Below are 55997 nucleotides of genomic sequence, written 5' to 3' on the forward strand. Positions count from 1 at the left end.
GCTCCCAGCCGGTCGCGGCGGTCGCGGCCGTGACCGTCCAGTACGGCTCCACGATCGCCCTCGACGACGTATCCCTCGCATTCCCCTCCGGGGTCACCGGGCTGCTCGGTCCCAACGGGGCGGGAAAGAGCACCCTGTTGTCCCTCCTGAGCACGGCGCGCAGACCCAAGTCCGGGACGGTCACCCTCCTCGGGGACGAGGCGCCGGGCCGGGCGCGGGTGGGGCGGATCCGGCAGCGGATCGGGGTGCTTCCGCAGTCCTTCGGGTTCTATCCCCGGTTCACCGTCCTGGAGTTCACCGAGTACGCGGCCTGGCTGCGCAAGGTGCCCGCGGCCCAGCGGCGCGAGCGGGCCCGCGACGCGCTGCGCCTCGTACAGATGGAGAAGCACGCCGACCGCAGGATGGGCGCCCTGTCCGGCGGCATGCTGCGCCGGGTCGGCATCGCCCAGGCCATGGTCAACGAACCCTCCCTGGTGCTCCTCGACGAACCGACCGTCGGCCTCGACCCGGCCCAGCGCGTCGGATTCCGCAGCCTCATCCAGGAGTTGGGCGAGCGCGCGGCCGTGGTGATGAGCACCCACCTCGCCGAGGACGTCGCCCATGTGTGCGACCGGGTCGCGGTCCTGCTCGACGGGTCGGTCCGCTTCACGGGGACGGTCGGTGAGTTGTGCGCGCTGCCGGGCGGGGACGGCGCACAAGGCGCGGAGGTCGACGGGGGAGCCGTGGAAGCCGGGTATCTGCAGCTGGCGGGGACGGAAGCGGTGGCGACCTGATGCGCGTGCTGCTGACCGAGATGCGGCGCGGCGAGGCCAAGTGGGCCGCCGCGCTCATGGGCGCGATCGGCGTCTACTACTTCACCGCCGAGAGCCCGGACGAGAGCGACTGGATCGGCTGGTGGACCCAGACCAGCCTCCAGGTCCAGCTCTACTCGGTGATCGTGATGGGCTCGGTGATGAGCGCCGCGGCCGCCTGGGGCGCGGGCCGCGCCTTCCGGCACCGGACCAGGGTCTGGTCGGACACCGCGGCCCGCGGCGGCTGGGCGCAGTCGCTGCTGCTCTGGCTCGCGGTGTGGCTGTGGGCCATGGTCGCGTACGCCGTCCTGGTGGCCGTCGCGTTCTCGCGGACCGCGGGGGTCAGCGACGTCAGCGAACCCGCCTGGACACCGCTGCTGCTCGGCGCCGGGATGATGGGCCTGGAGATCGCCGTGGGGGTCGCGATCGGTTCGGCGCTGCCGTCCCGCGTGGTCGCCCCCTTCGCGGGGATCTTCTGGTACGCGCTCTTCGTCTTCGTCGCGTTCGTCCCCGACACTCCGCTGGACAAGCTGTTCCCGGCGATAGACGAGTTCTGGAGCTCGGAGTTCGAGCCCAACACGGCGCGCATGCTGATCGCTTTCGCCTGGTGCGTGGCCTTCGCACTGCTCCTGACCGCCCTGCCCGCGCTGCGGCGCCGCGCGGCGCTCGCCCCGCGGCCACTCGTCCTGGGGGCGCTCGTGGTGGCCGCCGTCGTCGCGGGCGGTGCGCTGGTCGCCTTCCGTACGCCGACGCCCGACTCGTACTGGGCGGTGCGCAAGGCCCAGCCGGCGGAGCAACTCTGCGCCACCAGCGGCCGTACGAAGGTGTGCCTGTGGCCGGAGGACCGCCATCTGCTGCCCAAGGCCCGCGCCGCCGTGAAGACCGTCGACGAGCGGCTCGGCAACCTGAAGGGGCTCAACCGCGCCTTCTACGCGAGCGGCCTCGACCGGCCCGCGGGCCGTAGCGCCGAACTGTCCCTGATGACGCCCGCGGAGACCGAGGCCGACCTGACCGACGCCCTGTTCGCCGCTGCCCTGCCGCAGCCCAAGTCCCCCTCCTGCGAGCCCCACTTGCTGAAGGAGACCGGCGGCTACCCCGACACGTTCCTCTTCGAAGCCGTCATCCGCGCCCGTGCCGGAGCGCCCAGCGAGTACTACGGCGAGAAGTTCGGCCGCGTACTCGCCGGGATCACCAAGGCCCCGGCCGCGCGGCAGGACGCGTGGATCGAGGCGGCGGCCGGGGAGATCCGCGCCTGCCGGCCCGTCCCTGAGCCGCCGCGGTGAGCCTGGTGCGGGGCCTCGCTGCGGCGCGCAGCCCTCGGGCACACGCCGTCGTCGCCTTCGTACGGTGTCGTGGCCTGCCCCGGGCCACCGGCGTCGCGCTGCTCGTCGCCCTGGCGGCGACCGTGTTCGCGGGGCAGCGGGTCGCGGTGCCCGAGTTCCGGTATCTCGTCGACTTCAGCGTGCCGGTGGCCGAGGTCGTGCCGCTCGCCCACGCCGTGGTCCTCGCCACCACGCTGTTCTCGCCGATGGCGGACCTGGAGCAGACCGCGGCCCAGCCGATGAGCCGCCTGCGGGGCGGCTATCTGGTGGTGCTGCTCGCCCTGGCCATGGGCCTGACCGCGCTGCCGCTGCTCGGCGGCGCGACCGCGGAGGTGTTCGGCTCCGCGGCCCGCAATGTCGTCGGCTATCTCGGCCTCGGCATGATCAGCGCCCGCCTCTTCGGCAGCGGGCTCGCCTGGCTGCTGCCGCTCGGCATGTTCGGCCCCACGCTGCTGCTCGGCGTGGACAGCGACAACACCCCGGAGCCGTGGGCGTGGTCGCTGCACGCGTCGTCCAGTACGTCGGCCGCCGTCGTGGCCGTGCTGCTGTGGCTGGCCGGTGCGGTCGCGGCAGCCACCGGGCGGCCCCGGCAGACGGAGCGGGCCGAGCAGTAGAAGCGCAGGAGAAGCGCAGGAGAAGAGGTAGGAGAAGGCAGTAGGCGGCGGCGGGGGAGGCTGCGCGAGACTGTCCTCATGGAGTGGCGTAGCGCGGGGCTGAGCTGGGCGGACAGTGAGCGGCCCGTGCTCGTGTGGGAGCGGGGGGACGTCAGTCCGCTGGTCGTGGGGCGGCGCGTGGGCTTCCGGGCGCGGGGGCGGCGGGAGTGCGTGGGCGCGCGCGGGAATCCCTGCCCGGTCGCCGCCGTCGTACCGGAGCGCGGCACGCAGGCCCGGTGCGCCGACTGCGCGCGGCTCGACCGGGCGCACTCCGTGGCCGCCGACACCATCGCCGACGATCCGCGTACCTACCGCGTCTATCTCGCCTGGTTCGGCACCGGCATGGTGAAGGTCGGCATCACCCGCGAGGAGCGCGGCCCGGCCCGGCTGCTCGAACAGGGAGCCGTGGCCTTCGCCTGGCTGGGGCGCGGGCCCCTGATGGCCGCGCGCCGGGCCGAGGAGCTGCTGAGGGTCGCCCTCGGGGTGCCGGACCGGATCTCGTACGCGAAGAAGCGGGCCGCCAGGGCCACCTTGCCGGGCGTGGAGGAGCGGCGGCGCGAACTGGAGCGGATGCACGGCTTCGCCCTCGGGCTCGAAGGGTGGCCCGAGTCGCTGGAGCGGGTGGCGCTGGGGGTGCACGGGAAGCACGGGAAGCACGGGAAGCACGGGGAGCACGGGGTGGTGGACCACGGTGAGGTGTTCGGGGTGGAGCGGCTCGCGGGCGTAGGGGGGTTCGCCGTCACCGAGCTGGTCGACGGCGGGGTGGTGCTGGGGGATCTCGTCGCGGTGGCCGGGCCCGACGTCTGTCTCGACGACGGCGGGCGCCTTGTCGTGCTGGACAGCAGGCTGCTGCGGGGGTGGCGGCTCGAAGGGGCGGGGGACGCGGCGCGCACGACCGTTCCCGTGCGGGAGATGCCCCTCGTCCAGGGTGGGCTCTTCTGAGCCACTCGCGCTCGCCCGGACGCTCGGCCGGGCTCTCGGCCTTGCCCGCCGCCGAAGCTGACCGGATGGTCAAGTCTGGCTGCCCGTACGGCAATGAAGGCGGGGAGAGGCTGGACAGGCGGGTGGGGCGCGGCCGAGTCTGGGGGACATGAGTGATCAGCCTGTCGGTCCTGTCCCGCCCTTCGAACCTCCCTACTACACCGTCGTGTTCACCTCGCTGAGAACCGAAGCCGAAGACATCGGGCACGCCGACGACGGTTACGACGAGACCGGCGCCCGCATGGACGACCTCGTAGCCTCCGTGCCCGGCTTCCTGGGCATGGACTCCGCGCGGACGCCCGGCGGCCTCGGCATCACCGTCGGCTACTTCCGCGACGAGGAGGCGATCCTGCGGTGGCGCGGCCACGCCGAGCACCGCACGGCGCAGAAGCGCGGGCGTGCCCAGTGGTACGAGAAGTACGTCGTCCACGTCGCCAAGGTGGAGCGGAGCCACGGCTTCGAGCGGGGTGATGACCTTGTGCGGGGATGACGTCGAGGCCGCCCTGGACGGCGGTGAGGGCAGGGCCGTCCGTGACTTCTGGGAGCGGCTCGCGCTGCCCGGACTCATCGACGTACACACGCACTTCATGCCCGAGCGCGGCCAAGGTGTGGGAGTACTTCGATTCCGCCGGGCCGCTGACCGGCGTGCAGTGGCCCATCGCCTACCGGTACGCGGAGGAGCAACGCCTCGCGCTGCTGCGGGAGTTCGGGGTCACCGCCTTCACGTCGATGATCTATCCGCACAAGGCGGGCATGGCGCAGTGGCTCAACGGGTGGGCCGTCGACTTCGCCCGGCGGGTGGACGGATGTCTGCAGACGGCGACCTTCTTTCCCGAGCCGGGGGCGGACGCGTATGTGCGGGACGCCGTCGAAGCGGGGGCCAGGATCTTCAAGTCCCATGTGCAGGTGGGGGGTTACGACCCGAACGACCCCGCGCTCGTGCCCGTCTGGGGACTGCTCGCCGATGCCGGGATCCCGGTCGTGGTGCACTGCGGGTCGGGGCCCGCGCCGGGCAAGCACACCGGTCCCGAGCCGATCGGGCGGCTGCTCGCGCAACATCCCCGGCTGCGGCTCGTCGTGGCGCACATGGGCATGCCGGAGTACGCCGACTTCCTGGACCTCGCCGAGCGGTACGGCGAGGTGAGGCTGGACACGACCCTGACGTTCACCGACTTCTGCGAGGGGCTCTCGCCGTTCCCGCGCGCGGAGCTGCCGCGGCTCGCCGACATGGGTGACCGCATCCTGCTGGGCTCGGACTTTCCCAACACCCCGCACCCGTACGTCCATCAGCTGCACGCCCTGGAGCGGCTCGGCCTGGGTGACGACTGGCTGCGGGCGGTCTGCCACGGGAACGCGGCCCGGCTCTTCGGGCTGCCGGGCGCCACCGCCTAGCGCACGGTCGTTTCTCAGGGAATTCACAGCTTCTGGCAAGAGCACTCTCAGGGCCCCGGCGCAGGCTGTCTGCCATGACTACGACCTCGCCCCAGGGGCGTACCGAACTGCTCAGGGCGGACGGCAGCCCCGTCCGCGTGCTCGTCGTCGACGACGAGGTGTCGCTGACCGAGCTGCTCTCCATGGCCCTGCGCTACGAGGGCTGGCAGATCCGCAGCGCGGGGGACGGCGCCGGTGCCGTGCGCGTCGCCCGTGCCTTCAGGCCCGACGCCGTGGTGCTCGACATGATGCTGCCGGACATGGACGGCCTCGCCGTGCTCGGACGGCTGCGGCGCGAGCTGCCCGACGTGCCGGTGCTCTTCCTGACGGCCAAGGACGCCGTCGAGGACCGGATCGCCGGGCTCACCGCCGGGGGCGACGACTACGTCACCAAGCCGTTCAGCCTGGAGGAGGTCGTCGCGCGCCTTCGCGGGCTCATCCGCCGGGCCGGGGCCTCCGACCGGCGCAGCGAATCCGTGCTCGCGGTCGGCGACCTCACCCTCGACGAGGACAGCCACGAGGTGACGAGGGGCGGGGACTCCATCCACCTGACCGCCACCGAGTTCGAGCTCCTGCGCTATCTGATGCGCAATCCGCGGCGCGTGCTCAGCAAGGCGCAGATCCTCGACCGCGTGTGGAACTACGACTTCGGGGGCCAGGCCAACGTCGTCGAGCTCTACATCTCGTATCTCCGCAGGAAGCTCGACGCCGGCCGTGAGCCGATGATCCACACCCGGCGCGGTGCCGGATACCTGATCAAGGCCGCACCCTCGATCGAGGCGGCAGCCGCCTCATGAGAGGGCGGCGGCAGCCGCGGTCGCTGCGGACGCGGCTCGTCGTCTCGGCGGTGGCGCTGATCGCCGTCGTCTGCGCGGTGATCGGCACGGTGACGACCATCGCGCTGCGCTCGCATCTGTACGACCAGCTGGACAGCTCGCTCGGTACGGTCGCGATGCGCGCGAAAGGCATGGAGCCGAAGCCGGGCGGCGAGGGCCCCGGAAAGCCGTCCCTGGATCCGGGCGATCCGCTGCGGTTCGTGGCCAAGGGGCCCCAGGAGGTCGGCACCATCGGGGCCGTCGTCGAGGACGACGGATCGGTGGGCGAGGCCCTGGTCAGCGCCGATCCGGCCAGCGGCAGCTTCGAGCCGCGGACGGACCGGCTGGACGCGGCGCAGTCCGCCGCGCTCGGCTCCGTGCCGCGTGACGGGCACGAGCACAACGTCGACATCCCCGACCTCGGCGAGTACCGCGTGGAGTACGCGACGGGGCCCAACGGCGACTTCCTCGTCGGCATCCCCACCGCCAAGGTGCAGAACACCCTCGAAACGCTGATCATCGTCGAGGTCAGCGTCACCGCCGCGGGCCTGGTCGCCGCCTCGCTCGCGGGCGCCGCCATGGTCGGCGTCGCGCTGCGCCCCCTTCGCCGGGTCGCGGCGACCGCGACCCGGGTCTCCGAACTGCCCCTGCACAGCGGCGAGGTGACGCTGTACGAGCGCGTCCGGGACGCCGAGCCGAACACGGAGGTCGGGCAGGTGGGCGCCGCGCTCAACCGGATGCTCGACCACGTCCACTCGGCGCTGCACGCACGCCAGGAGAGCGAGACGCGGGTACGCCAGTTCGTGGCGGACGCCAGCCACGAGCTGCGTACGCCGCTGGCCTCGATCCGCGGCTATGCCGAACTGACGCGCCGGGGGCGGGAGTCCACCGGGCCCGACACGCGGCACGCGCTCGGCAGGATCGAGTCCGAGGCGCAGCGGATGACGGGGCTCGTGGAGGACCTGCTGCTGCTCGCGCGCCTCGACGAGGGGCGGGACGGCGGGCGTACGGGAGGTGGTGGGCCGGGGGCCCGACTGCCGCTCTCGTATCAGAGCACTGATCTCTCGCCGCTGGTCGTGGACACCGTGAGCGATGCGCGGGCCGCGGGCCCCGAGCACGTCTGGTCCCTGGAACTGCCGGACGAGCCCGCGCTCGTCCTGGCCGACGCGGCCCGCCTCCAGCAGGTCGTCGTCAACCTCCTCGCCAACGCGCGTACGCACACGCCACCGGGCACGAAGGTCACCGCACGCGTGCGGCGGGCCGCCACCGGCGTGTGCCTGGAGGTCCAGGACGACGGCCCCGGCATCGCCCCCGCCCTCCTCCCCCACGTCTTCGAACGCTTCGCCCGCGGCGACGCGTCGCGCTCCCGCAACGCCGGGTCGACGGGGCTCGGTCTCGCCCTCGTAGAGGCGATAGTGGCGGCGCACGGCGGCCGTGTGACGGTGGACAGCGTGCCGGGACGGACGGTGTTCACGGTGGCGCTGCCCGCCGCGTACGAAGCCGCGTACGAAGCCGCGCACGAAGCCGCGCACGAACAGGTGCCAGGCCCGGCATCGTCCCAGGTCAGCAGCTCCGGACGGGACTCACAGGCGGGCCACAGGCTCACCACACAGGCCTGACAGACCACTTGGCGAATGTCGGTGTCATGCAAACCGACTCTTCTCCGGGCGGCGCTTGCTCGGTCCCTCTGCCGGCGCGGGCCCACCTTCCCGCCGGACGGCGCGATGTGCCCGTCCTGGACATCGTCATCCCCGTCTACAACGAGGAGAAGGACCTTCAGCCGTGTGTGCGGCGCCTGCACGACCATCTCGTACGCACCTTCCCCTACCCCTTCCGCATCACCATCGCGGACAACGCCTCCACGGACCGCACCCCCGAGGTGGCGGCGCAGCTCGCGGCGGCGAGCGAAGAGGTCCGCTACACGCGACTCGAGCAGAAGGGGCGCGGGCGGGCGCTGCGCGCCGTGTGGTCCGCATCGGACGCCCCCGTCCTCGCCTATATGGACGTGGACCTGTCCACCGACCTCAACGCGCTGCTCCCGCTCGTCGCCCCGCTCATCTCCGGGCACTCGGACCTGGCGATCGGCTCCCGGCTCGCGCGCAGCTCGCGCGTGGTGCGCGGACCCAAGCGGGAGTTCATCTCGCGCGGCTACAACCTCATCCTGCGCGGCTCGCTGCACGCACGCTTCTCCGACGCCCAGTGCGGGTTCAAGGCGATCAGGGGTGACGTGGCGGCGGTGCTGCTGCCGCTGGTCGAGGACACGGGGTGGTTCTTCGACACCGAGATGCTGGTGCTGGCCGAGCGCGCGGGGCTGCGCATCCACGAGGTGCCGGTCGACTGGGTCGACGACCCGAACTCCACGGTCCACCTGGTCAGGACGGCCACGGACGACCTCAAGGGGGTGCTGCGGGTCGGGCGCGCCCTCGCGGTCGGCGCGCTCCCTCTCGACCGTCTCGCGCGCCCCTTCGGGGACGATCCGCGCGACCGGCAGCTGCCCGGAGTGCCGGGCGGTCTCGCCCGCCAGCTGGTCGGCTTCTGCGTGGTCGGCGCGCTCTCCACGCTCTTCTATCTGCTCCTGTACTCCGGCTTCCGTACGTTCTCGGGCTCGCAGGTGGCCAACGCGCTCGCCCTGCTCGTCTCGGCGGTGGCCAACACCGCGGCCAACCGCCGCCTCACCTTCGGGGTGCGGGGCCGCGACCGCGCGATGCGCCACCAGGCGCAGGGCCTGGTGGTGTTCGCCATCGGGCTCGCCCTCACCAGCGGTTCGCTGGCCGCCCTCGGCGCGGCCTCGGGGGACCCGTCCCACTCCACGGAACTGGCGGTGCTCATAGCCGCCAACCTCGCGGCGACGGTGCTGCGGTTCCTGCTCCTGCGGGCCTGGGTCTTCCCGGACCGCCGCTCCGACGCGGCACTGCCGGACGCCCCGGCCTCGCCCCCGTCCTCGTACGCGCTCACCTACGCGAACGACCACGCGCACGACCACGCGCACGACCACGCACACGACCCGAGGAACGCACGATGACGACGACTTCCCACGACGCGCCCGCGTTGCCTCCCGCGCCGCCGCACGCGGCGCCGGGTGCGGGCAGGGCCCACCGGGGCACCCGCACCCTGCCCGCGCGGCTCTGGCGCGGTCGCCACGACGACCCGCGCTGGGCGCGCCCCGCCTTCCTCGGCCTGCTGCTCGCGACCGCGGTCCTCTACTTCTGGAACCTCAGCGCGTCCGGCTACGCCAACTCCTTCTACTCCGCGGCCGTCCAGGCGGGCAGCCAGAGCTGGAAGGCGATGTTCTTCGGCTCGCTGGACGCGGGCAACGCGATCACCGTCGACAAGCCCCCGGCCGCGCTCTGGCCGATGGCCCTGTCCGTACGCCTCTTCGGGCTCAACTCCTGGGCGGTGCTCGCCCCGCAGGTGCTCATGGGGGTCGCCACGGTCGGTGTGCTCTACGCCGCCGTGCGCCGTCGCTTCAGCCCGGCGGCCGGGCTCATCGCGGGCGCGGTGCTCGCGCTCACGCCCGTCGCCGCGCTGATGTTCCGGTTCAACAACCCGGACGCGGTGCTCGCGCTCCTGATGACCGTCACCGTGTACTGCGTCCTGCGCGCCCTGGAGCACGGCCGCACCAAGTGGCTGGTGTGGGCGGGCGTCGCGGTCGGCGCGGCCTTCCTGGCCAAGACGCTCCAGGCGTTCCTGATCCTGCCGCCGCTAGCGGTCCTGTACGCGGTGTGCGCGCCCGTCCGCCTTCGCAAGCGCTTGGGCCAGCTCGCCCTCTCCGGGCTCGCGATGATCGCGGCCGGTGGCTGGTGGGTGGCGATCGTCGAACTGTGGCCCGCGTCCTCGCGTCCGTATATCGGCGGCTCGCAGAACAACTCCTTCCTTGAGCTGACCTTCGGCTACAACGGCCTCGGCCGCATCAACGGCGAAGAGGCCGGCAGCGTGGGCGGAGGCGGCGGCCGAGGAGGCGGCGGCGGTGGCGGCCAGTGGGGCGAGACCGGCCTCGGGCGGATGTTCAACTCCGAGGTCGGCAGCCAGATCTCCTGGCTGCTCCCCGCCGCGCTGCTCCTGCTCGTCGGCGGCATCATCCTGACCTGGAAGGCCCGCAGGACCGACACCACGCGCTCGGCGTTCGTGGCCTGGGGCGGCGCGCTCCTGATGACGGCTGCCGTCTTCAGCTTCATGGCGGGGATCTTCCACCAGTACTACACGATCGCCCTCGCGCCCTACATCGCGGCGCTGATCGGCATGGGCGCCACGGTCCTGTGGGAGGAGCGCGCCAAGTGGTGGGCGGGCGCGCTGCTCGGCGTGAGCGTCGCGGGCACGGCCTGGTGGGGGTACACGCTCCTGGGCCGGACCCCGGACTACGTGCCGTGGCTGCGCTGGGCGGTGCTCGTCGGCGGCATCGTGGGCGCGCTCGGGCTGCTGCTCGCGGCCCGGCTCGGGCGTCAACTGGCCCTCGCGGCGGTGGGGCTGGGTCTCGCCGCCTCCGTGGCGGGTCCTGTCGCGTACACCCTCTCCACCGTGAACAGCGCGCACACCGGGTCGATCGTGACCGCGGGTCCGGCTTCGGCGGGGCGGGGCGGCGGTCCCGGTGGCGGCGGTCCCGGCGGGGGCGGCAAGGGAGGCGGCGGCGGAATGCAGCCGCCCACGGGTGGCCAGAACGGCCAGGCCCCGGGCGGCACCCAGGGCACCCAGGGCCAGCAGGGCCAGCAGCAGGGCGCACGCACCGGCGAGCGCGGCGGCATGGGCGGAGGCGGCGGCATGGGCGGCCTCCTCGACGGCGCCCAGGTCAGCGCCGAGGCGAAGAAGCTCCTGGAGGCGAACGCCGAGGACTACACCTGGGCGGCGGCGGCCATCGGCTCGCAGAACGCGGCGAGCTACCAACTGGCCACCGGCGACCCGGTGATGGCCATCGGCGGTTTCAACGGCAGCGACCCGGCACCGACCCTGGCCCAGTTCAAGCAGTACGTCGAGGACGGAAAGGTCCACTACTTCATCTCGGGCGGTGGCATGGGAGGCGGCATGGGCGGTGACAGCGGCACCTCCTCCAAGATCACCTCATGGGTGGAGGACACCTTCAAGAAGATCACGGTCGGCAGCGCGACCTTCTACGACCTGACCCAGGCGAAGAGCTGACGATTCCCGCACACCAGGGCCGGCCGCCACCCGCGGCCGGCCCTGCCGCATCTCTGCCGAAAACTCTCTTGTACGCCGTACGGGAGATGCTTTACGGTGTACATCGCTGACCGCACGTACACCGTATAAGAAGAAGGAGAGGGAGGCATGACGGCAACGACGACCGCCGAGACCCCCATAACCCCGCAAGGACACCCCCAGCGCTGGCTGATCCTCGGCGTCATCTGCCTCGCCCAGCTCACCGTCCTCCTGGACAACACCGTCCTGAACGTCGCCATCCCCTCCCTCACCGAGGAACTGGACGCGTCCACGGCCGACATCCAGTGGATGATCAACGCCTACTCGCTCGTCCAGTCGGGGCTGCTGCTCACCGCGGGCAGCGCGTCCGACCGCTACGGCCGCAAGAAGATGCTCACCGCGGGCCTCGCGCTCTTCGGCATCGGTTCGCTGGTCGCGGGTCTCGCCCAGTCCTCCGCGCAGCTCATCGCGGCGCGGGCCGGAATGGGCATCGGCGGCGCGCTCCTGATCACCACCACGCTCGCCGTGGTCGTGCAGATCTTCGACGACAGCGAGCGGATGAAGGCGATCGGCCTCTGGTCGACCGTCAACTCGCTCGGCTTCGCGCTCGGCCCGCTGATGGGCGGCGTCATGCTCAACCACTTCTGGTGGGGCGCGATCTTCCTGATCAACATCCCCGTCGTGCTCCTGGCGCTCGCCGCCGTGATCAAGCTGGTCCCCGAGTCCAAGAACCCGCAGGGCGACCGCCCCGACCTGCTCGGCGCCCTGCTCTCCACGATCGGCATGGCCTCGGTCGTCTACGCGATCATCTCCGGCCCCGAGCACGGCTGGACGTCGACGCAGGTGCTCGTCGCCGCCGCGGTGGGCGTGGTCGTCCTGGGCGCCTTCGTCTTCTGGGAGCTGCGCATCCCGTACCCCATGCTGGACATGCACTTCTTCCGCAACCAGCGCTTCATCGGCGCCGTCGCGGGCGCCATCCTGGTCGCCTTCGGCATGGGCGGCTCGCTGTTCCTGCTCACCCAGCACCTCCAGTTCGTCCTCGGGTACGAGCCGTTGGAGGCGGGCCTGCGCACGGCGCCGATGGCGGTCACCGTCGTCGTGCTCAACCTCACCGGCCTCGGCGCACGCCTCCTGAAGCGGACGAGCACTCCCGCGACGATCGCCATCGGCATGACCCTGCTCTCCGCGGGCCTCGCCGGGATCGCCCTGCTCGGCGGCGACAACTACGCCGGGATGCTGACCGGTCTCATCGTGATGGGCGCGGGCATCGCGCTCGCCATGCCCGCCATGGCCAACGCGATCATGAGCGCGATCCCTCCGGAGAAAGCGGGTGTGGGCGCGGGCGTCAACGGCACGCTCGCGGAGTTCGGCAACGGTCTGGGCGTGGCCGTGCTCGGCGCCGTCCTGAACTCGCGCTTCGCCTCGCTCGTCACGGTCTCCGCCGTCTCGCTGCCCGCCGCGCTGGCGGCAGCGGGGTCGGACGCCGAACGTACGAAGATCGCCGACGCGTTCTCGTCGGGCCTGGAGACCAGCCAGCTGGTGGGCGCGGTGGCCGTGCTCCTCGGGGGCTTGCTGGCAGCGGCGTTGCTGAAGCGCGCGGAGAGGGCAGACTCTGCCAGGACGGACCCGGCGACGGCGTCCGCATAGCATCGAGGACGGGCGACGGACCGGCCGATTCCGGTCTGTCGCCCGCCCTGTGGGACCGGTATCGGTACAAGAGCTCAGGACCAGGAAGGTGCGCCATGGCGAAGGCAGCCGATCGCGCGAAGCGCCCCGCGCGGACCAGTGTCTGGCTGGAGGGCAAAGCCCCCCGGAACGGCGCGGGCCGCAGGAGTGACCAGCCGTCGGGCCTGGACCGGGAGCGCATCACCGAGGCCACGGTCCGCCTCCTGGACGAGGAGGGCCTCGCCAAGTTCTCCATGCGGCGCCTGGCGGCGGATCTGAACGTCACGGCGATGTCCGTGTACTGGTACGTCGACACCAAGGACGACCTTCTCGAACTGGCCCTGGACACGGCCGCCGGGGAGATGGCCCTGCCCGACCCGGATGCGGTCACGCCCGACCGGTGGCGCCAGACGCTGCGCGAACTGGCCCAGGAGTACCGGGAGTTGCTGGTCCGGCACGCCTGGGTCTCGCCGCTCGTCGGCAACTTCCTCAACATCGGCCCGAACTGGATCCGGTTCTCGCTGGCCGTGCAGGGAGTGGTCCGCGGGACCGGCCTGCCGACGGAGAAGCAGGCCGGGGCGATCGCCGCGGTCTTCCAGTTCGTGTACGGATTCGGCACGGTCCAGGGCCACTACATCGCGCGGTGCGCGGCGGCCGGGCTCACGCCCGAGGAGTACTTCAAGGAGGCCATGGGTGCGGTCAGCGCCCATCCGGCGCTCGAGGAGACCCTGCACAGCTCCGCCGACATGATGGAGGCGCGGGGCGGGTCCACGGTCGAGGAGATGTGGGAGCTGGACTTCGCGGTCGCGCTCGATCTGCTGGTGGCCGGGATCGAGGCCACGCTCGAACCCGGCCGCTAGGCCTTGGCTGCCGGGAAGCCGCCGGTGGCCACCGGGCCCCACCGCTGAGGGGTGATCCGGATGATGGACTTGCCCTGCTTCACCATCGCCTCGCGGTACTCGTCCCAGTCGGAGTGCTCGCCGGAGATGTTCCGGAAGTACTCGACGAGGGGCTCCACCGACTCCGGGGAGTCGATGACCTCGGCCGTGCCGTCGATCTGGACCCAGGGGCCGTTCCACTCGTCGCTGAGCACGATGACGCTGACCTGAGGATTCCGCTTGGCGTTGCGGGTCTTGGCCCGCTCCGGGTACGTGGACACCACGATTCGTCCGGAGTCGTCGACCCCGCAGGTCAGGGGCGAGCCCTGCGGGGTCCCGTCCGCCCGCGCGGTGAGCAGGATGGCCCGGTGCCTGGGGCGGACGAAGTCGAGCAACTCGTCGACCGAGACCGTGGTGTTGGTAGCGATGTTGGGTGCCATGGACGCACCCTAATCCCGCACGGACCGCTAGGCCTGGGGGAGGGACTCCCCCTGGACCGCCTGGATGTCCAGCTCCACCCGCAGGGTGGTCCCGATGGCCGAGATGCCCGCCTGCACCACCTGGTTGTAGTTCATGGCGAAGTCCTCCCGGCGCAGCTCCGCCGTGGCCCGGAACGCCGCGCGGGTGCCGCCCCAGGGGTCCGCCCCGGTGCCCAGGTAGCTCAGGTCGAGGTCGACCGGGCGTACGACACCGTGCATCTGGAGCTCGCCGTGCACCGTCCAGCGGTCCGAACCGGCGGGCGTGAGGCCCGTCGAACGGTAGACGAGCTCCGGGTACTGCTCGACGTCCAGGAAGTCGGGCGACTTCAGGTGGCCGTCGCGCATGCCGTTGCCCGTGTCGATGGACGCGGACCTGATGACCGCCTCGACACGCGACTTCTCCACGTCCTCGGCGATCTCCACGCGTCCGCCGAAGTCGGTGAACCGGCCGTGCACGCTGGTGATCCCCAGGTGCTGGGCGACCGCGCCCACCGTCGAGTGCGCCGGGTCGATGGTCCAGGGGCCGGGCGGCGGCAGTTCGGTGCCGCCCTGCCTGGCCAGGACGATGTTGCCCACCTCGGCACGGCCGCTCGCCGTGACGAGCGCGGTCGAGGCCACGGGCGCGTAGCCGACCGCGGTGACGATCACGGTGTAGGGGCCGGGCGGAAGATCCGTCGCGTCGCGTACCGCACCTTCCCCGTCCGCCGCCGCGCGCAGCACCTGCGCGCCTGTCATGTCCGTCAGGGTGACGACGGCGTGCGACACCGCCCACCCGTCACGCGTCCGGATCCGAGCGCTGAGTCCCATCCCGTTTTTCTCCTTGCCGAGCTGAAAAAGAGTGCGGCCCCCGGCGGCGGTGACACGGCCGTCCCCTGCCGTGTACGTCACCACCAACCCGGGGGCCCTTTCCACTACCGGCCCGTGCGCGCCCATCCGCTCGAAAGCGCGCGCACGGGCCGGGGTTGATTACTCGCCGGGGTGGGCGAGTTCGATGTCGTGGTCGCCGACACCTTCTCCGGCGACGGTCAGGCCCGTCGCCACCGGCGGGTAACCGGTCGCGATGACCGTGTACTCGCCGTTGTCCAGGTCGGTGAAGGCGTACGCGCCGTCCGACCCGGTGGTCGCCGTGGAGACGACGTTGCCCGCCGCGTCCACGAGGGTGACCCGCGCGTCGTTCAGCGGCCCGCCCTTGGAGCGGACGGTGCCAAGGACCTGCGAACCGGCCTTCAGCTCGACCTCGACCCGGGTGACGCCGACCGCGCCGACCTCGACGGGCAGCGCCATCGGGCGGTGACCCGCGGCGTTCACCGCGATGGTGACCTGTCCGGGCACCAGCTCGGCGAAGGTGAACTCGCCCTGCTCACCGGTGAGCCCGGTGGCCAGGACGTCGCCGCGGACGTCGGTCACGATGACCATGGCGCCGGTGACCGGCAGCTTGCCGTCGGAGGCCCGCACCACACCGCTGAGGCCGCTCGTGCCGCTCAGCAGGATGTCGTAGGTCAGCGCCTCGTCGGAGACGACGATCGTGGAGGCCTGCGGCTGGAAGCCGTCGGCCGACGCGATCAGTACGTACGACCCGGCGCCGGGAGCGTCGACCGCGTAGGACCCGTCGCCCTGCGCCACCGCACGGCCCAGCTGCCGTCCCCCGAGGGAGATCAGCGTGACCGCGGCCCGCGGGACCGGAGCGCTCTCCGCGCCACGGACGAAGCCGTGTACGGGAGTTCCGCCGCCGATGGCCTGCGGGGGCACGTCACCGGTGGCCGTGGAGGCCACCGCGGCGAGCCGCTGCGTGCCGTCGGGGCCCGCTTCGGTGTGCGCGCCCACGGAGGCGAGTACCGGCTGCTCGTCGGCGGCCGTGGTGGCCGCCGCCGGGGCGGTGACCGGAGCGTCGGCCGACTCGGCGGCCTGGGCCAGCGCACCTGACGTACGCAACGGGACCTCCTTGATGAAGATCGTGATCAGGAAGGCGACGAAGGCGAGCGGCGCGGCGATCAGGAAGACGTCGGCGATGCCGTGCCCGTAGGCGCTCTCCATGATCGTGCGGAACGGGGCCGGGAGCTTGTCCAGGTCCGGGATGCCGCCGCCGCCCGTGCCGCCGTGGCCCATGCCCGCGGCCTTGGGGCCGAGGTCGGCGACGCCGTCCTTCACGTAGTGGGTGATGCGGGTCGCCATCACGGCGCCGAGCGCCGAGACGCCCATGGCGCCACCGAGGGAACGGAAGAAGGTGACGACCGAGCTCGCGGAGCCGAGGTCCTCGGGAGCGACCTGGTTCTGCGTGGCGAGCACCAGGTTCTGCATCATCATGCCGATGCCGAGACCCATGAGGACCATGAAGATCGCGATGTGCCAGTACTCGGTGTCGTAGCGCATCGTGCCGAGCAGGCCGAGACCCGCGGTCAGGAGCGCGCCGCCGGAGACCAGCCACGCCTTCCACTTGCCGGTCTTGGTGATGATCTGGCCCGAGACCGTCGAGGAGACGAACAGACCCGCGATCATCGGGATCGTCATGACGCCGGACATCGTCGGCGACTTGTCGCGCGCCAGCTGGAAGTACTGGCTGAAGAACACCGTGCCCGTGAACATGCCGACGCCCACGAAGAGCGAGGCGATGGAGGCGAGGGTGATCGTGCGGTTGCGGAAGAGCCGCAGCGGGATGATCGGCTCGCGTGCCTTGGACTCGACGAGCAGGAAGAGCAGCCCCAGGACGATCGAACCGCCGACCATCGCGCCGGTCTGCCAGGACATCCAGTCGTACTTGTCGCCCGCGAAGGTCACCCAGACCAGGAGCAGGGAGACGGACGCCGAGATGAAGAAGGCGCCGCTCCAGTCGACCTTGACGTCCCGCTTCACGACGGGGAGCTTCAGGGTCTTCTGCAGCACGATCAGGGCGATGATCGCGAAGGGCACACCGACGTAGAAGCACCAGCGCCAGCCGAGCCACGAGGTGTCGGTGATGACACCGCCGAGCAGCGGGCCGCCGACGGTGGCGACGGCGAAGGTCGCACCCAGGTAGCCGGAGTAACGGCCGCGCTCACGCGGGGCGATCATCGCGGCCATGACGATCTGCGCGAGGGCGGAGAGACCGCCGACGCCGATGCCCTGGACGACACGGCAGGCGATCAGCATCCCGGCGTTCTGCGAGAGGCCGGCCACGACCGAGCCGAGCACGTAGATGATCAGGGCTATCTGGACCAGGGCCTTCTTGCTGAAGAGGTCCGACAGCTTGCCCCACAGGGGCGTGGTCGCCGTCATCGCCAGGAGCGATGCGGTGACGACCCAGGTGTAGGCGGACTGGCCGCCGCCCAGGTCGCCGATGATTTCAGGCAGGGCGTTGGAGACGATCGTCGACGACAGGATCGCGACGAACATGCCGAGCAGGAGGCCGGAGAGGGCCTCCATGATCTGCCGGTGTGTCATCGGAGCGCTCGCGTCGTGCGCGGCTCCGTGCTTGGCGTGGCTGCCCCGCACACCGGATGGTGTGGTTGTTGCCATGGGCTTCCTCTTCGTTACGCGGGTGTACGGGTGGTCTCTTCGAAGGGGAGCCGGGCCGAAGCCGCACGGCAGTCCCCGAAGCTGTCGCGCAGTCGCGCGAGCAGCGTGCTGAGCTGGACGACCTCGTCGTCTGACCAGTCATGCAAGTAGTGGGTGAGCGTCTTGATCGACAGTTCATTCAGCTCATCGAGCTTGATCCTGCCCTGGGGCGTGAGGCTCAGGATGCGGGAGCGCTTGTCGGCGGGGTCGGGATCACGGCGGATCCACTCCTTCTCCGCGACATGGGCGACGTGCCGGCTGGTCACCGACATGTCGACGGCGAGCAGCTCCGCGAGCCTGCTCATCCGCATCGCGCCGTGCCGGTCGAGCAGGACGAGTACGGCGGCCGATCCACCCGGGCAGTCGTGCGGCAGGCCCCTTCCGAGGCCTCGCTTCACGGCACCGATGGCGCTGAGCTGTCGGGCCAGCTCCTCGTACTGACGCTGCGCGGCCACGGCACCTCCTATGTTGTTGCTTAGGGCAACCATAGAGACAGTTGGTTGCCGCAGGCAAACTAAAACTGGACCAACGCCCTAAAGAGTCGGTAAAGGTCTGGGGCTGCGCACGTAAAGTCAGTGGTCAGCGGGGGTTGGGCCGACCCCCGTTGGTTCGCTAGGGTCCTGCGCTATGGCACACAACCCCCAGGGCCCCCAGAACACCCCCGACCCCGCCGGCAGCACGCAGATGTTCCGCGCCTTCGTCGACGAGTCCCCGCAGGGCCGAGCACAGCAGCCGGCGGCGGCGCCCGCGGGCCCGCGCATCGGCCTGATCATCGGCGTCGTACTCGCCATCGTGGTGGTGGCGGGGGTGGCTTGGCTGGCGCTGAAGTAGACCTCCCGGCCGGGGCGCCCATCAGGTAAAGGCGCGCTACTTCCACTTCACGGAGACGTCCCGCGTCTCCACATGCATCCCCAGCGGCACCCGCCACGCGTCCACACATACGGGCCAGGTCTTCTTCACGGTCTTCCCCGCACCGATGGGTGCGGGCAGCTTGTGGGTGGAGTCGAGCGTCGCCCAGTCCACGCCGAGGGCGCCGATCACGTGCGTACCGAGGGTGACCGTGCCCGAGTCCACCGGCGACCCGCCGGTGTTCTTGAAGGAGACGGTCACTTTCTCGCACCAGCGGTCAGCCGCGGGCTTGCGCTGCGGTTCGCCGACGCTGAGCTTCGCGGGGCCGGTGGGGCCGGTGGGGCCGCTGGGCCTGGTGGACCCGGTGCCGGAGCCACCGCCGGGCGCGGAGGGAGTGCCGCTCGTACCGCCGCCCTCTGGGCTTCCCGTCGAGCTGCCGCCCGAACTTCCCTGCGTGCGGCCGGGCTTGGCGCCATCGGCCGAGGGGCCGCTGCTGTCCGGGGCCGCGGGGGAGTCCGAACCAGCCTTGCCGTTACCTGACTTGCCCGTGGATTCGCTGGAGCCGGGCTCCGACGGCCCGGAGCCGCCGCCCGCGCCCTTGGCGCCGTCGCCGCCGCCAGGCGCCTCGCTGCCGTCCAGCGGCACCAACTCCACGTCCCCGGTAGGGGCGACACCCTTGCCCGCGGCCCGCTCAGGCCCCGCGGCAGCCGGCCCCGTGGCCACATAGCCGTCGCCGTCCCCGCCGCCACAGGCGGCGAGCAGCCCGCCCAGGCACAGGGCAGCCGTAGACGCACCCAGTACGTTCCGCATGCCACGTCGCATCGCGCCAGTGTGGCTGACGGGTCGTCAATTAGGAACCCCGTCAGCAACTCCGGTCCCCCTGCGGCGCGTTGAGCCACAGGGGGCGCGACATCAGTCGGCGATGAGCCCTTCACGCAGCTGCGAGAGCGTCCGCGTGAGCAGGCGCGAGACGTGCATCTGCGAGATGCCGACCTCTTCGCCGATCTGCGACTGCGTCATGTTCGCGAAGAAGCGCAGCATGATGATGCGGCGCTCGCGCGGCGGCAGCTTGGCGAGCAGCGGCTTGAGCGACTCGCGGTACTCGACGCCTTCCAGGGCGCTGTCCTCGTACCCCAGACGGTCCGCGAGGGAGCCCTCGCCGCCGTCGTCCTCAAGGGCCGGGGAGTCGAGCGACGAGGCCGTGTACGCGTTCCCGACGGCCAGGCCGTCGACCACGTCCTCCTCGGAGACCCCGAGCGCCTTGGCGAGTTCGGGCACGGTCGGCGAGCGGTCCAGCTTCTGCGCCAGCTCGTCGCTCGTCTTCGTCAGCGCGAGCCGCAGTTCCTGAAGGCGGCGCGGCACGCGCACCGACCAACTGGTGTCGCGGAAGAAGCGCTTGATCTCGCCGACGACCGTCGGCATCGCGAACGTCGGGAATTCCACGCCCCGTTCGCAGTCGAAGCGGTCGATCGCCTTGATCAGGCCGATCGTGCCGACCTGGACGATGTCCTCCATCGGTTCGTTGCGGCTGCGGAAGCGGGCCGCCGCGTACCGGACGAGGGGGAGGTTGAGCTCGATCAGCGTGTCCCTCACGTAGACACGCTCGGGACTGTCCTTGTCGAGTGCGGCGAGCCGCAGGAACAGGGAGCGGGACAGGGTGCGGGTGTCGATGGCGCCGGAAGTCCCGGAAACTACTGGACTCACCAGCACGTCGGGCGCTGATTCGCTCTTCGTGAGCGTGAGCACCTTCGAGCTGCCCTGGTCTGCGGACATGCCACCCCCTTGAGGTCGCGGACGGTCACGGCGGACGCTCCCGTCGGAGGAACGCAGCCTCCACCTGAATACCGGACGTGGGGCTGCGGCAAACGCGGTTCCAGCAGAATGTCACATGTCGGCAACACGCTGTAGTTACTTGTCGACAAATAAGGGTGACATCGATGCAGGAAAGAGGGGGTCTGAGGCATTTCTGCTCGTGAGAACGTCGGGAACCGCCGTGAGAGCAGTCCACTCGTTACGGTTACGCCTCGATACGATTTGCGGATCGAAGTCGTGCAAAGCTTCTGGCCAGCAGTCTTGACACATGCATCTGAGAAACGCCCAATTCGGCGCTGATCTGTGATTGCGTCAGATTGCTGTAGTAGCGCAGAAGCAGGATGCGCTGTTCGCGCTCCGGCAGTTGGACGAGGAGATGGCGTACGAGATCGCGGTGCTCGACTCCGTCGAGCGCGGGGTCCTCATAGCCGAGCCGGTCGAGCAGACCGGGCAGCCCGTCGCCCTCCTGGGCCGCCTCCAACGACGTTGCGTGGTAGGAACGTCCGGCCTCGATACAGGCCAGGACCTCCTCCTCGGTGATGCGCAGGCGCTCGGCGATCTCCGCGGTCGTGGGCGAGCGCCCGTACGCCGTGGTGAGGTCCTCGGTCGCCCCGGTCACCTGCACCCACAGCTCGTGAAGACGGCGCGGCACATGGACCGTTCGTACGTTGTCGCGGAAGTACCGCTTGATCTCGCCGACCACGGTGGGCATCGCGAAGGTCGGGAACTGCACGCCCCGCTCGGGGTCGAAGCGGTCGATGGCGTTGATCAGGCCGATCGTGCCGACCTGGACGACGTCCTCCATCGGCTCGTTGCGGCTGCGGAAGCGGGCGGCGGCGTACCGCACCAGCGGCAGGTTGGCCTCGATGAGCGCACCGCGGACGCGGCCGTGCTCGGGGCTGCCCGGCTCAAGATCCTTGAGCTGGCCGAAGAGCACCTGCGTCAGGGCCCGGGTGTCGGCTCCCCTGCTGCTGGGGGCCCGCTCGGCGGGCAGGGCGCCCTGGGGGCCCGGCGCGGGCGCCGTGCTCGGCGCCGCGGGGCCGCTGCTCGCCTGCGGGGTCACGGGTGGTGCTTCGGGCGCAGTACTGGCCGGCACGGTCAACGCCACCCCTTCTCGGTCAAGCCCAGTCAAGTCCTGTCGAGCTCAGTCAAGATCAGCCGACCCTGGTCAACTCATCCGTCAAAAGCGGTCATAGCATCACAAGACATGTGCACTGTGTGCAAGCACCCGATAACTACGTGTTGAGGGGCAAGTTGGGCCGTACGACGCAGAAAAGCCCCTCACCGTTCCGGTGAGGGGCCCGCTTCGCGCAGGGCTGCTGAGCCGGTCGGCTCAGAACTCGTAGTCCGCGATCACCCACGTGGCGAACTCCCGCCACAGTGCGACACCCGCCTGGTGGGCGGGGTGCTCCAGGTAGCGCTTCAGCGCATCGGTGTCCTCGACCGCCGAGTTGATGGCGAAGTCGTACGCGATGGGCCGGTCGGTGATGTTCCAGGCGCACTCCCAGAACGAGAGCTCCGGGATCTGCCCGCCGAGCGCGCGGAAGGCCTCGACCCCCTCGACGACGCGCGGCTCGTCGCGCTCCACACCGTCGTTGAGCTTGAAGAGGACCAGATGGCGGATCATGCGCACTCCTGGGAAGGGCGGAGAGGGGCGATAAGGAGGGGGCGGCGGGACGAGCCGCTCAGTCCTTGCCTCCGTTGGCGACCCACGTCATGAAGTCACCGATGCTCCGAGCGGCGTCCGAAACCGCCTCGAAGCCTATCTGGACGTAGTCGGCGGCCTTGGCCGGGTCAGTGATGATCACGTAGAGCATGAAGACGACGACCGCGAAGAGCCCGATCTTTTTCCACTGCACGGCCATGCTCCCGGCCTCCCCTTACCTGCTGCGCCCTGTGACCCCTGTGACGGGCGAGAGTCTAACCCGGCACGTCCTCACGAGGTCTTTAAGGACCAACGGCCCGGCAGCAGAGGCCCTTTGCCGGGCCGCTCCAGGTGGCGCGGGGCGCAGGATTGGTCATGTGCCCCAGCGGATCTGGCAGGAATCCGCGGGCAAGGGACTGGCCCCACTGCGGGGCCGCGCGCCGTCTGTTTCCCCCGAATGACGGCGCCGGTCAGAGGGTTCCAGTCCTCACCGGGGGAAGCGGCTTGTCCCCCCGATGCCGCTTCCCCCGTCCAATGCGGGACGGAGCCCCGGCGCTTTCACGGCGCCGGGGCTCCGCCGCGTGCGCGGGCCTTGTGGGTGCCGGGGAAACGACGAAGGCCCCGTCCTCGCGGACGGGGCCTTCGTATCAAGAGCGGTAGCGGTGGGATTTGAACCCACGGTGAGTTTCCCCACACTCGCTTTCGAGGCGAGCTCCTTCGGCCGCTCGGACACGCTACCGAGAGGAACTCTAGCCCAAAGTGCCCCGTGGTCAGAAATCCGTTTGGCCGAAGGCTGCCCGCGGGGGCCGGCAGCCGCGTCAGCGCCCCCGGAAGAAGCGGGTGAGGAGCCCCGCCGCCTCCTGCGCGAGGACGCCCTCGATCACCTCGGGACGGTGGTTGAGCCTTCTGTCGCGTACGACGTCCCAGACCGAGCCCGCGGCTCCGGCCTTCTCGTCACGCGCTCCGTAGACGACCCGGTCGACCCGGGACTGGACGAGCGCGCCCGCGCACATCGCGCAGGGCTCCAGGGTCACCACCAGCGTGCAGCCGGTCAGCCGCCACTCGCCGAGCGCGGCGGCGGCCCGGCGGAGGGCGAGCACCTCCGCGTGCGCGGTCGGGTCACCGGTCGCCTCGCGTTCGTTGTGGCCCGCCGCGAGCACCGTCGTGCCGTCCGGGGACAGCACGACGGCGCCGACGGGCACATCGCCGCCCTGGACGGCCAGTTCGGCCTCGGCCAGGGCGAGCCGCATGGCGGCCCGCCAGCGGTCGCGTACGGGATCGGCTTCCCGGTCGGGGCCGGGCGGGGGGCGGGAGGCGTTCCGGTCGGTCACACCCGGAACCTAGCGGACGGTCTCGAGCACCTCCGCCGCCCCGAGGATCTCGGCGATGTCGCTGAGCGCGTCACCGGGCTCCAGGCCGAGCAGCTCCTTCTCGGGCACGCCGAGGTCGCTCAGGAGCTCCGGGTCGCCGAGGGGGCCCGCGGGCACCGCGTCGCCCGCGGCGTCCCCCGTGTCGTCGTCGGCGGTGGAATCGGGGGCGGCGTCGTCGGAATCGGCGGGTTCGCCGTCCTCCGTGCCGTCCAGGTCGAGGGCGTCCAGATCGACGCCCGGGTCATCGGTGCCCGGCTCGCGGCCGAGCATCTCGTCGGTGAGCAGGATCTCGCCGTACGAACTCCGGGCGGCCGCGGCCGCGTCCGAGACGTAGATACGAGGGTCCTCCTCACCGTCGACGCGGACGACGCCGAACCAGGCGTCCTCCTGTTCGATGAAGACGAGGACGGTGTCGTCCTCAGCGCTGCCGGCCGTGGCCTCGCGGGCCAGGTCGGTCAGATCCGACAGGGTCTCCACATCGTCGAGCTCCGTGTCGCTCGCTTCCCACCCGTCTTCGGTGCGCGCGAGCAGTGCGGCGAAGTACACCGTGACTCTCCCACTGGTCATAGACAGTGCCGGTTGACGGTTCGGGTGTCCCCCCGGCGAGTTCGGGGAGCGGGGGAGTTGCTGTTCCAAGCCCCGCCCACTCGGAATCGTGGCAGAAACCACGGCCCAAGGAGAGGTCTTCCGCCCGCTGTGTCCGCGTCGCGTTTCCCGGACGGCTCTCTGTTGCCTGCGTGAGAGGTGGCAGCTACCAGCGGAACGTGCGCATACGCATCTGCTGACGCATCCGTGCCGCCCGGGCGCGGCGCGGCTTCACACGGTCGCGGAGCTCGATGGCCTCGGCCCGTTCGTTCAGGAACTGGGCGCGGCGCCGTCGGCGCTCGGCTTCGGTCTCGCGGTCCGGCTCTCGGCCGCCGGGCTCTCTGTCCGGCATGGGCAACACCACCCCAGGTCGTACGTCCACTTTCCCCCGTACGGCGGGTTTGATGCCAGCGCGGGGTGTTCCCGGGGCGCGGGGGGCGCGGTGCGGCCGTCCGTCGCGGGAGAGTCCGGGCGGTCCCGGGAGCGGTCGGGGGCCCGGGGCGCGGTTACTGTTGACGGCATGCGGATCCACGTCGTCGACCACCCGCTGGTGGCGCACAAACTCACCACGCTGCGCGACAAGCGCACCGACTCCCCTACCTTCCGGCGCCTCGCCGACGAGCTGGTCACCCTGCTCGCGTACGAGGCCACCCGGGACGTGCGCACCGAGCAGGTCGACATCGAGACCCCGGTCACCCCGACGACCGGCGTCAAGCTGTCCTACCCGCGCCCCCTGGTCGTACCGATCCTGCGCGCCGGGCTCGGCATGCTGGACGGCATGGTGCGCCTCCTGCCGACCGCCGAGGTGGGCTTCCTCGGGATGATCCGCGACGAGGAGACGCTCCAGGCGTCCACGTACGCGACGCGCATGCCGGAGGACCTCTCCGGGCGCCAGGTGTACGTCCTCGACCCGATGCTGGCCACCGGCGGCACGCTCGTCGCGGCCATCCAGGAGCTGATCAAGCGCGGCGCGGACGACGTCACCGCCGTGGTGCTGCTCGCCGCCCCCGAGGGCGTCGAGGTCATGGAGCGCGAGCTCGCGGGGACGCCGGTGACGGTCGTGACGGCTTCGGTCGACGAGCGCCTGAACGAGAACGGCTACATCGTGCCGGGTCTCGGCGACGCGGGTGACCGGATGTACGGCACCGCGGAGTAGCGCTCAGCGGTTGTCCAGCGTTGGTTCAGCGCTGGTTCAGCGCTGGTTCAGCAGTCCTTCTGGCCGTTTGACGGCGAGGGCGTCGGCTTGGGTGTGGCGAGTACCGCCAGAGCCTTGTCGGCGTCCTTTTTCTTTGCCAGATCCTTGAACTTCGCGCCCAGGATGAGGTCCACCTCGTCGCCCTTGCGGGCGTCCGTGCGGCTCTCGGCGCCCGCGAGCTGCGTGCCGAGCACCGGCAGCGCGCTGTCCGTGGCGGACTTGGCGCCGAGCAGTATCCCGGCGCCCTTGACCTTCTTGTCGTACTCCTTGGGCGCGTTGTCCACCTTGCCGACGGCGAAGCCGCGCTTCTTCAGCTCGGCCGCCACGTCCTTGGCGAGACCGCCGCGGGGCGTCGCGTTGAAGACGTTGACCTTGATCTGGCCGGGCTTCGGCAGCGCCTTGGGCGCGGTCGGTTCGGCCGAGGGGGCGGGCCGCTTGGCCGCGCAGCCGCTGCGCGAGCTCGCCGCCGTGGCCTTGCTGCCGCCCGTGAAGACGTCGATGAGCTGCAGTGTTCCCCAGCCGATCAGGCCGACCGCCACGACGGACGCGACCACCGCGAGCACGATCCTGCGGCGGCCGCGGTTTCGGCGCATACGCGGGTATTTGGACCCCGTGATGCGGTACTTGCCGCCCATGCCGGGGGGAGTGAGCATGCTCATGGGCGCAGCGTAGTGCGACGACGCCGTGATGCCTACTAAATGATCATTGACTTGGGCTCAGTCCAACCCGAAAGGGCCAATGGGGGTGTGCGTCAGCCCATCTCGAGGACGCGGGCGTGCAGCACCTGGCGCTGCTGGAGCGCGGCGCGGACCGCGCGGTGCAGTCCGTCTTCCAGGTAGAGGTCGCCCTGCCACTTCACCACGTGCGCGAACAGGTCGCCGTAGAACGTCGAGTCCTCCGCGAGGAGCGTCTCTAGGTCCAGCTGGCCCTTGGTCGTCACGAGCTGATCGAGGCGGACCGGGCGCGGCGCGACGTCCGCCCACTGCCGGGTGCTTTCCCGGCCGTGGTCGGGGTACGGCCGGCCGTTTCCGATGCGCTTGAAGATCACACGGAAAGCCTACCGGGCAAGGCTCTCCGGGCGCAGCCATGGAGACGGAGTGCGACTCTGGGAAATGACGCCGGAAATCGGGGCATATCGGGAACACTCAAGCCGGGAGCAGGGCCAGAAGTGAGCGACAGCCAGCCGATGCCGTCCACGACGGGGGCCGTGAACCCCTCTAACGAGTCTTCGCCGGTCGCGGGGGTGACGAGCGGAGCAGTGGATTCCGGTATGGGTTCCGGTATGGATTCCGGGATGGGTTCCGGTGGGGGTGCGAAGTCGCCTCAGGAGCTGCCTCCGGAAGCGGCGGAGATCCTCGCCGGGTACGCCTTCACCGGGCCCGCGCTGGATCTCGGCGCGCTCCTGTGGGACGGGCGGTGTCTGCCCGGCGCCCAGATCCGTATTCCGCTGGCCATGCTGAACCGGCACGGGCTCGTCGCGGGCGCGACCGGCACCGGAAAGACGAAAACCCTCCAGCTCATCGCCGAGCAACTGGCCGCGCAGGGCGTGCCGGTGTTCCTCGCCGACGTCAAGGGGGACGTCTCGGGGATCTCGCTTCCCGGGGAGAGCGGCGAGAAGGTCGCCGAGCGGGCGCGGGAGGTCGGGCAGACGTGGCAGGCGACGGGCTTCCCCAGCGAGTTCTACGCGCTGGGCGGGATCGGCACCGGGATTCCGGTTCGGGCCACGGTCACGAGCTTCGGGCCCGTGCTGCTGTCGAAGGTGCTCCAGCTGAACCAGACCCAGGAGCAGTCGCTCGGCCTGATCTTCCACTACGCCGATCAAAAAGGGCTTGAACTGGTCGATCTGAAGGACCTGCGGGCCGTGGTGACGTTCCTGACGTCGGACGAGGGCAAGCCCGAACTCAAGGGGATCGGCGGTCTCTCCACGGTCACCGCGGGCGTCATCCTGCGGGCGCTCACCGCCTTCGAGGCGCAGGGCATGGGCGACTTCTTCGGGGAGCCGGAGTTCGACACGGCTGAGTTCCTGCGGGCGGCGCCGGACGGGCGGGGCCTGGTGTCGGTGCTCGAACTGCCCGCCGTGCAGGACAAGCCGCAGCTCTTCTCGACGTTCCTGATGTGGCTCCTCGCGGATCTCTACAACGACCTGCCCGAGGTGGGCGACGTGGAGAAGCCGAAGCTGGTCTTCTTCTTCGACGAGGCGCATCTGCTCTTCAACGGGGCGTCGAAGGCGTTCCTGGAGGCGATCACCCAGACCGTGCGGCTCATCCGGTCGAAGGGGGTCGGCGTCTTCTTCGTGACGCAGACGCCGAAGGACGTACCCGGCGATGTGCTGGCCCAGCTGGGCAACCGCGTCCAGCACGCGCTGCGGGCGTTCACGCCGGACGACGAGAAGGCGCTGAAGGCGACGGTCCGGACGTTCCCGCATTCGGCGTACGACCTCGCGGAGACGCTGACCGCGATCGGCACGGGCGAGGCGGTGATCACCGTACTGAGCGAGAAGGGCGCGCCCACGCCGGTGGCGGTGACGCGGTTGCGGGCGCCGGAGTCGTTGATGGGGCCGGTGGAGGCGGGGGCGCTGGAGGGGGCGGTAAAGGGGTCCTTCTTGTACGGGCGGTATGCGGAGGCGGTGGATCGGGAGTCGGCGTACGAGAAGTTGACTGCGGCGGCGGCGGCTGCGGAGGCGGAGAAACCGGCGGCGACGAAGGGTTCCGGCTCTGGTTCCGGCTCCGGCTCTGGCTCTGGTTCCGTCGTGGACCAGGTGGTGGGCAGCGGGATCTTCAAGTCCCTTGCGCGGTCCTTGGGGACGCAGCTCGGGCGGGAGATTTCGCGGTCGGTGTTCGGAACGGCTCGGCGCAGACGCTGAGGCCTGGCGGGGCGCCCTGCGTCGGCGTCTGCGCCGGTGGGTGGGTGGGGCTCAGCAGCCGTTCGGCTCGGGCGGCTCCTCCTGCTTGCCCTCTTCCTCGGTCTGCGAGGGGGCGGGGCTGGGGCTGGGATCGGGGGCGGTGCGTACGGCTTCGGCGCGGAGGAGGGCGTGCAGGGCCGCGTACGGGTCGATGGGCATGGGTGTCTTCCTCGGTTCGCTGCTGCTGTGGGGGTGGGGTGCGGTCTGCCCGGGTGGGCGGGCCTGTCAGCAGCGGAGGACGACGGTGCGTGGGGCGGGGAGGTGGCTGCGGCTGCCCGGGGTGGGGGCTGGGCGGCTTCGTCGGGGCCTGCGGGGGCGCACGGCTGGGGCGGCGACGGCTGCGGGGCGTCTGGTGGGTACGCGGAGCGTGCTGTCGGCGGTGTCCTGATGGGCCTCGCCACTGGGCTCGGTGGAGACGGCCGCGGGGGGTGGGGCGGGGGTGGCTTCGGTGGGGCCTGCGGGGGCGAGGACGGTGCCGAGCAGCGCCAACAGAATGAGAGCAGCCCGAAGCCACGCGGGTCGGGTCGACGCGACGCGGCTGCTCACGAGGGGTGATGTCCCCCGGCGGGAGCCTGTAGGTGTTGCCGGGGGCTGAGATCCGCCCTCTTGGGCTACGGATGGTGGGGCGGTTGACGGGGGGCGGTCCTTGCGGCTGAGTGCGGGCCGGGGCGGGGCCGCTCCCACCCACCCCTTGGTGCCGCAGGGCAATCGGGTGGGTGGGTGGGGAAGGTTTGTTCGTGCAGGTGGCTGCGGGGTGTGCCGGGTTACTTGGGGGCTGTTTTTGCTGCGGCCTTTAGCTGTTGTTTGTGGGTGCGGACCCTTTGGAGGGACTCCGGGCCCGTGATGTCCGCTACCGAGCGGTACGCGTCCCGTTCGCCGTAGGGGCCCGCCGCCTCGCGCCAGCCTGTGGGGCGTACGCCCAGTTGTTTGCCGAGCAGGGCCAGGAAGATCTGGGACTTCTGCTTGCCGAAGCCGGGGAGGTCGTTCAGGCGCTTCAGGAGGTCCTTGCCGGACGCGGCGCTCTCCCACAGGGCGGTGGGGTCACCCTCGTAGTGCTCCACCAGGTACGCGCAGAGCTGCTGGATCCGCTTGGCCATCGACCCGGGATAGCGATGCACCGCGGGCTTCGTGGAGAGGAGCGCCGCGAACTCGTCGGGGTCGTACGCCGCGATCTCGTGCGCATCGAGATCGTCCGCGTTCAACCGCCGCGCGATCGTCCGCGGCCCCGCGAACGCCCACTCCATCGGAACCTGCTGATCGAGCAGCATCCCGACGAGCGCGGCCAGCGGACTGCGGCCGAGGAGCTCATCGGCTTCGGGATCCTGGGCCAGGTGCAGGGTGACGTCGTCCATGGAGTCGATCATCCCGCGCGGGGCAGCGCTTCGCACGGCGCCCAGAAATCCGCGTGCGTTCGCCGACGCGCCCTCGCTACCCTCGCCGTATGTCTACGCCCCGCATCTCCTAGCCAGGACACACGCCTCCACGTCACCCGTGTGTCCATTCGCTACTGCGGAGCGTTACCTCATGATCACCGCCCGACGCATCGACGTCCGCGGCGGCGCCCGGCTTCTGCTCGCCGGCGCCTCCTTCCACATCGCCCCAGGCGACCGCATCGGCCTCGTGGGCCGTAACGGCGCGGGCAAGACCACCCTGCTCAAGACCCTCGCGGGGCAGCTCGCCCCGGCCGCGGGCAGCCTCACCCGCACCGGCTCCCTCGGCTACCTGGCCCAGGACCCCGCCGCCGCCGACCCCCACGCCACCGTCACGGCCCGCATCCTCTCCGCCCGCGGCCTCGACCTGGCCGCGCAGGCCCTGCGTACCGCCGAGAGCGCGATGGCCGCCGCCACGAGCGCCCAGGAGCAGCGGCGGGCCATGGCCGCCTACACCCGCGCGGACGACGCGTTCCAGGCGCGCGGCGGGTACGCCGCCGAGGCGGAGGCCGCTCGCGTGGCCGCCGGGCTCGGGCTGCCCGAGCACACGATGGCCGCGCCCGTGGGCCACCTCTCCGGCGGCCAGCGCCGCCGCGTCGAGCTCGCCAGGATCCTCTTCTCGCGCCACGACACCCTGCTGCTCGACGAGCCGACCAACCATCTGGACGCCGATTCGGTGGAGTGGCTGCGGGGATATCTCGGGTCCTACGGGGGCGGGCTCGTGCTGATCAGCCATGACACCGCGCTGCTCGCCGACGTCGTCAACCGGGTGTTCGTCGTCGACCCGGGCCGCGCCGCCGTCGACGTACACAACACCGGCTGGCACACCTACCTCGCCCAGCGCGCGGCGGCCGAGCGGCGGCGCGGCCGCGAGCGGGCCAACGCGGAGCGCAAGGCCGCCTCGCTGCGCGTGCAGGCGCAGAAGATGCGCGCGCACGTCGCCACCGCCACCGCCGCGAAGAACATGACCCGTCGCGCCGACCGGATGCTCGCCGACACCGAGCCCGTGCGCAGGAGCGAGCGGGTCGCGCGGATCCGGCTGCCGGAGCCCGCGCCGTGCGGGCGCACGCCGCTGGGCGCGGTCAGCCTGGTGAAGGCGTACGGAGGGCGTGAGGTGCTCGGCGGGGTCGATCTGGCCGTCGACCGGGGCAGTCGGCTCGTCGTCCTCGGGTTCAACGGAGCCGGGAAGACCACGCTGCTGCGAATTCTGGCCGGGGCCGAACTCCCGGACAGCGGGCGGGTGGTGCACGGCCACGGCGCCCGGCTCGGCTATTTCGCGCAGGAGCACGACACCCTCGACGGGACGATGACGGTGCGGGAGAACCTCGCCGCCGTCGCGCCCGGCCTCACGGACGGCGAGGTGCGGGGCGTCCTGGGTTCGTTCCTGTTCCGCGGGGACGACGCCGACAAGCCCGCGGCGGTGCTCTCCGGCGGCGAGAAGACCCGGCTCGCGCTCGCGGGCCTCGTGCACTCGGGGGCGAACGTACTGCTCCTCGACGAGCCGACCAACAACCTCGACCCGGCCTCGCGCGACGAGGTGCTCGGCGCGGTGGGGACGTATCCGGGCGCGGTGGTGATGGTGACGCACGACGAAGGGGCCATCGACGCGCTGCGGCCCGACCGCGTGCTGCTCCTGCCGGACGGGACCGAGGACCTCTGGAGCCCGGACTACCGGGAACTCGTCGCGCTCGCCTAGCCGCAGGGGTCGTACGGATGCGTGCGGACGGCCCGCCGCCGGGCATCCCCGGAGGCGGGCCGTCGCCGGCACGGCTACTGGATCTCGACCGGGCCGTCGCCCTTGCCGCCGTCCGCCCGGCCGCGGTCCGCGGGCGCGCCCAAGTACCGCTTGATGTCGACCTGTTCACGATCGCCCTGCGGCCTCGCGGCGGGCGTACCGAGGTTGTTGCGCACCGAGTCCAGGATCGTCAGGCCCTGGCCGACGAGTCCGGCCGCGATCTCGCCGAGCCCGTCCGCGCCGTTCAGTACGTTCACGTTGGCGCCGGAGAGGCCGGTCGCCGCCTCCTTCACGATCAGCGGCAACTGGTCGATCAGCATCCGGTCGAGCGCAACACGGTCGTACGAAGCCGCCGCCTCCGCCTGGATCTTCATCCGCTCGGCCTCGGCGAGCGCAAGGACCCGGATGCGCTCGGCGTCCGCCTCCGCGGGCTTGACCACCTCGGCGACCAGCTCCTGCTGGCGCAACTGGGCGGCGCGCTCGGCCAGTTCGGTGCGCGCGTCGAGCACCTCCTGCTGGGCGTGCGCCTCCGCGAGGGGCCCCGCCTGGGCCGCCTTGGCCTGGGCGCGCTCGACCTCGGCGGAGTACTGGGCCTTCACGATCGCGGTCTGGCGCGCGTACTCGGCCTGGTTGCGCGCGGCCTCCTGCTCGGCCTCGGCCGAGGCCTGGGTGGCCTTGGCCTGGGCGATCTGGGCCTGGCGCTGGATGGCGGCCTTGTGCGGGGCGGACATGGCGTCGATGTAGCCCGTGTCGCCGTCGTCGATCGATTGGATCTGCAGCGAGTCCACGTGCAGGCCGATCTTCGCCATCTCGGACTTCGAGGTGTCCAGGACCTCCGTGGCGAGCTTCTGGCGCTCGGTGACGATCTCCTCGACGGTCATCGAGCCGATGATGGAACGCAGGTGGCCGGCGAAGATGCGGCCGGTCAGGACGGACATCTGGTCCTGGTCGGAGAGGAAGCGCTGGCCCGCGTTGACGATGCTCTCCTTGTCGTTGCCGACCTTGAAGGCGATCACCGCCCGCACCTTCAGGGCGATGCCCTGCCGGGTCACGCAGTGCTCCACGACCTCCGCCTCGCACATGGACAGGGTCAGGAAGCGGGTCTTGCGGAAGATGGGCAGCACGAACTTGCCGTGCCCCGTCACCACCCGGAACGGGGCGCCGCCGAGGCCTCGTCTGCCGCCGGAGATCAGCATTGCCTCATCCGGGGCGGGCACGCGGTAACCGAACATCGATCGACTCCTCAACCGGCGCCGCCGGCGCCGCCGCCGGTCAGCGCGTCCAACGGGTCAGCCCACTTGATGACATCGACCTGACGGGTGCCCCGCGAATGGATCACGAGCACGGCCGCGCCGTACGGCAGCGGCTCGTCGGACCAGGCGAGGAACGTCTCGGAACCCCCTCGGATCCGTACCAGGACCTCTCCGGGCCCCGCGGATCCGCGCGTACCGATGACGAGTTCACCGATACAGCCGATCACAGCCTCATCCGGCGCCACTGGCGGCCGCCTCCCCCATGTCATGCAGGCTCTGTCTGCATCCTGACCTTAGCGTCAAGGGCACGGGAAGAGACTTTTCGTGCGGGGGCCGATGCGGGACATTCGGGTGGGGCGGCCACGCTTTCCCGTGCTTGCATACGGTGATGAGCCAAGCCCCGGTCCCATCCCCGGTCCCATCCCCGGCCCCATCCCCGGCCCCATCTCCGGCCACGCACGTCCGTCCCCGCCGCACCGCCGACCTGCCCGCCTGCGTGGAGGCCCTCGCCCAGGTGCACGTCGCCGACGGCTACCCCACCAACTGGCCCGCCCGGCCCGCCGACTGGCTGGCCGGGGGCTCGGTCGTCGGAGCCTGGGTGGCCGAGCTCGAAGGCCGCGTCGCCGGGCACGTCGCGCTCTGCCGCAGCGCGGCGGACGACGTGGCGCCCGCCCTGTGGAGCGGGCGTACGGGCGTGGCGGGCGAAGGGATCGCCGTCGTCAGCCGGTTGTTCGTCGCGCCCGGGGCCCGTGGGCATGGGCTCGGGGCGATGCTGCTGGAGCGGGTCGTGGCCGAGGCCCGGGAGCTGGGGCTGTTCCCCGTCCTGGACGTCGTCACGTCCGACACCTCGGCGACCGCGCTTTACGAACGCACGGGCTGGCGGTTTCTCGGCACGGGCGAGCAGCGCTGGAGCCCTGAGCAGACGGTCACCGTGCGGTGTTACGCAGCTCCGGAAGCTGCCGCAGGAGCAGGAGCAGGAGCAGGAGCAGGAGTTGGAGTTGGAGTCGGCCCGGACGGCGAAGCCTCGCCGAGCTGATCCACCGCCTCCCGCAGCGCGTCCAACAGGCCGCGCACCGCCGGGTGCTCCGGTGCGGGGCCCCGCACCGCCGCGTAGATCGACCGGACCGGCACCGGGCGGTGGACCTCGCGGACCACCACTCCGGGGTGGGGCGCGTCCAGGCCGAGCTGGGGGACCAGGCTGACGCCGAGGCCCGCGGCGACGAAGCCCTGCGCCGTGGCGTAGTCCCCGCTCTCCACCACGAAGTCCGGGCTGAAGCCTGCCGCGCCGCACGCGTCGATGATGGGATCGAGGCAGGGGCCGGGCGACTCGCTCGCGACCCACGGCTCGTCGGCCAGGTCCGTCATGTCGAGCAGCCGCTTCGCGGCGAGCGGATGCCCCGCGGGGAGCACCGCGTGATAGCGGTCGTCCAGGAGATGCTCGAACCGGACGCCGTCCACGCCCAGTTGGCCCTGCGGCCTCACCACCAGCGCGAGATCCGCCTGCCGGTCCCGCACCTGAGGCATCGGGTCGTCGGGATCCGACAGCTTCAACTCGACCTGTACGCCCGGCTGCGCCCGGCGAAGGGCGGCCAGGGCCGGGGCGACGAGCGCCGCGCCCGCCGTGGTGAAGTACCGCATCGATACCCGGCCCGTCCGCCCCGCCCGCAGCTCGGCGAGCGCGGTCTCCGCCTCGGCGATCTGGTTGCCGATCGTGACCGCGTACTCCGTGAGCAGCCGCCCGGCGTCCGTCGGCCGCACCCCGCGGCCGGTGCGCTCCAGGAGTGCGATGCCCGCCTCCTTCTCCAGGGCGGCCATCTGCTGGCTCACCGCCGAGGGCGTGTACCCGAGGTTGCGTGCGGCGGCGGTCACGGAGCCGCTGGTGACCACCGCTCGGAGGACTTGCATGCGCCGCGTATCAAGCATGCAGCGCAGCTTAATGGTGTCCGACAATTCTTACGTTCAACTAATGGGGGATGTGCGCGAGTGGTGGATAAAGTCAGTCAGCCGTCACCCAGTGACGACGTACGACGTGACGACGTGACGACGCGACGACGTGACGTAAGGAGCGGAAGATGTCCTACCCGGAGCCGCGCTATCTCGGCGAAGAGGGCGAGGTCAACGCGGTGTTCAGGCCTGCCGGCCAGGAGCCCGACCTGGTCCGCCCCGGCGGAAACCGTACGCACTACCTCGCCACGCACGCCTCCACCGGCGGCGAATTCGGCCTCTACAGAGTGGATATGGGCCCGAAGTCGCCGGGACCCAAGACCCACTTCCACAAGGCGATCTCGGAGTCCTTCTTCGTCCTGTCCGGCGAGGTCGACCTCTATGACGGCGACCGCTGGATCACCGGCGGCCCCGGCGACTTCCTCTACGTCCCGGTCGGCGGTCTGCACGCCTTCAAGAACGACGGCGACGACCCCGCCTCCATGCTCCTGCTCTTCTCGCCGGGCGCCCCGCGCGAGGAGTACTTCGAGCAGGTGGCGGAGATGGCCCAGAAGGGCGGCAAGGAGTTCGGCGAGTTCCTCGTCGAGCACGACAGCTTCTTCGTCGAGCAGTGAGGACGCAGGCCACCCGGTGAGGATCTCTCTGCTCGGCCCGGTCAGGGCCACCGCCACCGCCACCGCCACCGCCACCGACGCGACGCCGGTCGACGTGGGCGGCGTACGGCTGCGCATGCTGCTCGCCAGACTCGCGCTCGAAGGAGGGCGTCCGGTCTCCGTCGACGCGCTCGTCGACGGCCTGTGGGGCGAACAGCCGCCCGCGGACGCGGGCAACGCCCTGCAAGCGCTGGTGTCCCGGCTGCGCAAAGCCCTGCGCGGGACAGGCACGGTGGACTCGGTCGCGGGCGGCTACCGGATCGCGGTGGACGCCGACGCCGTGGACACGTACCGCTTCGAGGAGCTGGCGGGGCAGGGCAGGCGCGAACTGGCCGCGGGACGGGCGGACGAGGCCGCTTCGACGCTCGGCGACGCGCTCGCGCTGTGGCGGGGAGCCGCCCTCGCGGACGTCCTCGACGCCCCCTTCGCGCGCCCGGCCGCCGCCCGCCTGGACGACCTGTGGGCCGCCGCCACGGAGGACCGCTTCGACGCCGAGCTGCGCCTTGGCCGGTACGCCGACGTCCTCGCCGACCTCGAAGCGGCGGGCGCCGAGCGCCCGTTGAGCGAGCGCATAGCCGCCCTGCGGATGCGCGCGCTGTCCGCCGCGGGCCGCATGGCCGACGCCCTCGCCGTGTACGAGGAGATGCGGGGCAGGCTCGACGACGAACTCGGAGTGGATCCCTCGGCCGCGTTGAAGGAGGTCCACCTTGCCGTGTTGCGCGGCGAGTTGGAGCAGCCGGAGGCCCGCCCCGAGAGCGCGCCCACGCCGAACCGCCTCCCCGCCAGGCTCACCAGCTTCGTCGGCCGTGACGAGGAGCTCGACCGGCTCGACGCGCTGCTGACCGCCTCCCGTCTCGTCACGCTCGTGGGCCCCGGCGGCGCGGGCAAGACCAGGCTGTCGCTCGAAGCCGTGACCCGGCACCGGGCGTACCGGCGCGGCCGGGTGTGGTTCGTGCCGCTGGCCGGTGTGGGCACCCCGGACCAGCTGGCCGACGCCGTGCACGCCGCCCTCAGCGCGGGGCTCCCCGCGAGTGGCGCGCGGGGCGACCGCGTGACCGAGGTGCTCGATGTCGGCGAGGCCGTCCTCGTACTGGACAACTGCGAGCACTTGGTCGACGCGGCGGCGGACCTCGCGTACGAACTGCTCGACAGGCTGCCCCACTTGAGGATCCTGGCCACCAGCAGGGAACCCCTCGCCATCACCGGCGAGGCGCTCTGCCACATCGGCCCGCTCGGCGTGCCCGAGGGGACCCCGGAACTCGCGGAGGCGGCGGGCTCGGCGGCGGTGCGCCTGTTCGTCGACCGGGCCCACGGAGTGCGGCCCGGCTTCGTGCTCGACGAGTCCACCCTGGACGCCGTCGTGGAGATCTGCCGCCGGCTCGACGGACTCCCGCTCGCCCTGGAGCTGGCCGCGGCGAAGCTGCGCTCGATGGGCGTCGGCCAGATCGCGCGCCGCCTGGACGACCGGTTCCGCCTGCTCACCTCGGGCAGCAGGACCGCGCTGCCGCGCCAGCGCACGCTGCTCGCGGTGGTCGAGTGGAGCTGGGACCTCCTCGACGAGCCCGAGCGGATCCTCACCCGCAGGCTGTCGATGTTCCCCGGCGGGGCGACCGTCGCCGCCCTGGAGGCGGTCTGCTCGGACGAGACGCTCCCGGCCGAGGACGTGGTGTACGTGCTTGGCGCCCTGGTGGAGAAGTCGCTCGTCGAGATGGCCGGCGGGCCCGACGGCCGCGAAGACCTCGACGAGCTCGACGGGGAGCAGCGCTACCGGATGTCGGAGACCGTGCGCGCCTTCGCAGCCGGGCGTCTCGCCGAAGCCGAGGCCCGTGGCGGTGGCGGTGGCGGTGACTGTGGCGGTGGTAGTGGCGGTGGCGGCGCTCGGACCGTGGAGCGCTTCTCCTCGTACTACCTGGCCCTCGCCGAGGAGCACGAACCCGCCCTGCGCACCGGCGACCAGCTCCGTTCGCTCGCGCTCTTCGACGCCGAGCACGACAATCTGGTCTCCGCGCTGCGGGCGGCCGTCGAGGCCGGGGACGCGGTGGTCGCGTCCCGGTTCGTGCGGGCGCTGTTCTGGTACTGGGGCATCAGGGGGATGAGCACCCAGTTCGAGACGTTCCTCGCCGAGGTCCTCACCTTCGGCGAAGCCCTGCCGGGACCGGCGCGGGCCGCCTTCCGCGTGGTGCGGCTGATGGCGGGCACACCGGGGGCCACGGCGGGCGACGACACACCCGTACGCACGCTGATCGAGGACTGCGAGCGGGCGGACGCCGGGGAGTTCCACCCGGCGCTGCTGCTGTGGATCCCGTTGCTCGCGTTCTTCACCGGCAACACCGACCTCGGGGAGAGCGGGCTGAGGCGGGCGGCCGAGCGCCCGGAGCCCTGGGTGCGGGCGTGCGCGCACTGGGCGCGGGACTTCGTGCTCACCGGCCGCGGTGAACAGCGGGCAGGGGCCGCATCCCGCCGGGCCGCGCTGCACGGCTTCGAGGAGGTGGGCGACCGCTGGGGGCTTGGCCTCGCGCTTCTCGCCGTCGGCGGCGATCACTCCCTGCGCGGCGAGCACGCGGAGGCGATCGCCGCGTATACGCGAGCCGTCACCGCCGGGACCGAACTCGGCGCGGAGGACGACCTGTTCAACAGCCGGGCGAGGCTCGCGGCAGAGCGGCTGCGCGGCGGCGACCGGGAGGGCGCCCTGCGGGACATCCGGGCGGCGCAGCGGCAGGCCAAGGAGCGTGGCTACCGGCGGATGGAGGCCGAGATGCTGTTCGGCCTCGCCGATCTGCACCGCAGGTCGGGGGAGCCGGACGAGGCCGGCCTGGTCCTCGACCGCCTGGACGCCGCCGCCGACCGCCTGACCCTCCCCGAAGCCATGGCCCGCGACCTGATCGCGGGCGCCCGCATGGCCAACCGGCTCGCGCGGGGCGACGCGGCGGGGGCGCGGGAACTCCTGCCGAGGGCGGTGGGCGGCGCGTTCGCCCGGGGCGAGGTCGCCGACATCGCGCAGGCCGCCGAACTCCTGGCCCGGCTGCGCCTGTTGGAGGACGACGCTGCCGGGGCGGCCACGGCGCTGGGGACGAGCGAGGCCGTGCGCGGGGTGTTCGACGCGGGGGATCCGCAGCTGCGGGAGCTGGTCGCCGAGCTGGTGGAGCGGCTCGGCGAAGCGGCGTACGAGGAGGCGTACGGCAAGGGCGCAGGCTTGCCGAGGGCGGACGCGCTGAACCGGCTGACCGAGGCGGCGGGTCAGCCGGTGGCGTAGTGAGAACGGTGGAGCCGTGAACTGTGAGCGGGAGGGGTCGCGAGGCCGGGCTCAGGCGGCGCTCTTGCGGTACGCCCGCATCGCGAGGGGGGCGAACACCGCGACCACGGCGGCCATCCAGCCCAGGCTGCCGAGCAGCGGCCCCGCGACCTCGCCGCCGCCCAGGAGGCCGCGCATGGTGTCGGCCATCAGGCTGACGGGGTTCACGTCCGACCAGACCTGGAGCCAGCCCGGCATGGTGCGGTCCGGCACGAAGACGTTGCTGGCGAAGGTGAGCGGCAGGACCAGGACCGTCATCAGGCCCTGCACCGAGCCGGGCGTCTTGACCAGCATCCCGATGTACACCGAAAGCCAGGAGAAGCTGACCGCGAAGCCGACGAGCATCACGAGCGCGGCCAGCGCCGCCGCCGGGTCGGTGTCCGTCCGGTAGCCCATGACCAGGGCCAGCGCCAGCAGCGTACCGAGGCAGACCACGTACCGGACGACGTCGGCGAGCACCGCGCCGATCAGCGGGGCGGAGCGGGCGATCGGCATGCTGCGGAACCGGTCGAAGATGCCGGTGCTCGCGTCGGCGTTGAGCGAGACGCCGATGCCGATGCTGGCCTGGAAGACGGTCATCACCATGATGCCGGGCGTGATCATCTGGAGGTAGGCGTCGGTGTCGCCGCCCGCGATGGCGCCACCGAAGAGGTAGACGAACATCAACAGGAACACGATCGGCGTCAGGACGACGTCGACGAGCCGTGCGGGCGACTTGATGAACTTGGTGATGCCGCGCCCGGCGAGGGCGAGGCTGTGCCGGGCGGCCTTGGCCGGGCCGATGCGGAGCGGCGCGACGGCCGGCTGCGGCTGCGACTGCGGGGTGCTCGTGATGGTGACGGTGCTCATGACGGGGTCCTCTCGGAAGGGCGCTGGGGGTGGGCGAGCTTGGGGTGGCGGCGCGGGGACGCAGACCTAGGCGGCTTTGGCCGCGGTCTTGCCGGTCAGCGCCAGGAAGACCTCGTCCAGGCTGGGCAGCCGCAGCCCCAGCTCGTCGGCGGTGATCCCGGCCCCGTCGAGGCGTCGTACGAGGGCGGACATCAGCATCGGGTCGTCGACCGGCACGGTGAGCAGGCCGTTGTCCGCGTCCCGCTGGGGCGCTGCCCCGGTGAGCTCGGCGAGGATGCCGTGCACGGTCTCCAGATCGCGGGCGAGGGTCGGCCGCACCTGAAGCGTCTGGCCGCCGACCCTGCGCTTGAGCTCGGCGGGCCGCCCTTCCGCGACGACGCGGCCACGGTCGAACACCGTGATGGAGTCGGCCAGTTGGTCGGCCTCCTCCAGGTACTGCGTGGTGAGCAGCACGGTGGCGCCGTCCGCGACGAGCCGCCGCACGACCGCCCAGACCTCCTTGCGGGCGTGCGGGTCGAGCCCGGTGGTCGGCTCGTCCAGGTACAGGACCTGCGGCCGTCCGACGAGGCTCGCCGCGAGGTCGAGGCGGCGCCGCATCCCTCCGGAGAAGGTGCTGATCGGCCGCTGGGCGGCCTCGGTCAGCTCGAAGCGCTCAAGGAGTTCGACGGCCCGCGCCTTGGCGTCCCGCCGCGACAGATCGAGCAACCGCCCCAGGAGTACGAGGTTCTCGGCGCCGGACAGTTCCTCGTCCACGGAGGCGTACTGACCGGTGAGCCCGATCAGGCTCCGCACCCGCACCTGGTCCCTGACCACGTCGTGGCCCCCGACGGTGGCGTGCCCCGCGTCGGGCCGCAGCAGCGTCGACAGGATCCGTACGGTGGTGGTCTTCCCGGCGCCGTTCGGCCCGAGCACCCCGATGACCTTGCCGGCCGGGACCTCCAGGTCGACGCCGTCCAGCGCGGTGAAGTCCCCGTACTTCTTGACCAGTCCCTCGGCCTTGATGGCGTACGACATCGTGTCCTCCCCAGTCCCGTTCCGGCCGTTCGGGCCGTTGAGGCCCTCGCCGTTCTCGATGGACATGACGATGCCGACCGCCGCTGACAGCGCGCGGACCGCGCGCTGACAGGGACGGCCGGAGGCTGTCAGGAGGTGTCAGGGGACAGGAGGTGTCAGGGGAGGGGGCTCAGCCGTCGTGTCCGGTGGCCAGGGCGTTGCGCCGGAAGTCGGACCAGACCGGCGACGAGCAGGCACGGCAGTCGGCGCCGAAGTACTCGCCGCGTGCCTCCTGGTCGCCCATCAGGAAGTAGCGGAACCAGGCGGTGATCGGACCCCGGAACCCGCCGCCGTCACCGGCGGGGGTCAGATGCGTGGCTCCGGCCAACTCCCCGTAGACCGCCGGGACCTGATCGGCGGCCTCGAACCGGGGGATCACCAGGAGCTCGGGGACCACCACCAGATCGCGTTCGCCGCCCAGGATGAGCAGGGGGCCCTTGAGGCCGCCGACCCTGCCCAGGGGGCCCGGCTCGATGGGCACGGTGACGTCGACGCGCGGGTCGGCACCGGCGTTGATCGCTCCGCCGCCGCCCTGCGAATGGCCCGCCGCACCGACCTTCTCCAGGTCGACCTTGCCGTAGTAGGGGCTCTTGGGGTCGGCGTCGGCCTTCTTCAGCACGTCCAGGCCGCCGAGCATGGCGGTGCCGGTCCCCGACTGCGTGGTGTTCGCGGCGACCACGATGAACCCGTGGGACGCGAGGTGCTTGAGGAGACCGTCGTAGACGACCGGGGTCACGAACGTGCCGTTGCCCCAGATGATCACCGGGTGCTTGGTGCAGCCTCCGCTGCCGAGTTCGGTGGGGCGCAGGATGGTGTGGCCGAGCCCGGCGCGCTCCTTGGTCACGGCGAAGGGCCCGTCGTCGGCCCACCGGCCGCCGGCCGAGGGACAGCCGTCGGCCGCGCGGGCTGCCGCTGCCGCTGCCGGTCCGGTGTCTGCGTGTGCGAGTCCCTGACCTGAGAGCGCGGCCGACAGCGCGAGCGAGGCGGCCAGCAAGGTGGCGTACCGCCGAACCCCGCGCATCCCGTACAGGTTGCGAACTCCGCGCATACGGCGATCTCCGGGCATACGACTCTCCTCCTGTCCTGCGGCGCGGGCCGTCACGGGCGCGCCGCGGCTTGGGCGACGGCCGTCCCGAAGGCGGCCATTCCGCGGGCGTTGGGGTGCAGCGGGGCGGCGACGCTGGTGGGCACCAGGCCTTCGATGTAGCGCTCGGCGGGCTTGGCGCAGGTGTCGTGTCCGGCGCTGACGGCCGCGGTGTCGACGTAGGTGGCGTGGTGGGTCCGGCTCTGGTCGGCGAGCACGCCGTTGAGCTGGTTCACGCGCGCCTGGAGGTAGTTGGCGTCCTTGTCCCAGAGGGGCTGGGTGGGCCAGCAGCCGTCCTTGCGTACGTAGGTGGCGTAACCCGCGACGATGACGCGGGCTTCGGGGGCGCGCCGGTGCACCTCGTCCAGGGCCCGGCCGAAGGTGGCGCCCCAGGCGTCGATGGCCTTCGCGGTGGGATCGCCCTCGGCGGCGGCCGTGTCGGCACAGGAGATGCCCGCGGGCTTCGGCAGGAGGTTGACGCAGCCGAGCGCCTTGGTGACGAGGCTGACGTCGTTGCCGCCGATGGTGAGGGTCACCAGGTCGGTGCTGGGCTTGAGGGCGTCGTACTGCGGTGCCAGCAGCCCGAACTGGCGGCCGGAGAAGTCGCCCGCCTTCGCACCGGAGCAGCTGACGTCCGTGAGCCGCGCGCCCAACTCCTTCGCGACGACGGCCGGATAGTTCCGGTCGGAGCGCAGACAGGACCACTGGCTCTGGCCCGGGATGAGGGGGCCCGCGGCGAACGAGTCGCCCATGGCGACGTACTCCAGCGGCTCCGCCGAAGAAGACGAGGACTCCGATGACGCCGCCGACACAGCACCGGCCGGAGCCGTCGCGAGGACGCAGGCGGACAGGGCGGCGGCCATGACCGCGGTCGTACGGGCGCGTGTGGGGCGCACGGACTCTCCTGAGTGGGGTGTACCGGGGGTAACGGACGCCCTTATGATCCGGGCCATCGCGGCCCCGGTGATCTGGGCGCGCCACCAGACTTTCCAAGGGGTCGGTTGTGACCGGTGACAAGAGCGTGGGCCGCTTCCTGATCGCCGACGTAGCGGGCCTCGCCGAGACGGTCACCCGGCGCATCGCGGACGACCTGCCCGTCTACGGCCGCCTGCCCGCGGAGGAACTGCACGGCGACGTACGCGCCATCGTCGGCATGACGATCCGCGCCTTCGCCGACGTACTGCGTACGGAACGCATGCCGCCCCCGGAGTTCCTGGAGACGGTGCGCAGTTCGGCGGCACGGCGTGCGGAGGAACGCCTCCCCGTGGACGCGGTCGTCAGCGCCTATCACTACGGGGCCCGCATCTGCGTCGAGGAACTCTCGGCGACGGTCGAACCGCACGACATGCTCGAAGCGCACCGCCTGCTGCTCGACTGCCTGCGGGAGATCACGGCCGCCGTCACCTCGGGATACGTGGAGGAGAGCCAGTCCCTGATAGGGGAGCGCGACGCGGCACGGCACACGGCGCTGTCCGCGCTGCTCGACGGCGCGGGCTCCGGGCTCGACCCCACCCACCTGGGGACACGCCTCCCGCCGTGCTACCTGGTGCTCGCCTTCACCATCGGCCGCCACCCCGACGAGGACCGCGAGGACGTCGACGCCACCGTGGCATCGCGGCGCAAGATCAGGCGCCTGCGTACGGAGTTGGACCGCGCGCTCGGCCACCCTGTCCTCTCCCGCCTGTCCGCGGAGGAGGGCCTGGCCCTGATCCCGTCCGACATCGCGCCGGACCGGGCGCCCGACACCGAGCGGGCACGTCTCGAAAAGCTGACGGCGGCCCTCATCACCGTCAGCGGGGTGCCCCTGACCGCGGGCGTCGCCGCGAGCACCCCGGCCGGCGTCCCGCACGCCGTACGCCTCGCCACGGAACTGCGCGACACCGCGACCGGCACCGGACGGCCGCCGGGCGTCTACCCCCTGACGGCGCTGCTCCTCGACTACCAGCTCACCCGCGCGAGCCCCGCCCGCGCCCACCTGGCAGCGCTCCTGTCCCCCCTGGCGGACGGCCCGGACCTGCCGGTGACCCTGCGGACGTACTTCGCGTCGAACCTGGACCGCCGAGAGACGGCGGCCCGCCTGCACGTCCACCCCAACACCGTCGACTACCGCCTGCGCCGCATCGCCACCCTCACGGGCCTCGACCTCGCCGCCCACACGGATCTGCTGACGCTGCGGGCGGCACTGAGCGCGTACGACGCGGTGGGGGAGATGTGATGTGAGACGGAGAACGTGAAACGGGCCGAGAAACGTGAAACGGGCCGAGAAACGTCGAAGGGCCCCACCGCGAACGGTGGGGCCCTGCAACGTTAGTGCCCGGTGAGGCACTGGCGGAGGATACGAGATTCGAACTCGTGAGGGGTTGCCCCCAACACGCTTTCCAAGCGTGCGCCCTAGGCCACTAGGCGAATCCTCCGCCGCAAACAATACAAGACGTTGAGGAGTGCTCGCGAACACGATCCGCCTCCGGACCCAAGATCGCTCGCGAGATCGTCCCGGGGGTGGTTCCGGGGCCGGGCCGACGTGGCTTCCGGGCCGGAGGATCCGCTAGGGTGGGCGTCAGCCCCTCACGTGGCGCTATCTGACTGAACTCCCCCAGGGCCGGAAGGCAGCAAGGGTAGGTTGGCTCTGGCGGGTGCGTGGGGGGCGCTTTGCGTTCGCGGTACGTGTTGTCAGTGGGCGCCTATAACCTCGTATGTGTGTCGTCTCTCGCGTTGTACCGCCGCTATCGCCCGGAGTCGTTCGCCGAGGTCATCGGGCAGGAGCATGTAACCGACCCGCTGCAGCAGGCGCTGCGCAACAACCGGGTCAATCACGCCTACCTGTTCAGTGGTCCGCGCGGCTGCGGCAAGACGACCAGCGCGCGCATCCTGGCCCGCTGTCTCAACTGTGAGCAAGGTCCCACTCCGACGCCCTGCGGCGAGTGCCAGTCCTGCCAGGACCTGGCGAGGAACGGGCCGGGTTCGATCGACGTCATCGAGATCGACGCCGCTTCGCACGGAGGCGTGGACGACGCCCGTGACCTGCGCGAGAAGGCCTTCTTCGGCCCCGCGAGCAGTCGGTACAAGATCTACATCATCGACGAGGCCCACATGGTCACCCCGGCGGGCTTCAACGCCCTGCTGAAGGTGGTCGAGGAGCCGCCGGAGCACCTCAAGTTCATCTTCGCGACGACGGAGCCCGAGAAGGTCATCGGGACGATCCGCTCGCGTACGCATCACTACCCCTTCCGCCTCGTGCCGCCCGGGACGCTGCGGCAGTACCTGGCCGAGGTGTGCGACCGGGAGCAGATGGCCGTCGAGGAAGGCGTGTTCCCGCTGGTCGTGCGGGCCGGTGCCGGTTCCGTGCGTGACTCGATGTCCGTGATGGACCAGCTCCTCGCGTCCGCGGCCACGGACGGTGTGACGTATGCCATGGCGACGTCCCTCCTCGGGTACACGGACGGGACGTTGCTCGACTCCGTGATCGAGGCCTTCGCCTCCGGGGACGGCGCCGCCGCGTTCGAGATCGTCGACAGCGTCATCGAGGGCGGCAACGACCCGCGGCGCTTCGTCGCCGACCTCCTGGAGCGGCTGCGGGACCTGGTGATCCTCGCCGCGGTGCCGGACGCGGCCGAGAAGGGGCTCATCGACGCCCCGTCGGACGTCGTGGAGCGGATGCAGGCGCAGGCGGGCGTCTTCGGTGGCGCCGAGCTCAGCCGCGCGGCCGACCTCGTGAACGAAGGCCTCACGGAGATGCGGGGGGCGACGTCGCCCCGGCTTCAGCTCGAGCTGATCTGCGCGCGCGTGCTGCTTCCCGCCGCGTACGACGACGAGCGCTCGCTCATGGCCCGCCTCGACCGGCTTGAGCGTGGCGGCAACTTCATGGCGGGCGGCCAGGGGGGCCAGGGCGGTCAGGGCGGTCAGGGTGGCGGGCCTGGTCCTGCCATGGCGTACGTTCCCGGGCCCGACGCCCATGCGGGTGCGCAGCCGCAGGTTCCGCCGGGGGGCGGGGTCGCGGCGGCTCGGGCGGCTGTGCGGGGCGGGGGGCCGGTGGGTGAGGGTGAGGCTCCGGCGGCTGCACCGGCTGCCGGACAGGCCGCTGCTCCGGCCGCACCGCCGGTGCAGGCTGCTCCGGCTCCTACTCCTACTCCTGTCCCCGAGGCTCCGGCGGCCCCTGCCGCCCCCGCCGCCGCGCCGTCCGGTGAGCGGCGTCCCGGTGGGTGGCCCACGGCTTCGGCGCCGGGGAGTGGACCGGCGGCGCAGGCCGCCCCCGCCGCTGCCGCGCCTCCGGAGGCCCCTCGCCCCGGCGGCTGGCCCACGGCCGCGTCCGCGGGCAACGCCGCCCCGGCCCCGCAGCAGCAGCCCGCGCAGGCAGCTCTCGCTCCGGCGGCAGCTTCCGCCCCGGCTCCGGCCGTGGCCGCGGGAGGCGGGCCCGACCCGCGCACCCTGTGGCCGAACATTCTCGACGCGGTGAAGGGCCGCCGCCGCTTCACCTGGATCCTGCTGAGCCAGAACGCCCAGGTGGCGGGCTTCGACGGGACGACACTGCAGATCGGCTTCGTCAACGCGGGGGCGCGGGACAACTTCGCCAGCAGCGGCAGCGAGGACGTGCTGCGCCAAGCGCTGTCCGAGCAGTTCGGGGTGCAGTGGAAGGTCGAGGCGATCGTCGACCCCTCGGGCGGCTCGGCGCCGCCGCCCGCTGCGGGCAACTTCGGCGGCAGCGCACCGCCTCCGCCGTCCCGCCAGGCCCCGCAGCAGCACCAGCACCAGCAACAGCAGCAGTCGCCGACCCCGGCACCGGCGCCGAGCTCGACTCCCGCCCCCGCCGCGGCCCCGGCTCCAGCACCGGCCCCCGAACGCCCTGCCCGGGACCACGTCTCCCCGGAGGACGACACCTGGGCGGACGACGACCCCGACCTGGTCGAGTCGGCCCTGTCCGGCCACGACCTGATCGTCCGGGAGCTGGGCGCGACGATCGTCGAGGAATACAACAACGAACCGTGACAGGGGCGGCCGACCCCGGGCCGGCCTCCCCGTGCTTGGAGGAACGCACAACCGTCGGGGCCCCGCTCCCGTACGAACGCACCGTCCCGCGCCAGCTAGGCTGACGCCCGTGAAGGTCCTCGTCATCGGCAGTGGTGCCCGCGAACACGCCCTGTGCCGCTCTCTGTCCCTCGACCCCGACGTCTCCGCCCTGTACTGCGCCCCCGGCAACGCCGGCATCGCGGACGTGGCCGAGCTGCACCCGGTCGACGCCCTCGACGGCAGCGCGGTGGCCGCCCTCGCCACCACCCTCGGCGCAGGTCTGGTGATCGTGGGCCCGGAGGCGCCCCTGGTCGCCGGAGTCGCCGATGCCGTACGCGACGCGGGAATCCCCTGCTTCGGGCCCTCCGAGGAGGCCGCCCAGCTGGAGGGTTCCAAGGCCTTCGCCAAGGACGTGATGGCAGGCGCCCAGGTGCCCACCGCGCGCTCCTACGTCTGCACGACCGCCGAAGAGATCGATGAGGCCCTCGACGCCTTCGGAGCGCCCTACGTCGTCAAGGACGACGGGCTCGCGGCCGGCAAGGGCGTCGTCGTGACGGACGACGTCGAGGCCGCCCGCACCCACGCCCTCGCCTGCGACCGCGTCGTCATCGAGGAGTTCCTCGACGGCCCCGAGGTCTCGCTCTTCGCCATCACGGACGGCGTCACCGTCGTACCGCTCCAGCCCGCGCAGGACTTCAAGCGCGCGCTGGACGGCGACGAAGGGCCGAACACCGGCGGCATGGGCGCCTACTCGCCCCTGCCCTGGGCCGACCCGAAGCTGGTCGACGAGGTCATGCAGAGCGTGCTCCAGCCGACCGTCGACGAGCTGCGGCGCCGCGGGACGCCCTTCTCGGGGCTGCTCTACGCGGGCCTGGCGATCACCAGTCGCGGCGTACGCGTCATCGAGTTCAACGCCCGCTTCGGCGACCCCGAGACGCAGGTCGTCCTCGCCCGCCTGAAGACCCCGCTCGCCGGAGTCCTGCTGGCCGCCGCGAACGGCACCCTCGTCGACCTGCCCCCGCTGCGGTGGAACGACGAGGCCGCGGTGACCGTGGTCATCGCCTCGCACAACTATCCGGAGACGCCGCGCACCGGCGACCCCATCGAGGGACTGGACGATGTCGCGGCACAGGATGCCCCGGACGCGTACGTCCTGCACGCGGGGACGAAGCGCGACGGCGACGCCGTGGTCAGCGCGGGCGGCCGTGTGCTCTCCGTGACGGCCGTCGGCACGGATCTGACGGCGGCGCGCGAGCGCGCGTACGCGGCGCTGTCTCGTATCCGCCTCGACGGCTCCCAGCACCGCACGGACATCGCGGCGAAGGCGGCGTCGGAGGCCTGAGCAGGTCCCGACCAGCTTCTGACCAGCTCCTGACCAGGAAGTGCTCAGAAGCCGACCTGAAGTCGCCCGCGCGGCGCCCCGAACGGCTCACAGGCCCCGGATCCGGCACTGGATCCGGGGCCTGACCGTCTTGCAACCGTCATATACCTCTACCCAAAGCCATTCGATCGAGTGACCGCTGGCCCATCCGGCTGACGATGCCCGGCGCCCCAACTAGGGTGCGGCGCAAGCGGTTCAGGTGCCCAGAGCCAAACAGACCACCGGCATTGCGATGTCAGTGGCGGGTGCCACAGTGGGGGAGTGAGCAAATCCATCGGCGGCTGCCGTCCGCCCGCGACCCCGGCCCATGGCCGGGCAGCAGGCGGCGCAGGCAGCAGGGGGTGACATCGGTCGTGTCAGGTACGGGTGTGGAAGTGGGCGTGCAGTCCGCACGTTCCCAGGCGCTCGCCGTGCTGCGCATCCGCAGCAGGGCGGTCGCCGTCGCACTGCTGCCCGCGGCCGTCGCCGTCGTGCTGATGGCGGGCGGGGCCACGGGCCATCTCACCGGCGGGAGTTGGGACGTCGCGCGCGTCGTCGTGACGGTCGTCGCCGCCCTCGTGCTGCTCGCCGCCGTGGGCATCGCGCTCGTGGTCGCGCGCTCCAGGCCCGCCGTCAGCCCGACCGTCCCGATCGCCGAGAGCTCCGCCCCCGATCTGTATCGCCTGGTGCGGGACCTCGCCGACCGCCTCGACGTGCCGGCGCCCTCGGCGATAGCGCTCACCCCGGACTGTGACAGCTGGCTGGAGGACCGCACGCATCCCGCGCACGGCCCGCCCGCGGAGGGCACATCCCAGGCTCCGGCGGAGGGCAATGGCGTACGGGACGGCCGCCCCGCCCCGCGCCGTCAGGCCCCGGTGGCTCCGGTGCTCGTCATCGGCTCCCCGTTCCTGTGGTGGATGCGGGTCGGCGAGCTCCGCGCGGTGCTCGCCCCGGTCGTGGCGGGCACAGGTCCCTCGGCGCATCCCGACATAGCCGCGGCCCGGCGGTTCATCCGCGGGCTCGACGCCGCGGTCGCGGTCACCTCCGCACCGGGGCGCGGTCCGCTCGTGCGCACGGTCCTCGGCGGCGCGGGCTGGGTGACGCGGCTCCTCCTGCGCAGCTGCCGCGGGCATGCCGGTGAGATGGAGCGCGGGGTCGCGGCAGCCGCCGCCGAGCGCGCCCAGGCCGTGGACTACGGAGTGCGGATCGTCGCCCAGGAGCAGGTGGGCCTTGCGTACGCCGGGTGGGACCGGCTCCTGACCAAGGTCGCGCTGCCCGCGTGGCGGATGGGCCGCTGGCCGTCGCGGCTCGACGCGGGCGTCGTCTCCGCCCTCACCGAGCTCTCCCGCAGGGACCGCCTGGCCGAGGGCTTCACGTCCCGCCTGGGCGAGCGCCCCGCCTGTGACCTCCTGGAGGAGCCGGGCTCGGTGGACGAGGCGGCTTCGCTGCTCGCCGCCCGCCTCTTCCACGGCGGCCCCGCCGAGCAGAGCCCGGACTGGGCGCCGGTGGCGTGGCAGGAGTATCCGGACGAGGTCGTCGACCGCAAGTGGCGCATGGACGCCGCCCGCCTCCACCGCGTCCTGGACTCCCTGGGCGTCAGCCACCGCGCCGACAGCGCGGCACCCGGCTCCAAGGGGCCGACGCTCGGCCGCGTACTGGACCACCTGACGGCGGAGAGTGACGGAGCGGCCCGCGCCGGGCACACCGAAGCCGAGGCCGAAGCGGTGGCCGAAGCCGAGGAGATTCTCTACGGCGAGGAGCCGCTCGCGCCCACCGAGGAGCAGCTCGCGCACAGCGATGAGCAGCCCTCGTACGGCGAGGAGCCGCTCGCGTACGGCGAAGACCCCCTGGACCCCGAGGAGTCCACCGACGGCCCCGGCGGACTCCTGGCCGCGGGCCTCAGCGCGGAGATCGCCCGCGAGGAGGCCGCCGCCCCGCCCCGCCCCGCGCCCACGGGACAGGGCCCGGACGACGCGCTCTGGGACGACGGCATGCTGCCCCTTTTCCCGCTCCAGCCACCGCGTACGGGAAGGGAGTTGCTGGCGGACCACGTCACGGCCCTGGTCTGCTGCGCCGCCGTGGACACGGCGGACGCGGCCCCCGGCCTCGACTGGCTCGACGGCCCGTCCCTCCTGATCGACGGCGAGCGCGCGGCGGACCTGACACCGCACGTCCGCAGCCTCGTGGAGGACGGCGACCCCATCCCGCTGCGCGGCTGGCTGGCCCGCCTGGGCGTCCGCCCGGAGAAGCCGGTCCGGCTGGTCTGAGCCGCCCCGGCCACACCCCCTCGCCCCCAACTCCCCGGAACGCTCCCTTCCGTTCTCGTCGATTAGCGACGAACGGTGACGGAGTGCGTGCGTAATGTGATGTGCTGGGATCGACCGCCGGTACGGACATGTCTGCAGCACCACACGGGGACAGAGCGCAGAGCACTTTCGGGGGAGTCGCGAGGGAGGGGTACACACATGGGGTCGGAGCAGATCCGCAGGTGGGAATCGGGCGCCCTGGCGCACGCCGTGACCGACCCCTTCGGGCAAGGGCCGCTGCCCTGGCTCCGAGGCGCCGAGCACTACTTCGACGACACGGGCCACGTCGTCCCCTGGTACGTCGACCACGCCCCGGCCCCCGGCGCGCAGAACATCCCCGCGCCCCGCAACCGCACCCGTACGAACGGCCCGCGCACCGCCGACGACGTGCACGGACAGATCAAGGGCTTCGCCTCCACCGGCGCCGCGGCCCCCGGCGAGGCGATCGACTTCCACGTGACGGTGGACCCGCCCCAGCAGTTCAGCGTCGACATCTACCGCATCGGGCACTACGGCGGGGACGGCGCCAGCAAGATCAGCACCAGCCCCCGCCTCTCCGGCATCGTCCAGCCGCCCCCGCTCACCGCCGACCGCACGGTCTCCTGCCACCACTGGTGGCTCTCCTGGCGGCTGCAGATCCCGAGTTACTGGAGCGTCGGGGCGTACGTGGCGGTGCTCACCACGTTCGACGGATACCGCTCGCACGTGCCGTTCACGGTCCGTGACGACCACCGCGCCGATCTGCTCCTGCTCCTGCCGGACATCACCTGGCAGGCGTACAACCTCTACCCCGAGGACGGCCGCACGGGCGCCAGCCTCTACCACGCGTGGGACGAGACCGGCCGGCTCCTGGGCGAGAGCGAGGCCGCCCACACGGTCTCCTTCGACCGTCCGTACGCGGGCGCGGGCCTGCCCCTGCACGTCGGCCACGCCTACGACTTCATCCGCTGGGCCGAGCGGTACGGCTACGACGTCGCGTACGCCGACACCCGCGACCTGCACGCGGGCCGCATCGATCCGACCCGCTACCGGGGCCTGGTCTTCCCGGGCCACGACGAGTACTGGTCGGCGAACATGCGCCGCACCACGGAGCAGGCCCGCGAGCACGGCACGTCCCTCGTCTTCCTCTCCGCCAACACCATGTACTGGCAAGTGGAGTTGGGCCCTTCGCCGTCCGGCGTCGAGGACCGCCTCCTGACCTGCCGCAAGCGGGGCGGCCCCGGCAGGCCGACCCTCTGGCGGGAGCAGGACAAGGCCGAACAGCAGCTCCTCGGCATCCAGTACGCGGGCCGGGTCCCCGAGCCCGCACCCCTCGTCGTGCGCAACGCCGACCACTGGCTGTGGGAGGCGACCGGCGCGCACGAAGGGGACGAGATCGAGGGCCTGGTCGCGGGCGAGGCCGACCGCTACTTCCCGCGCACCGCGCTCCCGGAGCACGAGGGCCGCATCCTGCTCGCCCACTCTCCGTACGAGGACTCGGACGGCGCCGTGCGCCACCAGGAGTCGTCCCTGTACCGCGCCCCGTCCGGCGCCCTGGTCTTCGCCTCGGGCACCTTCGCCTGGTCCCCGGCGCTCGACCGCCCCGGCCATGTGGACACCCGCGTCCAGCGGGCCACGGCCAACCTCCTGGACCGCATCTGCAAACGGGACTGACGCTCACCGGCATCCCCCTGGCCGCGAGCCCTCTCCCCATGCGGGAGAATCAGCAGCATTCAGTCAGAACCACGGGGAGGAACCGTGTCCGGATTCGTAGAAAAGCCCGAGCCGCTTCAGGTGCCGGGCCTGGTGCATGTGCACACCGGCAAGGTGCGCGACCTGTACCGGAACGAGGCGGGCGACCTCGTGATGGTCGCGAGCGACCGCATGTCCGCCTACGACTGGGTGCTGCCCACGGAGATCCCTGACAAGGGCAGGGTCCTCACGCAGCTCTCCCTGTGGTGGTTCGACCAGCTCGCCGACCTCGTGCCCAACCACGTCATCTCCACCGACGTCCCGGCCGGCGCCCCCGCCGACTGGGAGGGCCGCACCACGGTCTGCAAGGCCCTGGAGATGGTCCCGGTCGAGTGCGTCGCCCGCGGCTACCTGACGGGCTCCGGCCTGGTCGAGTACAACGAATCGCGCACCGTCTGCGGCCTCGCGCTGCCCGACGGCCTGAGCGACGGCTCGGAGCTGCCCGCACCGATCTTCACGCCGGCCACGAAGGCGGCGGTCGGCGAGCACGACGAGAACGTGAGCTACGAGGAAGTGGCCCGCCAGGTGGGCGCGGAGACGGCGGCCCAACTGCGCCAGGCGACCCTCGCGGTCTACGGCCGGGCACGTGACATCGCCCGCGACCGTGGCGTGATCCTCGCCGACACGAAGTTCGAGTTCGGCTTCGACGGCGAGGATCTCGTGATCGCCGACGAGGTCCTGACCCCGGACTCGTCCCGCTTCTGGCCGGCGGACAGCTGGCAGCCGGGCCGCGCGCAGCCGTCGTTCGACAAGCAGTTCGTCCGCGACTGGCTGACCTCGCCGGTCTCCGGCTGGGACCGCAAGAGCGAGCAGCCGCCGCCCCCGCTCCCGCAGGACGTGGTGGACGCCACCCGCGCCAAGTACATCGAGGCGTACGAGCGCCTGACGGGCATGTCCTGGTAGCGGCTGACCCGTAGCGTCAGACGAAAGAACCCCGGTGCCGAGAGGCACCGGGGTTCTTCATGTGGAGCGGACGACCAGGTTCGAACTGGCGACCTCAACCTTGGCAAGGTTGCGCTCTACCAACTGAGCTACGTCCGCGCTGCGCCGAAGCGCGAGGACAACTATACCCAACCTCGCTCGCGTGCGAGACGCACCGCGGCATGACGGTTCTCCGCCCCGGTCTTCGTGACGGCCGACGAGAGGTAGTTGCGGACGGTCCCCTGGGACAGCGCGGCCCGTTCGGCGATCTCCGCGACGGGCGCGCCGTCGGCGGCCAGTTCGAGTACTTCGGCCTCGCGGGCGGTCAGCGGGGAGTCCCCGGCGGAGATCGCGTCGGCGGCCAACTCCGGGTCCACGTAGCGGTTACCGGCGTGAACGGTGCGGATGATCTCGGCGAGGCGCTGCGCGCTCACGGTCTTCGGCACGAAGCCCCGCACCCCCACCGCGAGCGCCCGTTTGAGATGCCCCGGTCTGCCATGACTCGTCACGATCATGGTGCGGCACTGCGGTAGTTCGTCCCGCAGGGATGTGGCCACCATCACACCGTCGGCGCCCGGCATCTCCAGGTCCAGCACGGCCACATCGGGCCGGTGCGCCCGCGCCATGGCGAGCGCCTCGGGTCCTGTGGCCGCCTCGGCGACCACGACGAGATCGTCCTCTAGGGCGAGGAGCGCGGCGAGTGCGCCACGGATGAGGTGCTCGTCGTCGGCGAGCAGCACGCGCAGGCTCACGGCGCCACCTCTTCGGGCTCACGTGCCCCCGTGGCCCGCTTCTGCGGGCGAGGCAGCGGCACCTGCGCGGCGAGGCGGAAGCGCCCGCCCCCGGACGCGAACTCCAGCGTCCCGTCCACCATGTCCAACCGCTCCCGGAGCCCGGCGAGGCCGGACCCCGTGCTCTGGGGGACGACGTCGGGCACACCGTCGTTCTCCACGATCAACGTCGTACGGTCATCGGCGATCGCCAAGGTGATGTCGCACCGCTGCGGATCCCCGTGCCGCAGCACATTGGTGGTCGCCTCGCGCACGACCCACCCCAGCGCCGACTGCACCGAGACCGGCAGCCCGGCGGACGACCCGACCACCCGGCAGTCGATCCCCGCAGCCTCCAGAACGCCTTGCGCACCGGCGAGTTCGACCGCGAGGTCGGCCTCCCGATAGCCCCGCACCACTTCCCGTACCTCCCGCTGCGACTCCTGCGCGATCCGCTGCACCTCGACCATCTGATCGACCGCCTCGGGCCGCCCCCGCCTCGCCAACTGCACCGCCAGCTCGCTCTTCAGCGCGATGACGGCGAGGTTGCGCCCCATCACGTCGTGCAGGTCACGCCCGAACCGCAGCCGCTCCTCGGCCACCGCGAGCCGCGCCTCGACCTCGCGGGCCCGGTCGGCCTCCCACATCACGGCGAGCGTCCAGGCACCGCAGCGCGAGGACAGCAGGGCGACCAGGGCGCCGAAGCCGATCACCAGAGCCGTGCCCGCGAGCCGCCCGTCGTGGACGCCGACCGCGGCGAACCCGGCCACCGTCGCGGCGTCGATCACGGCGAACCGGATGAAGTAGGAGCGGACCGGCACGGCGAAGCCCAGCGACTGTCCGTAGGGCATCACCGCGAACATCGTGGCGATGGCGAGCGTCTCCTCCTTGACCCCGCCCACGGCCTGGAGGGCGATCAGGAGGCCCAGCGCCACGACCAGGAGCGCGAACGACACGGCGAGGTCGCGACGCGGTCGCTCCGCGCGTTTGAGGAAGTGGTCGACGGACCGGCGCAGCGTGCGGTTGACGTGGACGCACTGGAGAACGGCCGCCCCGATCAGCGCGCAGCCGAGGACCAGCGGGAGACTCCCGTGCCGCAGGCCTGCGCCGAGCGGCACCGAAGCCCAGCTGAAGAAGAAGATCCACGGCATGACGTGCCACATGACCATGCTCTGGAACTCGACCTTCTCGATCTTGCTCCGCTCATGCCAGCCGCGCTTCAGCCCCCGCACTCGGCCGCCGACCACGTCAGACCCCTTCCTCAGCGCCGCGGTTCCCAGCGGAACCATCGCCGTACAGCAAACACCGAGACCACGGTCCAGGCCACCGCGAGGGTGGTGGCGCCGAGCACTTCGGATGCCGAGAGGTTCCCGGTCCAGCCGCCCCGCACCAGCTCGATCACCGGCGAGAGCGGAAGGAGTTCGCAGACCGAGGCCAGCTTGTCGGGCATGACCTCGAAGGGGATGAACAGCCCGGATCCGAACATCGAGCCGAACGCCAGCGGCATGGCCATGACCTGTGCGGACTCCACGGACCTGCTGAAACTCGCGGTCACCGCGCCGAGGGCGCTGAACATCACCAGGCCGAGGAGTACTCCGATGACGGCGAGGTGCGGCGCGCTCGGCGCCCCCGCGTCGAGCAGGACGACACAGCCGATCGACAGGACGACGGCCTGGACCACGCCGATGGCGACCGAGGGCAGCGCGGCCCCGGCAAGGATCTCGGGGTCCCGCAGCTCACCGGTGCGCAGCCGCTTGAGCACCAGTTCCTCGCGACGGGCCGCGTAGACGGTGGTCAGCGCCGAGTACACGGCGAAGAGCAGCGAGAAGCCGATGGCGCCGGGCACCACCACGGACCCGACCGAGAGGCCGGTGCCCTTGAGGTCCATGCCGTCCGCGACCTGGTGCAGGCTGAACGGCATCACGACCGGCACGAAGAGCGCCGCGAACAGCGTGCCCTTGCTGCGGCCGAGCAGCGTCAGCTCGGCCCGCGCGAGTGCGGCCATGCGCTTGGCGGGAGTCGTCACCGCTCGCGGGGCCGCCGTCAGGGCGCTCATGCCACCGTCTCCTTTTCCGCGGTGTCGGCCGCGCTCTCGGCATCCCGCGCGATCCGCAGGAACGCCTCCTCCAGCGAAGCCGCCCGCACGTCGAGCCGGCCCAGCGAGACATCGGCGTCCCGCGCCCACAGCAGCAGCCCCGTCGCCGCCCGCTGCAATTCATGCGTACGCAGCCTGACCCGGCCGCCGACCACCTCGTGCTCGCTCACCCCGAGCTCGCCCAGCGGCGGCAGATCCCCGACGAAGTACCCGGTGGGCAGTTCGAAGGAGACCTGTGAGGGCTGTTCGGCCACCACGTCGGCGATCGATCCCTCGGCGGCGATCCGTCCCTCGTGCATGATCGCGAGCCGGTCGGCGAGGCTCTCGGCCTCTTCGAGGTAGTGCGTGGTGAGCAGCACGGTCGTGCCGTTGTCGCGCAGGGCCCGCACCAACTCCCACGTCTCGCGGCGCCCTTCGGCGTCCAGGCCGGTGGTCGGTTCGTCCAGGAACAGGACCTCGGGCTGC

General features: G+C 71.8%; 51 protein-coding genes, 3 tRNA genes, 1 other RNA gene and 1 pseudogene (1 of these 56 running past the window's edge). 26 read left to right on the forward strand and 30 right to left on the reverse strand.

The window, feature by feature from the left end; translation table 11 throughout:
• The 12 genes and pseudogenes from ACFUPX_RS30615 to ACFUPX_RS30670 all read left to right on the forward strand — a co-directional run.
• Window positions 1-773, forward strand: a 773-nt coding sequence (locus tag ACFUPX_RS30615) for an ATP-binding cassette domain-containing protein (RefSeq protein ID WP_383329856.1), incomplete at its 5' end; no start/stop codon positions are given.
• Window positions 773-2074, forward strand: coding sequence for a hypothetical protein (locus tag ACFUPX_RS30620; protein ID WP_383329859.1), 1302 nt, complete (start codon window positions 773-775; stop codon window positions 2072-2074). The genes ACFUPX_RS30615 and ACFUPX_RS30620, both read left to right, overlap by 1 nt.
• 5 nt (window positions 2075-2079) lie before the next feature.
• The gene (locus tag ACFUPX_RS30625) at window positions 2080-2727 is read left to right on the forward strand and encodes a hypothetical protein (RefSeq protein ID WP_383329862.1); all 648 of its coding nucleotides are present in this window, start codon (window positions 2080-2082) and stop codon (window positions 2725-2727) included.
• A 78-nt stretch (window positions 2728-2805) separates the two neighbouring features.
• Complete coding sequence (locus ACFUPX_RS30630) at window positions 2806-3708, forward strand: DUF2797 domain-containing protein (RefSeq protein WP_383329865.1); 903 nt, start codon at window positions 2806-2808, stop codon at window positions 3706-3708.
• A gap of 148 nt (window positions 3709-3856) precedes the next feature.
• A complete protein-coding gene (locus tag ACFUPX_RS30635; protein WP_383329868.1) occupies window positions 3857-4237 on the forward strand; it encodes an antibiotic biosynthesis monooxygenase family protein in 381 nt (126 codons plus the stop codon).
• Window positions 4218-5139, forward strand: a pseudogene (locus ACFUPX_RS30640) (amidohydrolase family protein). The gene ACFUPX_RS30635 and the pseudogene ACFUPX_RS30640 overlap by 20 nt, the downstream one beginning before the upstream one ends.
• A gap of 74 nt (window positions 5140-5213) precedes the next feature.
• Window positions 5214-5975, forward strand: a complete 762-nt coding sequence (locus ACFUPX_RS30645; RefSeq protein WP_383329871.1) for a response regulator transcription factor — start codon at window positions 5214-5216, stop codon at window positions 5973-5975.
• Window positions 5972-7612, forward strand: a complete 1641-nt coding sequence (locus ACFUPX_RS30650) for a sensor histidine kinase (protein ID WP_383329874.1) — start codon at window positions 5972-5974, stop codon at window positions 7610-7612. The genes ACFUPX_RS30645 and ACFUPX_RS30650 overlap by 4 nt, the downstream gene beginning before the upstream one ends.
• 26 nt (window positions 7613-7638) lie before the next feature.
• Window positions 7639-9015, forward strand: a complete 1377-nt coding sequence (locus ACFUPX_RS30655) for a glycosyltransferase (RefSeq protein ID WP_383329877.1) — start codon at window positions 7639-7641, stop codon at window positions 9013-9015.
• Window positions 9012-11123 (forward strand): ArnT family glycosyltransferase, encoded by a 2112-nt coding sequence (locus tag ACFUPX_RS30660; RefSeq protein WP_383329880.1) that lies wholly within the window; start codon window positions 9012-9014, stop codon window positions 11121-11123. Before ACFUPX_RS30655 ends, ACFUPX_RS30660 begins: the two co-directional genes overlap by 4 nt.
• Window positions 11124-11270: 147 nt before the next feature.
• Window positions 11271-12788: an MFS transporter gene (locus ACFUPX_RS30665; protein ID WP_383329883.1), complete on the forward strand. Its 1518-nt coding sequence runs from the start codon at window positions 11271-11273 to the stop codon at window positions 12786-12788.
• 95 nt (window positions 12789-12883) lie between these two features.
• Entirely contained in the window at window positions 12884-13666 is a 783-nt protein-coding gene (locus tag ACFUPX_RS30670) for a TetR/AcrR family transcriptional regulator (protein WP_383329886.1), read from the forward strand.
• Here ACFUPX_RS30670 and ACFUPX_RS30675 read toward each other — a convergent pair.
• From ACFUPX_RS30675 to ACFUPX_RS30690, 4 genes are all read right to left on the reverse strand, one after another.
• Window positions 13663-14124 carry a PPOX class F420-dependent oxidoreductase gene (locus ACFUPX_RS30675; RefSeq protein ID WP_383329889.1) on the reverse strand — a complete coding sequence of 154 codons (462 nt, stop codon included), beginning with the start codon at window positions 14122-14124 and terminating at the stop codon, window positions 13663-13665. The genes ACFUPX_RS30670 and ACFUPX_RS30675 overlap by 4 nt on opposite strands.
• A gap of 27 nt (window positions 14125-14151) precedes the next feature.
• On the reverse strand, window positions 14152-14970 hold the full coding sequence (locus tag ACFUPX_RS30680) for a YceI family protein (protein WP_383329891.1): 819 nt from the start codon (window positions 14968-14970) through the stop codon (window positions 14152-14154).
• A 159-nt stretch (window positions 14971-15129) separates the two neighbouring features.
• On the reverse strand, window positions 15130-17655 hold the full coding sequence (locus tag ACFUPX_RS30685; protein WP_383329893.1) for an MFS transporter: 2526 nt from the start codon (window positions 17653-17655) through the stop codon (window positions 15130-15132).
• A 14-nt stretch (window positions 17656-17669) separates the two neighbouring features.
• Window positions 17670-18149: a MarR family winged helix-turn-helix transcriptional regulator gene (locus ACFUPX_RS30690; RefSeq protein WP_383329896.1), complete on the reverse strand. Its 480-nt coding sequence runs from the start codon at window positions 18147-18149 to the stop codon at window positions 17670-17672.
• A gap of 172 nt (window positions 18150-18321) precedes the next feature.
• On the opposite strand from ACFUPX_RS30690, the gene ACFUPX_RS30695 reads away from it, so the two are divergent.
• Window positions 18322-18525 carry a hypothetical protein gene (locus ACFUPX_RS30695; protein ID WP_249589006.1) on the forward strand — a complete coding sequence of 68 codons (204 nt, stop codon included), beginning with the start codon at window positions 18322-18324 and terminating at the stop codon, window positions 18523-18525.
• 36 nt (window positions 18526-18561) lie between these two features.
• Here ACFUPX_RS30695 and ACFUPX_RS30700 read toward each other — a convergent pair whose 3' ends face one another.
• The 9 genes from ACFUPX_RS30700 to ACFUPX_RS30740 all read right to left on the reverse strand — a co-directional run bounded on the left by ACFUPX_RS30700 (window position 18562) and on the right by ACFUPX_RS30740 (window position 24307).
• Window positions 18562-19365 (reverse strand): hypothetical protein, encoded by an 804-nt coding sequence (locus ACFUPX_RS30700; protein ID WP_383329900.1) that lies wholly within the window; start codon window positions 19363-19365, stop codon window positions 18562-18564.
• Window positions 19366-19455: 90 nt separating this feature from the next.
• Window positions 19456-20316 (reverse strand): RNA polymerase sigma factor SigF, encoded by an 861-nt coding sequence (locus ACFUPX_RS30705; protein ID WP_383329903.1) that lies wholly within the window; start codon window positions 20314-20316, stop codon window positions 19456-19458.
• Between the two features lie 244 nt (window positions 20317-20560).
• The gene (locus ACFUPX_RS30710) at window positions 20561-21451 is read right to left on the reverse strand and encodes an RNA polymerase sigma factor SigF (RefSeq protein ID WP_383329906.1); all 891 of its coding nucleotides are present in this window, start codon (window positions 21449-21451) and stop codon (window positions 20561-20563) included.
• Window positions 21452-21688: 237 nt separating this feature from the next.
• Window positions 21689-21982, reverse strand: a complete 294-nt coding sequence (locus tag ACFUPX_RS30715; protein ID WP_383329909.1) for a Dabb family protein — start codon at window positions 21980-21982, stop codon at window positions 21689-21691.
• A gap of 58 nt (window positions 21983-22040) precedes the next feature.
• Window positions 22041-22220, reverse strand: coding sequence for a hypothetical protein (locus ACFUPX_RS30720; RefSeq protein WP_383329912.1), 180 nt, complete (start codon window positions 22218-22220; stop codon window positions 22041-22043).
• 434 nt (window positions 22221-22654) lie between these two features.
• Window positions 22655-22739: transfer RNA gene (locus ACFUPX_RS30725), tRNA-Ser, on the reverse strand.
• Window positions 22740-22818: 79 nt separating this feature from the next.
• Entirely contained in the window at window positions 22819-23250 is a 432-nt protein-coding gene (tadA, locus tag ACFUPX_RS30730; RefSeq protein WP_383329996.1) for a tRNA adenosine(34) deaminase TadA, read from the reverse strand.
• A gap of 90 nt (window positions 23251-23340) precedes the next feature.
• The gene (locus tag ACFUPX_RS30735; protein ID WP_383329999.1) at window positions 23341-23916 is read right to left on the reverse strand and encodes a hypothetical protein; all 576 of its coding nucleotides are present in this window, start codon (window positions 23914-23916) and stop codon (window positions 23341-23343) included.
• A 205-nt stretch (window positions 23917-24121) separates the two neighbouring features.
• Window positions 24122-24307, reverse strand: a complete 186-nt coding sequence (locus ACFUPX_RS30740; RefSeq protein ID WP_383329915.1) for a hypothetical protein — start codon at window positions 24305-24307, stop codon at window positions 24122-24124.
• A gap of 168 nt (window positions 24308-24475) precedes the next feature.
• Between ACFUPX_RS30740 and upp the strand changes: the two genes are divergently transcribed.
• A complete protein-coding gene (gene upp / locus ACFUPX_RS30745) occupies window positions 24476-25111 on the forward strand; it encodes a uracil phosphoribosyltransferase (protein ID WP_135331553.1) in 636 nt (211 codons plus the stop codon).
• Window positions 25112-25158: 47 nt separating this feature from the next.
• On the opposite strand, the gene ACFUPX_RS30750 is transcribed toward upp, so the two are convergent.
• Complete coding sequence (locus tag ACFUPX_RS30750) at window positions 25159-25809, reverse strand: LytR C-terminal domain-containing protein (protein ID WP_383329918.1); 651 nt, start codon at window positions 25807-25809, stop codon at window positions 25159-25161.
• 92 nt (window positions 25810-25901) lie between these two features.
• Entirely contained in the window at window positions 25902-26198 is a 297-nt protein-coding gene (locus ACFUPX_RS30755; protein WP_014155093.1) for a type II toxin-antitoxin system VapB family antitoxin, read from the reverse strand.
• Between the two features lie 246 nt (window positions 26199-26444).
• Between ACFUPX_RS30755 and ACFUPX_RS30760 the strand changes: the two genes are divergently transcribed.
• Entirely contained in the window at window positions 26445-28013 is a 1569-nt protein-coding gene (locus ACFUPX_RS30760; protein WP_383329923.1) for a helicase HerA-like domain-containing protein, read from the forward strand.
• Between the two features lie 51 nt (window positions 28014-28064).
• Here ACFUPX_RS30760 and ACFUPX_RS30765 read toward each other — a convergent pair whose 3' ends face one another.
• Complete coding sequence (locus ACFUPX_RS30765) at window positions 28065-28211, reverse strand: hypothetical protein (protein WP_383329926.1); 147 nt, start codon at window positions 28209-28211, stop codon at window positions 28065-28067.
• A 605-nt stretch (window positions 28212-28816) separates the two neighbouring features.
• Complete coding sequence (locus tag ACFUPX_RS30770; protein WP_383329929.1) at window positions 28817-29404, reverse strand: HhH-GPD-type base excision DNA repair protein; 588 nt, start codon at window positions 29402-29404, stop codon at window positions 28817-28819.
• A gap of 172 nt (window positions 29405-29576) precedes the next feature.
• Between ACFUPX_RS30770 and ACFUPX_RS30775 the strand changes: the two genes are divergently transcribed.
• Window positions 29577-31178: an ABC-F family ATP-binding cassette domain-containing protein gene (locus ACFUPX_RS30775; protein WP_383329932.1), complete on the forward strand. Its 1602-nt coding sequence runs from the start codon at window positions 29577-29579 to the stop codon at window positions 31176-31178.
• A 74-nt stretch (window positions 31179-31252) separates the two neighbouring features.
• Here ACFUPX_RS30775 and ACFUPX_RS30780 read toward each other — a convergent pair whose 3' ends face one another.
• On the reverse strand, window positions 31253-32449 hold the full coding sequence (locus tag ACFUPX_RS30780; protein ID WP_383329935.1) for a flotillin family protein: 1197 nt from the start codon (window positions 32447-32449) through the stop codon (window positions 31253-31255).
• An 11-nt stretch (window positions 32450-32460) separates the two neighbouring features.
• A complete protein-coding gene (locus ACFUPX_RS30785; protein ID WP_383329938.1) occupies window positions 32461-32715 on the reverse strand; it encodes a hypothetical protein in 255 nt (84 codons plus the stop codon).
• Window positions 32716-32966: 251 nt separating this feature from the next.
• Between ACFUPX_RS30785 and ACFUPX_RS30790 the strand changes: the two genes are divergently transcribed.
• A complete protein-coding gene (locus ACFUPX_RS30790) occupies window positions 32967-33506 on the forward strand; it encodes a GNAT family N-acetyltransferase (protein ID WP_383329941.1) in 540 nt (179 codons plus the stop codon).
• On the opposite strand, the gene ACFUPX_RS30795 is transcribed toward ACFUPX_RS30790, so the two are convergent.
• The gene (locus tag ACFUPX_RS30795; protein WP_383329944.1) at window positions 33410-34393 is read right to left on the reverse strand and encodes a LysR family transcriptional regulator; all 984 of its coding nucleotides are present in this window, start codon (window positions 34391-34393) and stop codon (window positions 33410-33412) included. The two genes, ACFUPX_RS30790 and ACFUPX_RS30795, sit on opposite strands and share 97 nt — an antisense overlap.
• A gap of 149 nt (window positions 34394-34542) precedes the next feature.
• On the opposite strand from ACFUPX_RS30795, the gene ACFUPX_RS30800 reads away from it, so the two are divergent.
• Entirely contained in the window at window positions 34543-35028 is a 486-nt protein-coding gene (locus tag ACFUPX_RS30800; RefSeq protein ID WP_383329947.1) for a cupin domain-containing protein, read from the forward strand.
• Window positions 35029-35044: 16 nt separating this feature from the next.
• Window positions 35045-38320 (forward strand): BTAD domain-containing putative transcriptional regulator, encoded by a 3276-nt coding sequence (locus ACFUPX_RS30805; RefSeq protein WP_383329949.1) that lies wholly within the window; start codon window positions 35045-35047, stop codon window positions 38318-38320.
• A 51-nt stretch (window positions 38321-38371) separates the two neighbouring features.
• Here ACFUPX_RS30805 and ACFUPX_RS30810 read toward each other — a convergent pair whose 3' ends face one another.
• The 4 genes from ACFUPX_RS30810 to ACFUPX_RS30825 all read right to left on the reverse strand — a co-directional run bounded on the left by ACFUPX_RS30810 (window position 38372) and on the right by ACFUPX_RS30825 (window position 42241).
• A complete protein-coding gene (locus ACFUPX_RS30810) occupies window positions 38372-39208 on the reverse strand; it encodes an ABC transporter permease (RefSeq protein ID WP_383329952.1) in 837 nt (278 codons plus the stop codon).
• A 66-nt stretch (window positions 39209-39274) separates the two neighbouring features.
• Complete coding sequence (locus ACFUPX_RS30815; protein ID WP_383330002.1) at window positions 39275-40222, reverse strand: ATP-binding cassette domain-containing protein; 948 nt, start codon at window positions 40220-40222, stop codon at window positions 39275-39277.
• 169 nt (window positions 40223-40391) lie between these two features.
• Complete coding sequence (locus ACFUPX_RS30820) at window positions 40392-41327, reverse strand: acetylxylan esterase (protein ID WP_383329953.1); 936 nt, start codon at window positions 41325-41327, stop codon at window positions 40392-40394.
• 32 nt (window positions 41328-41359) lie between these two features.
• The gene (locus tag ACFUPX_RS30825) at window positions 41360-42241 is read right to left on the reverse strand and encodes an SGNH/GDSL hydrolase family protein (protein WP_383329956.1); all 882 of its coding nucleotides are present in this window, start codon (window positions 42239-42241) and stop codon (window positions 41360-41362) included.
• Window positions 42242-42348: 107 nt separating this feature from the next.
• On the opposite strand from ACFUPX_RS30825, the gene ACFUPX_RS30830 reads away from it, so the two are divergent.
• Complete coding sequence (locus ACFUPX_RS30830) at window positions 42349-43560, forward strand: PucR family transcriptional regulator (RefSeq protein ID WP_383329959.1); 1212 nt, start codon at window positions 42349-42351, stop codon at window positions 43558-43560.
• Between the two features lie 111 nt (window positions 43561-43671).
• Here ACFUPX_RS30830 and ACFUPX_RS30835 read toward each other — a convergent pair.
• Window positions 43672-43759, reverse strand: a tRNA-Ser gene (locus ACFUPX_RS30835).
• Between the two features lie 142 nt (window positions 43760-43901).
• Here ACFUPX_RS30835 and ffs point away from each other — a divergent pair.
• The 6 genes from ffs (at window position 43902) to ACFUPX_RS30865 (ending at window position 52649) form a co-directional block, all read left to right on the forward strand.
• An RNA gene (ffs, locus tag ACFUPX_RS30840) (signal recognition particle sRNA small type) lies at window positions 43902-44000 on the forward strand.
• A 42-nt stretch (window positions 44001-44042) separates the two neighbouring features.
• Window positions 44043-46328, forward strand: coding sequence for a DNA polymerase III subunit gamma and tau (locus tag ACFUPX_RS30845; RefSeq protein ID WP_383329962.1), 2286 nt, complete (start codon window positions 44043-44045; stop codon window positions 46326-46328).
• 109 nt (window positions 46329-46437) lie between these two features.
• Window positions 46438-47691 (forward strand): phosphoribosylamine--glycine ligase, encoded by a 1254-nt coding sequence (purD, locus tag ACFUPX_RS30850; protein WP_383329965.1) that lies wholly within the window; start codon window positions 46438-46440, stop codon window positions 47689-47691.
• A 392-nt stretch (window positions 47692-48083) separates the two neighbouring features.
• Window positions 48084-49976: a hypothetical protein gene (locus ACFUPX_RS30855; RefSeq protein ID WP_383329968.1), complete on the forward strand. Its 1893-nt coding sequence runs from the start codon at window positions 48084-48086 to the stop codon at window positions 49974-49976.
• Between the two features lie 198 nt (window positions 49977-50174).
• Entirely contained in the window at window positions 50175-51668 is a 1494-nt protein-coding gene (locus tag ACFUPX_RS30860; RefSeq protein WP_383329970.1) for a N,N-dimethylformamidase beta subunit family domain-containing protein, read from the forward strand.
• An 84-nt stretch (window positions 51669-51752) separates the two neighbouring features.
• Window positions 51753-52649: a phosphoribosylaminoimidazolesuccinocarboxamide synthase gene (locus ACFUPX_RS30865; protein WP_383329973.1), complete on the forward strand. Its 897-nt coding sequence runs from the start codon at window positions 51753-51755 to the stop codon at window positions 52647-52649.
• A gap of 62 nt (window positions 52650-52711) precedes the next feature.
• Here ACFUPX_RS30865 and ACFUPX_RS30870 read toward each other — a convergent pair.
• The 5 genes from ACFUPX_RS30870 to ACFUPX_RS30890 all read right to left on the reverse strand — a co-directional run.
• Window positions 52712-52787 (reverse strand) — tRNA-Gly (locus ACFUPX_RS30870).
• 23 nt (window positions 52788-52810) lie between these two features.
• Window positions 52811-53419: a response regulator gene (locus ACFUPX_RS30875; protein ID WP_383329976.1), complete on the reverse strand. Its 609-nt coding sequence runs from the start codon at window positions 53417-53419 to the stop codon at window positions 52811-52813.
• On the reverse strand, window positions 53416-54684 hold the full coding sequence (locus ACFUPX_RS30880; protein ID WP_383329978.1) for a sensor histidine kinase: 1269 nt from the start codon (window positions 54682-54684) through the stop codon (window positions 53416-53418). The genes ACFUPX_RS30875 and ACFUPX_RS30880 overlap by 4 nt, the downstream gene beginning before the upstream one ends.
• Window positions 54685-54698: 14 nt before the next feature.
• Window positions 54699-55493 carry an ABC transporter permease gene (locus ACFUPX_RS30885; RefSeq protein ID WP_383329981.1) on the reverse strand — a complete coding sequence of 265 codons (795 nt, stop codon included), beginning with the start codon at window positions 55491-55493 and terminating at the stop codon, window positions 54699-54701.
• Window positions 55490-55997, reverse strand: partial view of an ABC transporter ATP-binding protein gene (locus ACFUPX_RS30890; protein ID WP_383329984.1) — the 3' portion only. It continues 446 nt past the right edge of the window; 508 of the gene's 954 nt are visible here — the last part of the coding sequence; its start codon lies beyond the right edge, outside the window — the gene reads right to left on this strand; the stop codon is at window positions 55490-55492. Before ACFUPX_RS30890 ends, ACFUPX_RS30885 begins: the two co-directional genes overlap by 4 nt.

Source organism: Streptomyces sp. NPDC057302 (genome assembly GCF_042667685.1).
In the GTDB taxonomy this organism is placed as follows: domain Bacteria; phylum Actinomycetota; class Actinomycetes; order Streptomycetales; family Streptomycetaceae; genus Streptomyces.

Excerpts from the sequence above, each read along its gene's own strand:
- ACFUPX_RS30630 (WP_383329865.1), top strand. The coding sequence starts at position 2,806 with ATGGAGTGGCGTAGCGCGGGGCTGAGCTGGGCGGACAGTGAGCGGCCC.
- ACFUPX_RS30700 (WP_383329900.1), bottom strand. The coding sequence starts at position 19,365 with ATGCGACGTGGCATGCGGAACGTACTGGGTGCGTCTACGGCTGCCCTG.
- ACFUPX_RS30680 (WP_383329891.1), bottom strand. The coding sequence starts at position 14,970 with ATGGGACTCAGCGCTCGGATCCGGACGCGTGACGGGTGGGCGGTGTCG.
- tadA (WP_383329996.1), bottom strand. The coding sequence starts at position 23,250 with ATGCGGCTCGCCCTGGCCGAGGCCGAACTGGCCGTCCAGGGCGGCGAT.
- ACFUPX_RS30635 (WP_383329868.1), top strand. The coding sequence starts at position 3,857 with ATGAGTGATCAGCCTGTCGGTCCTGTCCCGCCCTTCGAACCTCCCTAC.
- ACFUPX_RS30765 (WP_383329926.1), bottom strand. The coding sequence starts at position 28,211 with ATGCCCATCGACCCGTACGCGGCCCTGCACGCCCTCCTCCGCGCCGAA.
- ACFUPX_RS30760 (WP_383329923.1), top strand. The coding sequence starts at position 26,445 with ATGGGTTCCGGTGGGGGTGCGAAGTCGCCTCAGGAGCTGCCTCCGGAA.
- ACFUPX_RS30620 (WP_383329859.1), top strand. The coding sequence starts at position 773 with ATGCGCGTGCTGCTGACCGAGATGCGGCGCGGCGAGGCCAAGTGGGCC.
- ACFUPX_RS30645 (WP_383329871.1), top strand. The coding sequence starts at position 5,214 with ATGACTACGACCTCGCCCCAGGGGCGTACCGAACTGCTCAGGGCGGAC.
- ACFUPX_RS30695 (WP_249589006.1), top strand. The coding sequence starts at position 18,322 with ATGGCACACAACCCCCAGGGCCCCCAGAACACCCCCGACCCCGCCGGC.
- ACFUPX_RS30705 (WP_383329903.1), bottom strand. The coding sequence starts at position 20,316 with ATGTCCGCAGACCAGGGCAGCTCGAAGGTGCTCACGCTCACGAAGAGC.
- ACFUPX_RS30720 (WP_383329912.1), bottom strand. The coding sequence starts at position 22,220 with ATGGCCGTGCAGTGGAAAAAGATCGGGCTCTTCGCGGTCGTCGTCTTC.
- ACFUPX_RS30820 (WP_383329953.1), bottom strand. The coding sequence starts at position 41,327 with ATGCCCGGAGATCGCCGTATGCGCGGAGTTCGCAACCTGTACGGGATG.
- ACFUPX_RS30665 (WP_383329883.1), top strand. The coding sequence starts at position 11,271 with ATGACGGCAACGACGACCGCCGAGACCCCCATAACCCCGCAAGGACAC.
- ACFUPX_RS30650 (WP_383329874.1), top strand. The coding sequence starts at position 5,972 with ATGAGAGGGCGGCGGCAGCCGCGGTCGCTGCGGACGCGGCTCGTCGTC.
- ACFUPX_RS30655 (WP_383329877.1), top strand. The coding sequence starts at position 7,639 with ATGCAAACCGACTCTTCTCCGGGCGGCGCTTGCTCGGTCCCTCTGCCG.
- ACFUPX_RS30770 (WP_383329929.1), bottom strand. The coding sequence starts at position 29,404 with ATGGACGACGTCACCCTGCACCTGGCCCAGGATCCCGAAGCCGATGAG.
- ACFUPX_RS30800 (WP_383329947.1), top strand. The coding sequence starts at position 34,543 with ATGTCCTACCCGGAGCCGCGCTATCTCGGCGAAGAGGGCGAGGTCAAC.
- ACFUPX_RS30775 (WP_383329932.1), top strand. The coding sequence starts at position 29,577 with ATGATCACCGCCCGACGCATCGACGTCCGCGGCGGCGCCCGGCTTCTG.
- ACFUPX_RS30675 (WP_383329889.1), bottom strand. The coding sequence starts at position 14,124 with ATGGCACCCAACATCGCTACCAACACCACGGTCTCGGTCGACGAGTTG.
- ACFUPX_RS30750 (WP_383329918.1), bottom strand. The coding sequence starts at position 25,809 with ATGAGCATGCTCACTCCCCCCGGCATGGGCGGCAAGTACCGCATCACG.
- ACFUPX_RS30780 (WP_383329935.1), bottom strand. The coding sequence starts at position 32,449 with ATGTTCGGTTACCGCGTGCCCGCCCCGGATGAGGCAATGCTGATCTCC.
- ACFUPX_RS30685 (WP_383329893.1), bottom strand. The coding sequence starts at position 17,655 with ATGGCAACAACCACACCATCCGGTGTGCGGGGCAGCCACGCCAAGCAC.
- upp (WP_135331553.1), top strand. The coding sequence starts at position 24,476 with ATGCGGATCCACGTCGTCGACCACCCGCTGGTGGCGCACAAACTCACC.
- ACFUPX_RS30815 (WP_383330002.1), bottom strand. The coding sequence starts at position 40,222 with ATGTCGTACGCCATCAAGGCCGAGGGACTGGTCAAGAAGTACGGGGAC.
- ACFUPX_RS30795 (WP_383329944.1), bottom strand. The coding sequence starts at position 34,393 with ATGCTTGATACGCGGCGCATGCAAGTCCTCCGAGCGGTGGTCACCAGC.
- ACFUPX_RS30740 (WP_383329915.1), bottom strand. The coding sequence starts at position 24,307 with ATGCCGGACAGAGAGCCCGGCGGCCGAGAGCCGGACCGCGAGACCGAA.
- ACFUPX_RS30885 (WP_383329981.1), bottom strand. The coding sequence starts at position 55,493 with ATGAGCGCCCTGACGGCGGCCCCGCGAGCGGTGACGACTCCCGCCAAG.
- ACFUPX_RS30660 (WP_383329880.1), top strand. The coding sequence starts at position 9,012 with ATGACGACGACTTCCCACGACGCGCCCGCGTTGCCTCCCGCGCCGCCG.
- ACFUPX_RS30860 (WP_383329970.1), top strand. The coding sequence starts at position 50,175 with ATGGGGTCGGAGCAGATCCGCAGGTGGGAATCGGGCGCCCTGGCGCAC.
- ACFUPX_RS30715 (WP_383329909.1), bottom strand. The coding sequence starts at position 21,982 with ATGATCCGCCATCTGGTCCTCTTCAAGCTCAACGACGGTGTGGAGCGC.
- ACFUPX_RS30670 (WP_383329886.1), top strand. The coding sequence starts at position 12,884 with ATGGCGAAGGCAGCCGATCGCGCGAAGCGCCCCGCGCGGACCAGTGTC.
- ACFUPX_RS30810 (WP_383329952.1), bottom strand. The coding sequence starts at position 39,208 with ATGAGCACCGTCACCATCACGAGCACCCCGCAGTCGCAGCCGCAGCCG.